The sequence below is a fragment of the Xanthomonas sp. genome, from assembly GCF_017163755.1.
Classification (GTDB): domain Bacteria; phylum Pseudomonadota; class Gammaproteobacteria; order Xanthomonadales; family Xanthomonadaceae; genus Xanthomonas_A.
Window position 1 is genome coordinate 1 of sequence record NZ_JAFIWC010000034.1, and the last position, 53,131, is coordinate 53,131.

Sequence of the window (53,131 nt, forward strand, 5' to 3'; positions counted from 1 at the left end):
CACCCATGCCGATGACTGTCCGCAGTTGCCTTCTCCCTGCGGGAGAAGGTGCCCCGAAGGGGCGGATGAGGGTACGGGCGAAGCCTCGGGTGGTCGGGTGCTGGCAGGCGATCCGTGCCGGCGTGCCCTCACCCCAACCCCTCTCCCGGAGGGAGAGGGGCTAGAGCGGGCTTAGCGGATCGGCGGGTTCGGCCGCTGCGTTTGGTGGTTGCTGCGCCCACCCATGCCGATGACTGTCCGCAGTTGCCTTCTCCCTGCGGGAGAAGGTGCCCCGAAGGGGCGGATGAGGGTACGGACGAAGCCTCGGGTGGTCGGGTGCTGGCAGGCGATCCGTGCCGGCGTACCCTCACCCCAACCCCTCTCCCGGCGGGAGAGGGGCTAGAGCGGGCTCGGCGAGTATGTGCCGCCGCTGTCCTCAGCGGTCGTCGCGCAGCGAGCCGCCGGGCAGGAACACCCAGGTGCGGGTCACCTGCAGGATGTCGACGTTGTCTTCGGTCCTGGGCAACGGCGGGAACGGTTGCGCCATCTGCACCACGCGCAGCGCGGCGGCATCGAGCAGCGGCACGCCGCTGGAGCGCAGGATGCGGCTGCTCTCGACGCTGCCGTCGCGGCGCACGCCGACGCTGATCACCACCTGGCCGCCCAGCCGCTGCCGGCGCGCCTCGTCGGGGTAGTTGAGGTTGCCGACGCGCTCGGCGCGGTCGACCCAGGCGCGCAGGTAGTTGGCGTAGGCGTATTCGCGGGTGCTGGCGGAGACGAACTTGCGGTTCGGGCGCTTGGCGTACTGCTCCGAGCGCAGGTGCACCTCGGCGGCCAGGCGCGCCATTTCCGCATCGCGCTGCTCGCGGCGCGCGTCCACCGGCTGCGGCGGCGGCTCGGTGCGCGGCTGGGTCTGCGGCGCCGGCAGCGGCTGCTCGCCGCGCGCGCTGCTCACCACCCGCGGGCTCGGTTCCGGCGCGGCGGCCGCGGCCTGCGCGCGCTGCGCCTGCGGCGCCAGGCCGTCGCGCTGCTGCGGCACCACGCCCGGCTGGCTGTCGCGCGGCCGCTGCGGGGTGTCGTGCTCGCCGCCGCCCTGCTGGTTGGCCTGGGCCAGGAAGTCGGCCTGCTTCGGGGTCAGCGGGGTGCTGGTCTGGCTGAAGATCACGTCCAGGGTCGGCACCAGCGGCGCGTCGTCGTCGACCGCGAAGCCCACGCCCAGGATCAGCAGCCCGTGCACGATCAGCGACAGCACCAGCGTGGCGCTGAGCCGTTCGCGCTCGCCGATGCGCGGCGCGGGCGTCGCGGCGGCCGCGCTCATCGCGGCAGGTCGGCCTCGATCGCGTCGAACAGCAGCCCGGCGATGTTCAGGCCGTACTGCGCGTCCAGTTCGCGCACGCAGGTGGGGCTGGTGACGTTGACCTCGGTCAGGTAGTCGCCGATCACGTCCAGGCCGACGAAGCGCATGCCGCGGCGCTTCATCTCCGGCCCGACCTGGGCGGCGATCCAGCGGTCGCGCTCGCTCAGCGGCCGGCCTTCGCCGCGGCCGCCGGCGGCCAGGTTGCCGCGGAACTCGTCGCCCTGCGGGATTCGCGCCAGGCAGTAGTCCACCGGCACGCCGTCCACCAACAGGATGCGCTTGTCGCCGGCGCTGATGTCGGGGATGAAGCGCTGCGCCAGGGCCAGCTTGCGCCCGCCGTCGGTCAGCGTCTCCAGGATCACGTTGAGATTGGGGTCGCCGTTGCCGCTGCGGAAGATCGAGCGCCCGCCCATGCCGTCCAGCGGCTTGAGCACCGCCTGGCCGTGCCCGAGCACGAACGCCTTCAGCGCCGCCGCGTCGCGGCTGACCAGGGTCGGCGGGCAGCATTGCGGGAACAGCAGCGCGGCCAGCTTCTCGTTGAAGTCGCGCAGGCCCTGCGGGTCGTTGACCACGCTGGCGCCGGCGCGCTGGGCCACGCTCAGCACGTGGGTGTCGTAGAGGAATTCCGGGTCGAACGGCGGGTCCTTGCGCATCAGCACCACCTGGCCCGGGCCGAACGCCAGTTCGGCGAAGGCGCCCAGCTCGAACCAGCCGGCGGTGTCGTCGCGCACGCTCAGCGGCGCGGCCTGGGCCAGCGCGCGGCCTTCGTGCAGCGACAGCCCGCCGGGGCGCACGTAGTGCAGCCGGTGCCCGCGCCGCTGCGCTTCCAGCAACATCGCGAAGGTAGTGTCTTTGGCAATCTTGATGCTGGCGATGGGATCCATCACCACGATGACATCGAACGGCATGGCGGCACCTGGGGGATTGAGCGCAAGATGGTAGCGGGTCGGCGGGAACGGCGCGCAGCCGGCCGCCGCCGCACCGCCCGCGTGCCCCGCGCGGCGGGTCAAACTGTGACATAGTTGGCGCTGGTAGGGGCTGTGCGGGGGCGCCCTCTCGGCGGCCTTGACAGTACGAGCGGGTATTGGGATATACATGTCGTTTCGCAGCGACGTCGGTCCGATGAAGCGTCGCGCGCCTGGGGGCAAGTGAATGAGTGAAAACACGACTGCGGGTGGGGAACTCGCAGGACTGAGGGTCATGGTGATCGATGACTCGAAGACGATCCGCCGTACCGCCGAAACGCTGTTGAAGCGCGAAGGCTGCGAGGTCGTCACGGCGACGGACGGTTTCGAGGCCTTGGCCAAGATCGCCGACCAGCAGCCGCAGATCATCTTCGTCGACATCATGATGCCGCGGCTGGACGGCTATCAGACCTGCGCGCTGATCAAGGGCAACCAGCTGTTCAAGGCGACGCCGGTGATCATGCTGTCGTCGAAGGACGGCCTGTTCGACAAGGCGCGCGGCCGCATCGTCGGCTCCGAGCAGTACCTCACCAAACCCTTCACACGCGAAGAACTGCTGGGCGCGATCCGTACATACGTCAACGCCTGACCAGGGGGAAAGGCAAATGGCTCGAATCTTGTTGATCGAGGACTCACCGACCGACCGGGCGGTGTTTACCCAATGGCTGGAAAAAGCCGGCCATGAAGTGGTCGCCACCGACAACGCCGAGGACGGGCTGAAGATCGCCCGTGAGCAGGCGCCCAGCCTGGTGCTGATGGACGTGGTGCTGCCGGGGATGAGCGGCTTCCAGGCCACCCGCGCGCTGACCCGCGACGAGACCACCCGGCACATCCCGATCCTGATCATCAGCACCAAGAGCATGGAAACCGACAAGGTCTGGGGCATGCGCCAGGGCGCGACCGACTACATCGTCAAGCCGCCGCGCGAGGACGAGCTGATCGCCCGCATCAACCAGCTGGTGGGCTGATGCGTTCGCCCTTCGACATTCTCGAGGCCTACGAGCGCCGCAGCCTGGCGCACGCGGTGCAGATGCCCGAGCGCGAGTTCAACGAGAACATCTGGCGCGGGGTCGGCTTCCGCGTCGGCCAGCGGCACCTGGTGTCGGATTTCCGCGAAGTGGTGGAGATCGTGCGCATGCCGCCGATCACCCCGGTGCCGGGCGCGCAGCCGTGGCTGCTGGGCGTGGGCAACCTGCGTGGCAACCTGTTCCCGGTGGTCGACCTGAAACAGTTCATGGAGGGCCAGCGCACCTCGCTGCTGGAAGGCCAGCGCGTGCTGATCATGCGCCAGAGCGGCGGCGACGTGGCGCTGACCATCGACGAGCTGTTCGGCCAGCGCAGTTTCGACGAAACCCAGGCGGTGGAGCCGGGCGAGCTGGCGCAGGGCCGCTACGCGCACTTCGTCGATCGCGCGTTCCGCGGCGATACCCACGACTGGGGCGTGTTCTCGCTGTCGCTGCTGTCGCGCACACCCGAATTCCGTCAAGCCGCCGCCTGAGCGCGCGGCCTGCCTTCGCATTGAAGATCGAGGTCGAATCATGAGTACTGCACCGGACGCCCCCAAGGCCAGCAAGCTCGGCAGCGTGGGGACGAGTTTCTGGCTGGGCCTGCTGGCGCTGTCGCTGGTCGTGTTCGGCGCCAATACCGGCGTGGCGACCTGGCAGGGCAGCCGCCTGGCCGGCGCCAGCACCGGCGCGGCCGACCTGCAGGTGCTGTCGCAGCAGCTGGCCAACCAGGGCCGCGATGCGGTGTCCGGCAACGCGGCCACGTTCAATCAGTTCAAGCAGACCAAGGCGCGGGTGGAGACCACCGTTGCCGACCTCAACAGCCGCTATGCCAACGAGACCGGCATCTCCGGCCCGCTGGCCGAGCTCAACCGCACCTGGGCGCCGCTGGGCAAGAACGCGCAGCAGGTGGTGGACAGCGAGCCGGCGGTGCTGGCCCTGGCCGGCAACGCCGAGCGCTTCGTCGGCAGCGTGCCGCAGCTGCAGGCGCAGTTGAACGAGGTGGTGCGCGCGATGACCGTCGGTGGCGCGCCCGCCGCGCAGATCTACAACACCCTGCAGCAGGTGGTGGTGGCCGGCACCATGGCCCGCCGCGTCACCGAGATGCGCGCCGGCGGCAGCGGCGCGGCCAGCGCCGGCGACGCGCTGGCGCGCGACTCGGTGGTGTTCGGGCAGATGCTCGAAGGCCTGCGCAACGGCAACGAGGAACTGGGCATCGCGCCGGTGCGCAACGCCGCCGCGCTGGCCGCGCTGGAGCAGTCGCAGGCGCAGTGGGCGGAGATGAAGAAGGACCTGGACGCGCTGCTGGCGACCTCGCGCAGCCTGTTCGCCGCGCAGTCCTCGGCCGCGGCGCTGACCGCCGGCTCGGACAAGATGCTCAACGACAGCAAGAAGCTGTTCGATGCGTTCTCCGCGTTCGGCTCGGCGCGCGACACCCGCCTGTTCCCGAACTTCTGGCTGGGCGTGGTGTCCGGCCTGCTGGCGCTGCTGTCGATCATCGGCTTCGTGTGGACCTCGGTGCGCAGCCGCACCCGCGAGCAGGAAATCCGCTACCAGACCCAGGTCGAGTACAACAGCCGCAACCAGCAGGCGATCATGCGGCTGCTGGACGAAATCAGCTCGCTCGGCGAAGGCGACCTGACCGTGAAGGCCTCGGTGACCGAGGACATGACCGGCGCGATCGCCGACGCGATCAACTACGCCGTCGACGAGCTGCGCCACCTGGTGACCACGATCAACGACACCTCGGCCAAGGTCGCCATGTCCACCGAGGAGACCCAGGCCACCGCGCTGCAGCTGGCCGAGGCCGCCGGCCACCAGGCCGAGCAGATCGGCAGCGCGTCCGAGCGCATCAACGAGATCGCCTCGAGCATCGAGCAGGTGTCGCGCAACTCCAGCGAATCGGCCGAGGTGGCGCAGCGCTCGGTGGTGATCGCCGCCGAGGGCGCCGGCGTGGTCCGCGAGACCATCCAGGGCATGGACCAGATCCGCGACCAGATCCAGGAAACCTCCAAGCGCATCAAGCGCCTGGGCGAATCGACCCAGGAGATCGGCTCGATCGTCGAACTGATCAACGACATTTCCGAGCAGACCAACATCCTGGCGTTGAACGCCGCGGTGCAGGCCGCCTCGGCGGGCGAGGCCGGCCGCGGCTTCGCGCTGGTCGCCGACGAAGTGCAGCGCCTGGCCGAACGCACCTCCGGCGCCACGCGCCGCATCGAAGGCCTGGTGCAGACCATTCAGGCCGACACCAACGAAGCGGTCAGCTCGATGGAGCAGACCACCTCCGAAGTGGTGTCCGGCGCGCGCCTGGCCGAGGACGCCGGCACCGCGCTGACCGAGATCGAGCGCGTGTCCAACGCCTTGAACAACCTCATCAAGAACATCTCCATCGCCGCGCATCAGCAGTCGGCCGCGGCGACCGACATCACCCAGACGATGGACGTGATCCGCCGCATCACCGGGCAGACCTCGCAGGGCGCCGAGCAGACCGCCGAATCGATCGGCCGCCTGGCGCAGCTGGCGGCGGACCTGCGGCGCTCGGTCGCCGACTTCAAGCTGCCGGCGTGAGTGGATCGGAACAGGGTGGAAGGACGCACACATGAAGCATCGTGAGAAATTTCCGCACACCGCCGCCGCGTTCGCGCAGGCCGGCGCGTGGCCGTCCGCGGAGGCGCCGCGATGAGTGCGCTGCGCGATGCGATGAGCCATGCCGCGCTGGGCTGGGTCAAGCCGGAACTGGATGAAACCCTGCGCCAGGTGCGCAACGAGATCGAGTACTTCGTCGAGGAACCGACCGACACCGGCCGCATGCGCTTCTGCGCCGGCTACCTGCACCAGGTGCAGGGCACCTTGCGCATGGTCGAGCTGTACGCCCCGGCGATGGTCGCCGAGGAACTGGAACTGCTGGCCATCGCGGTGCAGAACGGGCAGGTCCCCGACCGCGACGAAGCCTGCGCCACGCTGATGCGCGGCGCGGTGCTGCTGCCCGACTACCTGGAGCGCCTGCAGGACGGCCATCGCGACATCCCGATCGTGCTGCTGCCGCTGCTCAACGAGATCCGCGCCGCGCGCGGCGAGTCCGGCCTGAACGAGAACGCGCTGTTCGCGCTGTCGCCGGATGCGGCCAGCGCCACCGAGGCCGAGCTCGATCATGCGCGCGGCAGCCTCAGCGGGCGCAACCGCGAACTGCTCGACACCGTCGGCACCGCGATCAAGGAAGAACTGCTGCGGGTCAAGGACGCGCTGGACCTGCACCTGCGCACCGGCGGCGACGTCGCCGCGCTGCAGGCCCAGGTCGACGAACTGGGCAGCGTCGCCGACACCCTCGGGGTGATGGGGTTGGGCGTGGCCCGCGGCGTGGTGGTGCAGCAGCGCGATTCGCTGCGCAGCATCGTCAGCGGCGAGCGCGAGGCCGACGAAGGCCTGCTGCTGGATATCGCCGGCGCGCTGCTGTACGTGGACGCCTCGCTCGACGACCAGGTCGCCTACCTCGGCGCCAGCGCCGGGGTGCAGGACGATGCCAGCGCCGCCGAGGCGCGGCGCACGGTCGAGGTGCTGGCGCAGGAAGCCATCGCCAACTTCGCCGCCGCGCGCGAGCATTTCGTCGCCTTCATCGAGACCAACTGGGACCACGACCGGCTGGCCGACGTGCCGCGCCTGCTCGGCGAAGTCGCCGGCGCGCTGCGCATGCTGGAACTGCCGCAGCCGGCCGACTACCTGGAAGGCGTGCGCCGCTACGTCGCCACCGAACTGATCGGCAAGCGCCGCGTGCCCAGCGGGCGCCAGCTCGATACGCTGGCCGACGCGATGGCGAGCCTGGAGTACTACCTGGAGGCGCTGCGCGAGCGGCGCCCGGGACGCGACGAGATCCTCGACATCACCCGCACCAGCCTGGAAACGCTGCGCTACTGGCCGCTGCCCAGCGAAGCGCCGGCGCCGCAGGGCGTGGTGCCGAACGCAGCCGATGCGCCGCCGTCGGCGGCCGCGCCGGAACCGGCCGACGTGTCCGGCGACGATGCCGCCCAGGCGCCCAGCGCTGCGGTCGCGCCGCCGCCGGCGCCGTCCTGGGACCTGGCGCCGGTCGCGGAGGCGCCGGTTCCGGCCAGCGTGCCGCCGCCGCTGCCGGGCGAGGCGCCGCAGGCGCCGCAATGGACGCTGGACGAGGGCACCGTGCCGGCCGCCGAGGGCGAGTCGTCCGACGCGGACGCCGCGCCCGGCGGCGACGCATCCAACGGCGTGGCGCCGCTCAGCTTCGATCCGGTCGCCGCCGAGCAGGACGAATGGTCGGCCGATGCCGAGCCGCTGCACATCAGCGTCGAGGCACTGGCGCTGGAAGGCGACGCGCTGCGCGCCGCGCCGGCCGACGCCGCGGCGGAGCACGCTCTGCCGCAGGCCGATGCCGATGACGGGCACGCGGCCGACGTCGCCGCGCCGGCCGGCTACGGCTTCGACCCGGTCGCCGCCGAATACGCCGAAACCGGATCGGACGCCGGGTTGCCGGCGGACGAACACGGCGATCCGAGCCTGGTCATCGTCGACGCGCCGGACATCTCCGCCGCGCCGGGCGACGGCGACGCGCTGGTGATCGAGCTCGAGGACGCGCCCGCGTTCGCCGACATCGGCATCGCCGGCGACGCCGACGACAGCCATGCCATCGCCTGGTCGGACACGCCGCTGTCGCTGCACGACGACGCCGAGGACGGCAGCGCACAGGCGAACGAACGCGCGGAGACGGACGATGCCGCGCCCGCCGACGTCGCCGCGCCGCGCGCCGACGCATCGGCCGACGCCGATCCGGACCCGTTCGTCGACCTGTCCTGGCCCGATGCCGCGCCGCCGCCGGAAACCCCGGTCCCGGGCGTGCACGAGGCCAGGATCAATCCGATCGAACTCGACGACGCGTCCAGCGCGTTCCTGGCGGAACTGGACGCGGCCGCAGCGCAGTTCGACGTCGCCGCGCCGCCGCAGGGCGAGGCCGTATCCGCGCAGGACGCGGCTGCCGCCGTCGCCGCGCAGGCCGAGCCGGCGCCGCCGCTGTCCGGCGGCTTCGAGGACGACAGCGGCGAGATCGACGACGACATCCGCGAGGTGTTCCTCGAGGAGTTCGACGAAGAGCTGGTCAACCTGGGCAACCTGCTGCCGGCCTGGCGCGCCTCGCCCGGGCACATGGAAAGCCTGCGCCCGATCCGCCGCGTGTTCCACACGCTCAAGGGCAGCGGCCGCCTGGTCGGCGCGCGCGTGCTCGGCGAGTTCAGCTGGAAGATCGAGGGCATGCTCAACCGCGTGCTCGACGGCAGCCGCCCGGCCAGCCCGGCCGTGGTGACGATGGTCGAACTGGCCTATGGCGTGCTGCCGCAGCTCAACGCGGCGTTGCGCGGGCATGGCGGCATCCGTGCCGACCTGGACGCGATGCAGGCCGTCGCCGACCGCATCGCGGCCGGCGAGGAGGCGTACTACTTCGCCACCGACACGCAGGCGGACGCGGCGCCGCGTGCCGGCACCCCGGCGTCGGTGGACAGCGTGCTGCGCGAGATCCTCGAAGCCGAGGTCGCCACGCACCTGGAAACCGTGCGCGAGTGGCTGGATCGCGCCCAGGTCGAGCCGCAGGTGGCCACCGAGGCGCTGCTGCGCGCGGTGCACACCATGAGCGGCGCGTTCGCGATGACCGACGTGCCGGAAATCACCGAGGTCACCGGGCCGGCCGAGAGCTACGTCAAGCGCGCGCTGGCCGCGGGCGTGGCGCCGGACGCCGATGGCGTGCGCGCGTTGGCCGACGCCGCCGATGCGATCGCCGGTACCATCACCGAACTGCAGGCGCCGTCGCCGGTGATCCCGCCGTTCACCGAACTGGCGCAGCGGCTGCGCACGCTGGCGGCGACGCTGCCCGAAGCGAAGTGGCAGCCGCCCGCACACGACGAAGACGACGAGGCGATGTCCGACGACGAGGCGCTGGATTCGCAGCGCCTGCAGGCCGCCGAACTCACCGCCGCCGACGACCTGTCGGCGTACCTGGGCGACGGCATCGCCTCCGCCACCACCGATGGCGAACGGGTCCAGGCGTGGACGCAGGCGTCGCCGGACGCGCACGCCGCGGCGTCGGATGCCGATGCCGATGCCGATACGAGCGTGGACGCGGTGGCGCACCGCGACGAAGCGCGGGTGGACGAGTCCACCGCCAGCTACGACGACGCCGTCGTCGATGCCACCCATGAGGTGCCGGAAGATCGCGCACTGCCGGCCGTGCCTGGCGATGCCGAGGCCGGCCATGAGGCGGCGCCGATTGCCGGCGATGTGGTCGATGCCGCTGATGGCGAGCGCGTGGACGCTGCCGATGCCATACAGGATGCCGAAGAAGCCGGCACACAGGATGCCGCTGCCGAAGACGCGCATGCGCCCAGCGGCGACGCCGGCTACGACGAGCAGGCGCCGGTGCTGGAGCGCGCCGAGGATCAGGCGTCGCTGGCCCAGGACGGCGAACTCGAGGAACTGACCGTCGCCGCGCCGTTGGCCGAAGACACGGTGCCGCCGGTGGAGAACGAATTGCCGCCGCCGGTGGAAGACGCCGGCGAAGCGCAGGCGCAGGACGCCTCTGCTGACGTGAAAGCGGAAGGTGAAGTCGAAGTCGGCGCAGAATCCGGCACCGATGCGGAATTCGGAGCCGACGCAAAAGCGGGTACCGATGCAGAGGCCGACATCGAGGCAGAAGCGGAAGCCGCCGGTGCCGACGCCGACGCAGGGCACGATCACGACCAGGAACGGCACGACGGGCACGGCTATGCGTTCAACGCCGAGCCCGGGCGGCCGGCGCACTGGCATGGCAACGAGCCGGAGTCGGCCAACGACGACGGCACGCCGGAGAGCGTGCAGGCCGCGTCGCCCGACGAGCCGTTCGCCGCTGCCGATGCGCTCGTCGATGCGGCGCCGCACGACGAAGACGCGGCACCCGACGAGGACCGCGCCGCGGAACCCGCGGCGCCGACGCACCTGACCGACGATGCGGGCGCGGTCGACGCGGCGCAGGCGGACGACGCGTCGCAGGCAGCGGCGTACGACGCCGAGGCCGGCCTTGGCGCCCCCTCCGCAGCGCACGCCGACCATGACGCCGACGCCGGCGCCGACCAGGACGCGCCTCTCGCAGCGACCACCGCTAGCGACGCCGAGACCGCCGATGGCAAAGCCGATGCCGATGCCGATGCCGATGCCGAGGCGCTCGCCGCCGACGCCGACGCCGACGCCGACGTCCAGTCCGGGCCCGAATCCCCGGCGCACGCCGACGCGGACGAGGCCGCACGCGCCGCCGCGCAGACAAGCGCGGACGTCGCCGCCGACCAGTCCGATGCCGACAATGCCTACGGCGATGCGGCCGAACCGGTGGCCGACGCCGCGCAGGCCGATCTGGCCGCGATCGACATGGGGCCGCTGGACTTCGGCGACCTGGATCGCGAGCTGATCGACATCTTCGTCGAGGAGGGCAAGGACCTGCTCGACCATTGCGACCGCCTGATCGCCGAACTGCGCGCCGCGCCGCAGGACCGCGACGTGCTGGGCGGCCTGCAGCGCGACCTGCACACGCTCAAGGGCGGCGCGCGCATGGCTGGGGTCAACGCCATCGGCGATCTCGGCCACGGCATCGAATCGCTGCTGGAGGCGGTCGCCGCCAACCGCACCGAGCTCGACCGCGGCGACGTGCAATTGCTCGAGCGCGCCTTCGACCGCCTGCACCAGCTGCTGACGCTGACCGGCAACCACCGCGCCGTGGCGATGCCGGTGGAGCTGATCGGCCGCATCGATGCGCGCACGCATGGCCGCAGCCCGGCGCCGGAGCTCGACGCCGAGGTCGCGGCGATGATCCACGACGCGGTCGATCCGGGCGCGGCGCCCGCGCCCGAGCCGGCGCCGCTGTCGGCCCCGGTGCCGGTGGAAGGCAGCGTCGACGAGGAGTCGACGATCGCGCGGCCGATGCAGGAACAGGTGCGCGTGCGCGCCGACCTGCTCGACCGCCTGGTCAACCACGCCGGCGAAGTGGCGATCTACCGTTCGCGCCTGGAGCAGCAGTTGGGCGCGTTCCGCGGCGCGATGGGCGAGCTGGACCGCACCAACGCGCGTCTGCGCGACCAGCTGCGCCGCCTGGACCTGGAGACCGAGGCGCAGATCGTCGCCCGCTACCAGCGCGAACAGGACCCGACCGAGCAGAGCTTCGATCCGCTGGAACTGGACCGTTTCTCCACGCTGCAGCAGCTCAGCCGCGCGCTGAACGAATCGGCGGCCGACCTGGGCGGCCTGCAGACCGTGCTCGACGACCTGGCGCGCCAGTACGACGGCCTGCTGCAACAGCAGTCGCGGGTCAGCTCGGAACTGCAGGACGGCCTGATGCGCGCGCGCATGGTGCCGTTCGACGGGCTGGTGCCGCGCCTGCGCCGCGTGGTGCGGCAGGCGGCCAGCGAGACCGGCAAGCAGGTGCACCTGACCCTGGACGGCACCCACGGCGAACTGGACCGCAACGTGCTCGACCGCATGGTCGCGCCGCTGGAGCACATGCTGCGCAACTCGGTCGCGCACGGGCTGGAAACGCCGGACCAGCGCCGCGCCGCGGGCAAGCCGGAGGAAGGCCACATCGCCATCCGCCTGCTGCGCGAAGGCTCGGAAATCGTGCTGGAAGTGGCCGACGACGGCGCCGGCCTGAACCGCGAGGCGATCCGCCACCGCGCCGAGCAGCGCGGGCTGATCGCCATCGGCGCCGAGCTGTCGGACACCGAGCTGGACTCGCTGATCTTCGCCTCCGGCTTCAGCACCTACGACCAGGTCAGCCAGCTGGCCGGCCGCGGCGTGGGCATGGACGTGGTGCGCAACGAAGTGCGTCAGCTCGGCGGCTCGGTGGACATCCACTCGGTCCGCGGCCAGGGCGTCACCTTCACCCTGCGCCTGCCGCAGACCCTGGCGGTGACCCAGGCGGTGTTCGTGCAGATCGGCGAGACTACCTTCGCCGTGCCGGTGGCCTCGGTCAGCGGCATCGGCCGCATCAGCCGCGAGCGCTTCGAGGCGGCCGACGGCGGCTACCACTACAGCGGCGAGGAGTTCGCGCTGCACGACCTCGGCTCGCTGGTCGGCCAGGCCCCGGCGCGCGCCGAAGGCCAGGCGCAGGTGCCGCTGCTGCTGGTGCGCGCCGGCGACCTGCGCGCCGCGGTGGCGATCGACCAGGTGCTCGGCAACCGCGAAATCGTGGTCAAGCCGGTGGGCCTGCAGATCGCCTCGGTGCCGGGCATCTACGGCGCCACCATCACCGGCGATGGCCGCGTGGTGGTGATCCTGGACGTGGCGCCGCTGGTGCGCCGCTACCTGGCGCAGCCGGCGCGCACGGTCATCGAGGCCGCGCCCACCGAACAGCGGCGCGTGCCGCTGGTGATGGTGGTCGACGACTCGCTGACCATGCGCAAGGTCACCGGGCGCGTGCTGGAGCGGCACAACTTCGACGTGATCGCCGCGCGCGACGGCGTCGAGGCGCTGGAGCGGCTGGAAGAGCGCGTGCCCGACCTGATGCTGCTGGACATCGAGATGCCGCGCATGGACGGCTACGAGCTGGCCACCGCGATGCGGGCCGACCCGCGCTTCAAGGACGTGCCGATCGTGATGATCACCTCGCGCAGCGGCGAAAAGCACCGCCAGCGCGCTTTCGAAATCGGCGTGCAGCGTTACCTGGGCAAGCCCTACCAAGAGTTGGACCTGATGCGCAACGTGTACGACCTGCTGGGAATCGCCCGTGTTCGCGAGTGACGGCGAAGGTCCCGGCAAGCCGGTGGCACTGCTGGCGCGTCCCGGGCAGGCGCGCGAGCGGCTGCGCGAGGCGCTGCACCAGGTTGGCGCCACCATCGTGCTGGAAGACGATCCGGGCGCCATCGACGCGCAGACCCTGGCCGACGCCGCGCCCGGCGCGGTGCTGATCGCGCTGGAGCCGGCGATCGAGGACGCGCTGGAACGGCTGGATTCGGTGCTGGACCTGCCCGGCGTGGTGGTGATCTTCGAAGAGGCCGAACTGGCCGCGCGCCGCGAGGGCTGGGAAGCGCAGCGCTGGGCGCGGCATCTGGCCGCCAAGCTGCAGGGCCACCAGGACGTGCTGCCGCCGGGGCGCGAGACCGAAGTGTCGCTGCAGCCGGAACCCGGCCTGCCGGAGACGCCGGCGCAGCTGCACGCCGATGCGCCGATCGACTTCCACCTGCAGGAAGCGGCCAGCCATGCCGCCACCGTGCCGGGCGACAGCTTCTACAGCTGGCAGCCGCCGGCCGCGGCGATCCCCGGCTTCGACGAACTGCAGTTCCAGCGCCAGCAGGCCGAGGCCGAGGCGATCGCCGCGCCATCGCGCGCGCCGGCCGGCGCGGGCGCCGCGAGCGCGCCGCCGCCGTTGCCGCCCCCGCCGCCGAGCGCGTGGTCGCTGGTCGACGACGACGCGGCGCTGATCGTGACGCCGCGCGCGCCGTTGGCGCAGGCGGAGATCTCCACCGGCGGCCTGTCGCTGGTCGCGCTGGACACCGACACGCCGGCCGCGTCCGCCGGCGCCGCGGCCGTGGCGGCCAAGGGCGCGGTGCTGGTGATGGCCGGCATCGGCGGACCCGATGCGATCCGGCGCCTGCTGGCCGCGTTGCCGGTCGGCTTCCCGCAGCCGCTGCTGGTGCAGTTGCGCCTGGATGGCGGCCGCTACGGCAACCTGGTCAAGCAGATCGCGCGCGTGTCGGCGCTGCCGGTGCTGCTGGCCGAGGCCGGCCAGCCGGTCAACGCCGGCAATGTCTACATCCTGTCCGACGACGTCGGCGTGGGCGGCGGCGACGCCGGCCTGCGCTTCGTCACCCAGGACGCCGGCGTGCCGGTGGTCAATGGGCTGCCGGCCGCGCACAGCGCGGTGCTGCTGCTCAGCGGCAGCGACCCGGCGCAGGTCGAGGCGGTACTGGCGCTCGCCGCGCAGGGCGCGTGGGTGGCCGGCCAGTCCGGCGAAGGCTGCTACGACCCGGCCGCCGGCGCGCAGCTGATCGGCCACGGCCATCCCGGCGGCGACCCGGTGCAACTGGCGCAGGCCTTGTCCGAGCGCTGGAGCGGCTGAGCCGCCGCGCGCGCATTCCCAGGTATCAGGACGTTATCCAATGAGCAGCTACGCCAGCAACGACGAAATCCGCGGTGTCCTGATCCAGGCCGGCAGCGAGCGCGTGCTGCTGCCCAACGCCACCGTGGCCGAGGTGATGTCGCGCGTGCCGGTCGAGCCGATCGGCGACGCCCCGCACTGGATGCTCGGGCAGATCGCCTGGTACGGCTGGAAGGTGCCGCTGCTGTCGTTCGCGCGGCTGACCGGCCTGGGCAGCGAGACCGTGGCCTCCAACAACAAGATCGTGGTGCTCAAGGCGCTGGGCGGCAACGCCGAACTGCCGTACTTCGCGCTGCTGACCCAGTCCTTCCCGCAACTGATCTCCGTCCCGCGCGACGGCCTGCTGGCCGACGCCTCCGAGGAAACCCTGCCCGCCGGCGTGCACATGCGCGTGCTGCTGGGCGAACAGAGCGCGCTGCTGCCGGACATGGAAGCGATCGAAGGGATGATCGTGGAGCGGTTTTCGGCTGTGGCTTGAGCGGCTCACTGGGCCGGTACCGGTAGTGAGTGTTTGGCCAATTGAATTGATCTGGTTTGCCTAATTGGATAGGCACGACTGAAGTGCCGAAAAGGAATTGATATGCGAAATGGACTTCTTTTGATTTTTTCGGTATCGATGTCTGTGTCGCAGACATTGTTGGGAAAAAATATCGGCCACGCGCTATTTAAGTTTTTATTTGCTATAGCGTCATTTGGCTTATTCGGCGGCATCGCGCATGCTCAAGATTATCCTACGCAGGCAGCTGCATATGCAGCATGCCTCGATAATGCAAAGCTAAACTATGACGCAAGAGTAGTGCCTTTTCAGGCGACGGACTATCGTTGCGAGCGGATCGCTCCACATGCAAATGGCTATACAGGCGCCATATTCCTTAAGAGTTGCGACACCTGCCCTTATCGCTGGAGTGTGGGCTATGGCGGATTTGAGTGGCCGGCTTCTTCGTTCAAGCCAGAGCTGAACGTTGGTCCTGTTCAATGCCAAGCTAAAGGAACGCACGTAGGCAATCCGATCAATGTAGCGACCGGCAACAAGTTTCAACAGGTCGTAGATATTGATGATCACTCTGGACTTGGTTTCGTCCGATATTATAACAGTTCCAAAGCTGGCGCGGAGGCTGCGCTTGGAGCTGGATGGACACACAGCTATTCCTCCAGAATCGTTTTTCCAGCCGACAGTTCTAGTGGCAAAATTGCGTATGCAAAGCGCCCCAACGGAAGGACGGTCACGTTCTTTTGGCAGCCGAGCGGAAAGTGGTTACCTGACGTCGGACAGACGGCTTCTCTGGTCGAAGGCCGTAATGCTAGCGGCGCCATCATCGAATGGCGGTTCAAAGAAAATAAGGGCGGCACAACCGAGGCGTACGACCTAACTGGCCGCCTTTTACGTATCGAGCCACTCAATGGTCTTACGACCCGTTTGACGTATGCAGACGTCTCCACTCAGTTTCCTAGCCATATTTCCTCCTGGCAAGGGCGCTCAATCCAATTGCACTACGATACGCTTGGTAGGCTGTCCGAATTGGTCGACCCCGATGGGGGAATATATACATATGCATACGATTCGACGGATCACCTGACGTCGGTTTCGACTCCTGACGGCTATACAGTCACCTACCTCTACGGCGAATTGCCGCAAACCTCTGGAGCGTCTCTGCCTAACGCGCTCACCGGTGTCGTCGATGAGTCCGCCAAGCGTTATGCAACGTATCGCTATGACACCGATGGCCGAGCAATAAGTTCAATGCATGGTGACAATAGCGATCGTTACGATGTTGGCTATATGAACGGCGGATACGTAAAAGTGACTGAGCCCTCAGGAGCATTGAACTATCGCTCTTTCACAACCCGCAACGACATCAGAACGGCGACAAACAGCTCCAGATCCTGCCCAGGCTGTGTCTCGTCCAGTGAAACGTGGAGCTATGACGAAAACGGACATTTGGATGAACATCAGGACGGCGCGGGGACCATCACCGATCACGATCAAGACGAGTGTGGCAGGGACCTCGTACTGACCGTAGCCAAGGGTAGCCAAGGACAGCGCACGACAACATATGTCAGAGATCCGTCATCCGGGCGTGTCCTTGAAAGCACAACGCGCGATCTTTCCGGAGAAATCGTCAGACAGACTGCATTGACGTACAACTCAAGAGGCCAACCTACTGCTTCACGCAATACCGATTCCAATGATGGTGCAGAGCGATTGTTCGTGTCCTCCTACTGCGAGCAGGAAGACTTGGACGCAGGGCGTTGCCCCCAGGTGGGTCTATTGCTCTCTACCGTTACTGGCATATCCGATGCACCGCGCAGAGTCGACTATACGTATTATGCAAACGATGAGTCATATTGTGCTTCGTCGTCCGCAACATGCTCCTATCGCAAAGGCGACCTTTGGAAAGTCACCAACGCCCTAGGCCAGGTGACCGAATACCTTTCCTACGACGGCGCCGGCCGCGTGCTGTCGGTGAAGGGCGCCAACGGCACCATCACCGACTACACCTACTACCCGCGCGGCTGGCTCACCGCCAGCAAGGTGCGCGGTGCCGACGACAGTACCGAGAGCGACGATCGCATCACCGCCATCGACTATTGGCCCACCGGCTTGGTCAAACGGGTGACGCAGCCCGATGGTGCGTTCATGTCATTCACCTACGATGCCGCGCACCGCTTGACCGATATCGCCGATGGCGCCGGCAACACGCTGCACTACACGCTGGACAACGCCGGCAACCGGGTCAAGGAAGACACCAAGGATGCATCCGGCGCGCTCAAGCGCACGCTGTCGCGGGTCTACAACCAGCTCGGCCAGCTGGCCACGCAGGCCACCGCCAGCGGCGATCCGACCGACTTCGGCTACGACGCCAACGGCAACACCAAGACGGTGACCGACGCGCTAGGCCACGTCACCCAGAACGACTACGACCCGCTCAACCGCCTGGCGCGCACGCTGCAGGACGTGGGCGGCATCAATGCCGAGACCAAGTTCGCCTACGACGCGCTCGACAACCTGACCAAGGTCACCGACCCCAAGGGCCTGGACACCACCTATACCTACAACGGCCTGGGCGACCTGACCCAGCTGACCAGCCCGGACACCGGCACCACCACCTACACCTACGACAGCGCCGGCAACCGCGCCACGCAGCTCGATGCGCGCAACATCAAGACCACCTACAGCTACGACGCGCTGAACCGGCTGACCAAGGTCGCGTATCCGACCAGTGCGCTCAACGTCACCTACACCTACGACGTGAGCCAGGCCGTGTGCGCCAGCGGCGAGACCTACGCCGTGGGCCGCCTGGCACGCATGCAGGACACCACCGGTAGCACCGACTACTGCTACGACCGCTTCGGCGATCTGGTGCGCAAGGTGCAGACCACCAACGGCAAGGTGTTCGTGCTTCGCTACGCCTACACCAAGGCCGGCCAGCTGAGCCGGCTGACGTATCCCGATGGCGCGGTGGTGGACTACGTGCGCAACGCGCAAGGCCAGGCCACCGAAGTCGGGGTGACCCCGGCCGGCGGCACCCGCCAGGTGCTGCTGGGCACTGCGACCTACTACCCGTTCGGGCCGGTGGCCGGTTGGTCCTACGGCAACGGCCGTCCGATGCAGCGCGTGCTGGACCAGGACTACCGCCCGCTGGCGGTCAACGACACCCGCAGCGACGGCCTGGGCGTAGGCTTTGCCTTCGATCCGGTCGGCAATCTCAGCGCCTTGACCGCCCCCGGCAACACCGCACCGGTCGTCGACCTGGACTACGACGCCTTGGGCCGACTGACCGCGTTCAAGGACGGCCCGACCGGCACGGTGATCGACGGCTACAGCTACGACGCCACCGGCAACCGCCTCAGCGCCAAGGTCAATACCACGACGCAGAGTTACGCCTACCCGGCTACCAGCCACCATCTGAGCTCGGTAGCCGGCACGCCGCGCACCTACGACGCGGTCGGCAACACCCTCTCGATCGGCGGCACCGCGCAGGAGTTCGTCTACGACGCCAACGGCCGCATGGGCCAGGCCAAGCGCGCCGGCGCGGTGGTGATGAAATACAGCTACAACGGCCGCGGCGAACAGGTGCGGCGGGTCGGCGAAACCAACACCTACACGCTGTACGACGAGAGCGGCCACTGGCTGGGCGATTACGACGTCAACGGCGTTCCGTTGCAGCAGGCGATCTGGCTGGACGACCTGCCGGTCGGCGTGCTGGCCGGAGGCAATCAGCTGCGCTACGTGCAGCCGGACCACCTGGGCACCCCGCGCGCGGTGATCGACCCGGTCCGCGACGTAGCAATCTGGAAGTGGGATCTGAAGGGTGAAGCCTTCGGCAACACGCCGCCGGACCAGGATCCGGACAAGGACGGCACGGCGTTCGTGTTCGATATGCGGTTCCCAGGCCAACGGTACGATGCCGCCACAGGGATGAACTACAACTACTTCAGGGATTACGACGCAGGCAGTGGTCGCTATGTTCAGAGCGATCCCATTGGTCTTAATGGAGGCATCAGCACCTACAGCTATGTGGGTAGCCGACCGTTCAATGCCATCGATCCTTTGGGTCTTAGTTCTCTTACGGCTTGCGCGAACCCTGCTAACGCTGCTGCCTGTGCAGCAGCAGGTGTAGGGACAGAAGCTGGGACCTCGGCTAGCGCTGGCGCAGCTGGCGCTACGGCTGCGGCTATCATTGGCGCAACAAGCGCGGATAGCACAAAAAGGCAATGCGAAGAAGAATGTGAGCCGCTATACAAAGTTGTTCGATTCTGGTTGCAAGACGTTAAGGATCGTTTCTGGGCGATGCGAGTGGACAAGCTCGATCTCTTTAGAACTAGGCCTACGGGCACCATGTCATGGGACGGGCACCAGCAGCAATTCAAACAATCGCAGGGAAATCTTCGCGCGGCACTACGGAGTGCAGAATCAAAGGGATGCTTAGCGTATCCTCTTGGTTCTTGGACTTGGGCAACGATGCCTCCTCCTGACAAGCCGTTTCCCAGGCCATGACTATGAAAACGAACCTTAATGACCTCGCCTGTTCGTGGGCAAAGATACAATCCATCGCCGAAGATACCAACGAATATGCCGAGCATGAGTGGGCGCTGCGCGAACTGGGGAATCTTATCGCGCTAGAACCGATTCAGGCTTGGCACGTAGTCGAATCAATCTACGAAGCTAACAAAGCTGATTCATGGGTTATAGAGAACCTCGGCGCTGGCCCTGTGGAAACTATGTTGCGAATGCATGGGTCGGCTGTATTGCCTCTTCTCTCCCTGTATTTTTCCGCAAATGAAGAATTTAAGGACGTTCTTAAGCATGTGTGGATCCACTCTTTACCGCCAGAAATCAGCAACCAACTGAGTAAGATTGTTAAATAAGCTCAACATCCGCGCTGTTTCTATGATGCTTGGAAAACGGGTTCCTAGCATGGTCGCTGAATTGATTAAGATGCCAGAGCCTCTAGCATTGGGCATACAAGGTGGCGCCGGCTAAGGGACGACTTTATGGAGCGAGCCGGTGGTCAACCTGAACGGCGCGATGCCTTGTCTATTGCTGCGTTCAGAGATGGCGGTGGCCTTATGAAAATTTTATATGTTGGCTTGATGGTCGCGCTTGTGGGTACTTTGGCGACTGGTGGGCTTATGAGATGGTTTGCCTTTATGAACAACCCGAAGCTCAAGCCATTTCGTTCTGTAGGAGATAAATGGGGGTTCTGGCTTTCAGTGGGTGCGGCAGTTGGTATGGTTGCTCTTACTGTGCTTTATGAGAACCTATCTCCCTAGCCGCCATTGTTCCCCAGGATCCTGTTCGCCACTTCCAGGTCGAACTGTTTGTTTCCAAAGATGGCCTTGGTGCCGAGCACCTTCTTGAACGGCGCCGAGTCCATGCCAAGGTTGTTCTTGCGCGCGACGAACAGCGCGGTCAGGAAGGGATATGCATAGTTGTCCGGCTCGGCGATGACGTCGTCGATCAGCGAAGGCGTGCCGAGGAGACCGTTTTCCGCCGCCGGCAGGTAGAACTCCAGTAGCCGCGCATATATTTTCGTTGCCGTCGCGTCTATCGCCTCGGGCGCAGGGGTCCGGATGATGCCGCTGGAGTCGTCGCCGAACTGCTTTGTCGCCTCCGACAACGAGCTCTTCGACAGGAACGACGCATTCAGCAGCCGGCTCGGGTAGGGCGGCGATTGGCCGATGCAGAAGTCCATCGCGTCGCACGCGTAGATCTCCAGGCCCGCGTAGTAGCCGTCGGCGTTGCGCAGGTGCTGGACGTATATCTCGCCGCGCTTTTGCTTCGAAACGAACAGGCCGAGCTTGTTCTTGCTTGCCTTCACGGTCGCGTGGGGCGATGCGGCCTGCTTGAGCTTCTCCAGCAGTTCCTTCTCCAGCGCTGTGCGGACTTCTACGCTCGTCATCTCTTCCTGCAGGTGGATTTGAAGGCCGCATTATGCCGCGCCAGCGATGGCCACGCTTCGATGTCGCGCGCGCGTCTGCCGACATGGCGAGGGGGCTGCATGCGATCGGTCGTGGGACGCGCAGCCCGCCCTTCGCGTCGCCAGCGTCTGCTCCATCGCCTGATGGTTCGCGGCGGCAGTTGTGGCGAAGCGCGCCAGACGGCCGCGATGCGTGGTGCGGCGTGTCGCGCGGCACCACGCATCGCGCCGGGCACGCGTCCACCGCCTCGTTCCTCGCTGCCGATACGTCGCACGGCGGCGCCGCCTGTCGTGGTCACGATGCCGGCGGCCACCGGGCTGTCGTCGCCGCCGCGCCGCCGCCATAAGCGCGCTTCCGTTCAGTGGCTGTCGGTGTCCGGTGGTCGCGGGCGACCATGACGCAACGGGGGGCGCCCGATGTCCCATTCCGCTCCGCTGGCGATTCAATCCGGCGCCGCTCTGTCGCATGATGCAAGGCTCGCCGCATGCGCTCTTCGCGCGCGGCGGCCTCCCTTCCCGCGCTGGAGCCCCCCAATGCACGAACGCCGCCATTTCCTCAAGACCGCCGCCTTCGGCGCCATCGCCACCGGCCTGGCGGCCGCGTGGCCGCGTGCGCGCGCCAGCGGCGCCGGCACGGTCGCGGCGCTGCCGCGTGGCGCCGCGCGGGTGATCTCGACGTGGGATTTCGGTGTGCCGGCGAATCTGGCCGCGTGGCAGGTGCTGTCGCAAGGCGGCGCGGCGCTGGATGCGGTGGAGGCCGGGGTGCGCGTGCCGGAGGCCGATCCGGACAATCCCACCGTCGGGCTGGGCGGCTATCCGGACCGCGATGGCCGGGTCACGCTGGACGCCTGCATCATGGACCACACCGGCAGCTGCGGCGCGGTGGCGTCGCTGGAACACGTGGTGCACGCCATCTCGGTGGCGCGGCGGGTGATGGAGAAGACGCCGCACGTGATGCTGGTGGGCGACGGCGCGCTGCAGTTCGCGCTGGCGCAAGGCTTCGAGCGCACCAACCTGCTCACGCCGGCCGCCGAAAAGGCATGGAAGGAATGGCTGAAGACGTCCAGGTACGCGCCGGAAGCGAACATCGAGAACCGCGCTTACCAGAAGGGCACGCTGCCCGGCGGCAAGGACAACCACGACACCATCGGCATGCTCGCGCTGGACACGCACGGCAACCTGTCCGGCGCCTGCACCACCAGTGGCATGGCGTGGAAGATGCACGGCCGGGTCGGCGACAGCCCGATCATCGGCGCGGGCCTGTACGTGGACAACGAGGTGGGCGGCGCCACCTCCACCGGCGTGGGCGAGGAAGTGATCCGCAACGTCGGCAGCTTCGCGGTGGTGGAGATGATGCGCCAGGGCCGCAGCCCGGCCGATGCCTGCCGCGAGGTGGTGATGCGCATCGTGCGGCGCAAGCCGCAGGCGACGCGCGACCTGCAGGTCGGCTTCCTGGCGATGAACAAGCGCGGCGAGGTCGGCGCGTTCGCGATCCAGCCCGGTTTCAGCTACGCGGTCTGCGATGCGCAGCGGCAGGATCTGCTGTTGCCCGGGCAGAGCCATTTCGCGAAGCCGGCGGCATGAGCGCGGTGGCGAAGGCGGGGCTGGAGGTGGCCGCCGATTCGGTGGGATCGGCGCTGGCGGCGCAGGCCGGCGGCGCGATGCGGGTGGAACTGTGTGGCGGCCTGGACGGCGGTGGGTTGACCCCGTCGTACGGCACCGTCGCGGTGCTGCGCGAGCGGCTGACGATTCCGCTGTACGTGCTGATCCGCCCGCGCGTGGGCGATTTCGTGTTCGACGAAGCGGAAGTGGAGGCGATGCGCCGCGACGTGGAGCAATGCGCGCGGCTGGGCTGCGATGGCGTGGTGCTGGGTGCGCTGGACCCGGCCGGCGAAGTCGACGTCGCCACGATGCGGGTGCTGATCGATGCGGCCGGGCCGCTCGGCGTCACCTTCCATCGTGCGTTCGACGTCAGCGCCGATCCGCTGCGCGCGCTGGAGGACGTGATCGCGCTGGGTTGCGAGCGGCTGTTGACGTCCGGCGCGCGCGAGACCGCCGAGGAGGGCGCCGAGCTGATCGCGGCGCTGGTGCGGCAGGCGGGCATGCGGCTGAGCGTGATGCCCGGCTCCGGCGTGTCCGAGACCAATTTGGCACGGTTGCGCGCGGTCACCGGCGCGCACGAATTCCACGGCTCGGCGCGCGGCCCGGTGGCCTCGCGCGCCTTGGCGCCGCATCCGCATGTCCGCAGCCTGGGCGGCGATCGGATGCAGACCGACGTGGAGCGGGTGCGGCGGATGGTGGCGGTGCTGGCTGGGGCGTAGCGTAGACAACCGCCGTGCGGTCCGTTAGTACCGCTATCGGGCAGTACACTGGGCCTGCCACCGGGTAGGGGCACATTGGCTAGCTGGATGCTCAAAGGAATGCGCCGCTATGAATGGATCAGTTATCAAATGGTTGAAAATACTGTCGATATCCCTGTTGTTCTCCGGCACCGTCGCAGCGCAGAGCACTCTGCAAAGCACGCTGGTCTCGGAGGCTAGCTATAAATCGGGATCCGTAGAGGCGCAGCAGGTACGGCAGTGGCTAGAGCTCAACGCGCCATTTCGGACCTCTTCCGAGATAGGCAACCCCGCGTATCTGGGTGACGTAACCGTGGTGGCGACGCGGACGGTGCCAGGCATGATGCAGCCCAGTGCGCCCGGCGACGGTCCGCCGTTGCCTCTGCCCGTCAATGGCGCCGAAGGCGACACTATCGAGATCACGTCCAGCAGCAGGGGATGGACCCAGACCTGGTCGTATGTCTGGAGAAGCGGTGGTTGGCGTCTCACCGCATACCGTTATTTCCAGACGGTGCCCCGCTGACGCATGGGCTGCAAGCCGAACGGCCTTGAGGCTTCTCGCCCCACAAAAAAACCAGCCTGATCGGCTGGTTTTTTTGTGGGGGAGCGGCATCGCCTTCTCCTGCTATTCCTCGGCGAGGTTGGAAAGCCGCTTCGGGTCCAGCACCACGTGCTTGATGCGCGTGCGTTTCCAGGTGTAGCTGATGTGCACCTTGCCGTCGCGGGTCTGGATCACCGCCGGATAGGAGAACTCGTCCTTCGGGCTGTCTTCCAGGGTCAGCACCCGCGTCCAGCGGGTGCCGTCGTCCGACAGCGCCACCGCCAGCACGCCGCGGCCTTCCCACCAGTCCTTGCCGGCCTGGGTGGGGTTGTAGACCAGCAGCGCGCGGCCGTCGGCCAGCACCACCGCGTCGGTACCGGAGTTGGGATTGGCCACGTCGAGCAGGGTCATCGGCTCCCAGCTACGGCCCTGGTCGCGCGACCAGGCGCTGAACACGTGGTTCTGCTGGCTGCGGCCGATGGCCTGCAGGTCGCCGTTGCGATGCACCAGCACGCTGGGCTGGATCGCGCCGATGCGCGTGGGGCCGTTGAGCGCCGGGCCGCGGGTCCAGTGCGCGCCGTCGTCGTCCGACCACTCCATGTGCGCGACCCAGCCGCCGTCCTCGCTGCTGCTGGGGCTGAGGATGCGCCCCGTCGCCAACTGCACCGGCTTGTTCTTGATCGGGCCGAGGATGCCGTCCGGCAGCCGGGTGGGAGCAGACCAATGTGCGCCGTTGTCGTGGGAGGTGGTCTGCATGCCCCACCAGCGCTTCGGGTCCGGGCCGACCTTGTAGAACAGGCGCAGCGGCCCGTGCGCCGGCTGGAATAGCACCGGGTTCCAAGTAGGCAGCGGTTTGCCTTCCGGCTGCGCGCCGTCGGCCACGCGCTGCGCCTTGTGCCAGCCGTGCGCATCGCGCCGCGCCACCCAGATGGCCACGTCGTCCGCACCTTCGTGGCGACCGCCGAACCACGCCGCCAGCAGGCCATCGCGGGTTTCCACCAGCGTCGAAGCGTGACATTGCGCGGTCGGCGGCTCGGCGTTGACGAACTCGCTGGAGATCACCGGCGACGGCGCCGCGATCGCGCGCACGGCGAACAGCGACAGCAGCGGAATCAGGGAAGGGCACCTCATCGTGGTGCGGTCCTGCACAGGTATGGGGGATACCTATTTATCATCAATTAAATACCATATGCTGACTCGCCGGCGGTGCCGGCCGCCCCTGACGCTGCAGGAAATCGTGATGCGCCTGCTCTCTCCGAGCCATTGGATCGCCGCCTTGGCCTGACTGCGCTGCCGCGCACACTGGGTCCGGACTTTTCCGACGTAAAGCCTTAGTGCAACGGGTCGCCTGGCGGCACCTGGAGTTCGGCGGGATCGCGCACTTCGGCGCCAATACCTGTCTGGACCGCGAGTGGGGCGGCGGCACCGCCAGCCCAAGGCGTTCAATCCCGACCAGGTCGATCATCCGGGCCAATGGGCGTGCGTCCGAGACCGCCGGCGCCAGGTATGTGGTCCCGCTCGCCAGCGCCACGACAGGTTCTCGCTGTGGCCCACCAGCGAGAGCGAGTACTCGGTGAAGAACAGCCCGTAGTTGCGGGCAAGGGCGACCTAGTGAAGATGGCCAACGAGGCGCGATGAGCGCGGAGTTGGCCGATCGCTATCAAATAAATCGGGAAGCACCGGCTTGTGAGTTAATCATTTGCCTGCATGATTGGGCGCTTAAGGCAGTGCTACGGCTTGGAGTGCTCGCCTTTAGGTACCTGCCACGCAATATCTGCCGGGCAATCGGTCAAACAGATTTCCTCTTGCACGAAGTCCGACTTCTTGGGCAACTTGCCTTTGGCGACGGTCTTCTCGTCGCGCAACAACAGGCCAGGCGCGAAGTAGACCGGCCGGATGGGGTCGTCGAAATTCGCATAGAAAAACAAGCTGTCTTCCACCGCCCACTCGTCAGCACCGTATCGGAATGGCTCTCCCGGACTGACCCGTTTGAGGATGGTGATGCGCTCCGGCTCTATCCGCACCGGGGTGAACGTTGGTTTGATCTGGGTGATGCGGCCCGAGTAGGGCGATCGTTCTAAGTGCTCGCGCTCCGACGGCTTTGGACTGTAGCCGCAGGCGTAACCTCCATCTTCCTCGCGCATGCAGCTATAGCGATAAGCGTAACCGGCAGGGGTTCCCGGAAGGCCCCGTGGCAAGTATCGGCCGGACTCGTCGATGGCAGTGAGGCGCGGCTCCAGTGGGTCGTCCGGCGGCCTATAGGGGTGCATCATGATCCGCCACCGCAAGCCGGTTTCCTTGTCGAAAAAGTATCCGTCCTCGCTGAACTGTAACAGTCGATCCTTGTATGTCTGCAGCGAGTAGGCGGCGTAGCTTCCGAGCAGATCCTGCCGATGCTCCTCCTTGCGCTGCATCAGTTCCGAGCCGACATAGCTCAGGTAGGTGTTGTAGTAGATGTAGCGCGTGGTCCAGCGCTTGATCGGTATCAGTTCGGACTCGTGGATAAATTCCGAACGCTCGTACCATCTGTAGCCATTGGAGGTATCTGAGAAAAGCTGCTCGCCTTCGCGCTTGGCCAGAAAGCGGTCGCACTGCGCCTTGTTCAACCTCAGCCCAAAGGGCCTTTCAATCAGGCGCGGCGGGGGAAGAGCTTCGATGGTCGGATTCAACTCGCGGCCCGGATTCGTATACTCATGGTGGGAGCTTCCACGCGTGGTGACTACGCAGTTTAGTGCGATTGCATTGGGAGCCTCGTCCATGAGGCGGAGTACGGCGTTGCTGGCGGCCGCTGCATGCATCTGTGTGAAAATCGCTACTCCGACCAGATAGTAGCCGAAGGATATTTTCATGATCATGTCCTATGCATCATCGCGCTTGATTCCGACGTTGTAGTTCTTCGGCAACTTCGGGAAGAGGCCTGCCCGGTTGGCCCAGCGTATCGGCCGTTCCTCGATAGCCGGCAAGATCGCGCGGCTGCAAGGCTGCGCGCACCCTCAAGGATGCTGCGACTTGCGCTCCGCGCCAGGTACCTGCCAAGCGATGTCCGCAGGGCAATCGGTCAAGCAGATTTCCTCCTGCACGAAGTCCGATTTCTTTGGAAGCTTGCCTTTGGCAACGATCTTCTCGTCGCGCAACAACAGGCCAGGGGCGAAGTAGACGGGTCGGATGGGGTCGTCGAAATTCGCATAGAAGAATAGCGTGGTTGTCCAAGCGCCCTCCTCCTTGCCATACTTGAATGGCTCTCCGGGGCTGACCCGTTTGAGGATGGTGATGCGCTCCGGCTCTATCCGTATCGGGGTGAATGTGGGCTTGATCTGGGTGATGCGACCGTAGTAGGGCGATCGTTCCATGCGCTCACGCTCGGAAGGTCTGGGGCTGTAGCCGCAGGCGTAGCCCCCATCTTCCTCGCGCGAGCAGCTATAGCGATAAGCATAGCCGGCTGGTGCGGAAGGAACGCCGCGCGGCAGGTACTGTCCGGATTCGTCGATGGCAGTGAGTTCCGGCTCTAATGGGTCATCAGGCGGGGCATACGGATGCATCATGATCCGCCATCTCAAGCCGGTTTCCCTGTCGAAAAAGTATCCGTCTTGGCTGAACTGCAACAGGCGTTCCTTGTACGTTTGCAGCGAGTAGGCGGCGTAGCTTCCGAGCAGATCCTGCCGATGTTCTTCCTTGCGCTGCATCAATTCCGAGCCGACATGGCTCAGGTAGGTGTTGTAGTAGATGTAGCGCGTGGTCCAGCGCTTGATCGGTATCAGTTCGGACTCATGGATGAATTCCGAACGTTCGTACCATGTATCGCTGGTGGAGATATCCGAGAAAAGCTGCTCGCCTTCGCGTTTGGCCAGAAAGCGGTCGCACTGCGCCTTGTTCAATAGAAGTCCAAAAGGCCTTTCAATCAGACGCGGCGGAGAAAGGTCTTCGATGGTCGGATTCAACTTGCGGCCCGGATTCGTATACTCATGATGGGAGTTTTCGCGCGTGGTTACTAAGCAGCTTAGTGCGATTGCGTCGGGCGCCCCATCCTGGAGACGGGGTACGGCGTTGCCGGCGGATGCAGCATGCATCTGCGTGAAAATCGCTACTCCGACCAGATAGTGGGCGAAGGAGATTAATCTTTTTGTATATATCTTCATGATCATTCCCTATGCATCATCGCACTTGATTCCGGCGTTGTAGTTCTTCGGGAACTGCGGGAAGAGGCCTGCCAGGTTGAGCCGGCGGGTCGGCCGCTCCTCGATAGCCGGCAAGGTCGCGCGGCTGCAAGGCTACGCGGCTGTTGCAGCGCGCAGATGGTTGTTGCGTGAGCCGTCCAATGTTTGGCGTTAGTAGTCGCTGAAATAGAGGTGTCGGCGCGGCCTCGCGTAGCTGCGATAGTGAAGCAACCACTGGCCCGATCTTCGAGCGCTGTCGCATCCGCTCATGCATGTTCCTCTGCCGAGCGGCGCTGAGCGTTCAATCGTGGAACACTGGCCTGCAGGCTCATCATTTGCTTCCAGGGATCGTATCCCTCAAGGACGCTGCGGCTTCGGCTCCGCGCCGGGCACCTGCCAAGCGATGTCTTCCGGGCAATCGGTCAGGCAGATTTCTTCCTGCACGAAGTCCGATTTCTTTGGAAGCTTGCCTTTGGCAACGATCTTCTCGTCGCGCAACAACAGGCCAGGGGCGAAGTAGACGGGCCGGATGGGGTCGTCAAAATTCGCATAGAAAAACAAGCTGTCTTCCACGTCCCACTCGTCAGCGCCGTATCTGAATGGCTCTCCCGGACTGACCCGCTTGAGGATGGTGATGCGCTCCGGCTCTATCCGCATCGGGATGAACGCGGGTTTGATCTGGGTGATGCGTCCGTAATAGGGGGATTGCTCGACGCGCTCGCGCTCGGAGGGTTTGGGGCTGTAACCGCAGGCGTAGCCCCCATCGTCCTCGCGCGTGCAGCTATAGCGATAGGCATATCCGGCGGGAGTTCCGGGAAGGCCCCTCGGCAAGTACCGACCGGACTCATCAATGGCAGTGAGACGCGGCTCCAATGGGTCGTCCGGCGGCCTATAGGGATGCATCATGATCCGCCAGCGCAAGCCGGTTTCCTTGTCGAAAAAGTACCCGTCCTGGCTGAATTGTAACAGTCGATCCTTGTATGTCTGCAGCGAGTAGGCGGCGTAGCTTCCGAGCAGATCCTGCCGATGTTCTTCCTTGCGCTGCATCAATTCCGAGCCGACATAGCTCAGGTAGGTGTTGTAGTAGATGTAGCGCGTGGTCCAGCGCTTGATCGGTATCAGTTCGGACTCATGGATGAATTCCGAACGTTCGTACCATGTATCGCTGGTGGAGATATCCGAGAAAAGCTGCTCGCCTTCGCGTTTGGCCAGAAAGCGGTCGCACTGCGCCTTGTTCAATAGAAGTCCAAAAGGCCTTTCAATCAGACGCGGCGGAGAAAGGTCTTCGATGGTCGGATTCAACTTGCGGCCCGGATTCGTATACTCATGATGGGAGTTTCCGCGCGTGGTGACTAAGCAGCTTAGTGCGATTGCGTCGGGAGCTCCATCCTGGAGGCGGGGTATAGCGTCGCTGGCGGCGGCCGTATGCATCTGTGTGAAAATCGCTACTCCGACCAAATAATAGACAGAGAAAATTAATCTTCTTGTATATATCTTCATGATCATGTCCTATGCATCATCGCACTTGATTCCGGCGTTGTAGTTCTTCGGGAACTGCGGGAAGAGGCCTGCCAGGTTGAGCCGGCGGATCGGCTGCTCCTCGATAGCCGGCAAGGTCGCGCGGCTGCAAGGCTACGCGGCTGTTGCACGTGATGTGCAGATGGTTGTTGTGTGAGGCATCCGAGGTGTGAGGATAGTCGTCGCCGACGTAGATGTGCTGGTCCGGCCGCGCATAACGGTGATCATGAAGCAGCGAGCCGAACCTGTCGGCGAGCGCGTTGTTGCGGACATGGGATCCGTTGAACGTGAACGCCGGCAGTCGATCAGGACGGCTGTCGACCTCGGTGATGTCCAGCGCGTCTCCCAGCTTGTGAAGAATCGAGCCCAGCATGGGGCGCCAGCTGCCTACGATCTTGACATGAGTGACGCCAGCCTGGGCGCAGGCCGACAGCAACATCATGTACACGAATGGGTGGTTGTGGGTGAGCACCTGTGCCTGGTTCAAACCCGTGATTTCCTCTGCATTGTCGCTGAAGCCAGGCGCCAGGCGAATGGTCAGATCCAATGGAGGTATGATGATGTCGCCGCCTTGGGAGCGTCTGCGGTTCGGCTGAGGAATGTTCTCGATCTGGCCGCTGTAGATGGGGTCTAGCAAGTCTGCCCATTCCAACTGCATGCGCAGCGCAGGTGGTGGGGGGGCACCCTGATCGCGCCCCGGGTTCCGAGGTTGAGGCGGCGCGTTGCGGTACTGCGCCGCTTGCTCCGGGCTGATCTGCCCATGCTGCTCGGCCCAGGCGATCTGACGTTCGCTGGGTTGCGCGATCTCGTACCAGGTGGTAATTCCGCCCTGAACATCCAGCGTCAATTGGCCCGTGATCCACCGCCGAATGTCAGCCATACCGTAGCTGCGAGTGAAGGTTCTCCAGACTCGACCATTCAAATCCCCAGTGTGAACGCTTGGAGATTGCGCAGCTAAGGCGGTCAGAACCTGATTTTCTTGCGGCTCCGGTCCCTCCGCAGCGCGCTCCGTGATAGTCACCGTCGTCAGGCCCTCCGCGGCGGGCACCACCCGATACATCACCAGATTCGCGGCATCATCGCGCCAGCGCTGCTCGTCGCCATTGGCGGCCGCCCCCAATACGATGCCCACTCGCGCAACCCCATCCACCGCCACCTCGGCGGTCTGAACCTGGCTCCTGTTTCCGGTGAACCGGGCCGGCTCGGTGCGCGTTGTGCCGGCATGGAGCACTTCCAGCGTAGCGGCGTCCACGATCAGGTACGGGAAATTGGTCAGGTAGGTCGCGTAGTCCCGCCCGTTGTTGCGGATGGTGTCGACGTTGTCGATGACGTACTTCACCCGTTGCTGGCCGGCGCGCAGGGTCAGCGTCTCGCAGTGATCCTGCGATTGCGGCATCGTCGCGGTGGTCGCGTTGAATGCCAGGCGCACGGTGACCACCGGATACCGGCCCTCCGGCTTGCTGCTGACGGCCTGGTTCACCGGCCGGCATTCGCCACCGGCCGGAGGCGCGATGGCCAGGGTGACGAGGACCGGGCCCCGGGTCTGGATCTGCTCGGTCCGCCCTTGGTCGTTGGTAGTGCCTTCGCGCGTGGTGGCGGTGGTGGCGCCCTGGTCGGTCCAGGTCAAGGTGTAGCGTCGCGCGTCGCGGATCGGCGTGCTCTGCTGATCCACCAGACGGAAACACAGGTGATGCGGCGCGGGTTGCGGGGTCTGGGTCATGTCGTGCTTCCTTGCGCATCGAGCGGCTGGGGCATGCAGCAGTTGGCGAGGTTTTCCTGCATGTCCTTGTCCAGGACTTCCCATTCCTCGTTGTCGGCCAGCTGTATCTTGAGTTGCTCCGAACGGTCGCCGCTCACGACCACGCGGCTGGTGCCGTCCTGATCGGTCCTGACGTCCTCGTATGTCCCGTCTTCGTGCCAGATGCGCAACACCTGGTCGCGGATCGCTTGGCCGGTGTGGTCCAGCAGCTTGACGCGCGCGGTGTACGGCTCGCGTCCCAGCAAATGGAACGGCAATGCCGCCAGGGACAAGGACCCACTCTCCCCACCCAAGAACGGATGCTGGCTGGCCTTGACCGTGAACTCGCCCGGGCAGGCGAAGGTGATGTCGCCGCCTTCCAGGGTGATGCTCGTCTGTCCGGCCTGCAGCACGATCTTCTGCTGCGCCAGCACGTCGATGCGGGTGTCGGTGGCGGTGACCGTCACTGCCTGGTCGGCCAGCAGTTCCAGGGTGCCGGTGTGCGCCTGCAGGCTCACCGGGCCAGCCGCGGCGATCAGCTTGATCGGTCCGCTCTGCGCGAACAGCGCGGCGTGCTGCCCGGACACCGCCGACAGCGTCTGCCCGGCGCTCAGGTGCGCATCGTCCTGCACGGTCAGCTGCAGGTTCTGCCCGGCATAGGCCACGCCGCTGGCCGGGGTGGTCCAGGCGACGTGGTCCGGCGATTCGCCGAGCAGGCGCGCCTCGGCGAAGCGTTCCACCGGGTCCTGGCCCTCGCGGCTGCCGTCGGCCGGCTTGGTCGCCGGCTGGCCGCCGACCGCGCCGGCGTACTTGCCCTGCGCCTGCGGGTCGATCGCCTCGCGCAGTTGGGTCACGCTGGAGTGGGCGTCCAGCCCCGGCACCTGCTGTTGGGTCAGGGTGTCGTGCAGCGCCTGCGCGGTGCGCTCGGCGCCTTGCAGCTGGGCCACCGCCTCGGCCACGTCCAGCGCGGTCGAGGCGCCCTGGGGGCGGGCGCTGCTGGACAGCAGCAGGCCTTGCGCGGCATGCACGTTGCCCCAGCCCTGCGAGGCCAGTTCGAAGCCCTGGCCGCGCAGCGCGCCACGCGCGGTGTCGCTGTGCTGGATCAGGTAGCCCAGCTCCAGCCGGGTGTCGGCCAGCGAGGTGTGCAGGCGCGTGCGCAGCTGGCCGGGGGTGTCGTCCAGCAGCCATTGCTGGGTGCCGCTGCCGTCGTGCGACTGGGTGTGCAGGCCGCTGAGCGTGCCGGGGTGGCTGGCGCTCTCGTCCAGGCCGCCGCCGAACGGCGGGGCGACCTCGCCGTTGTACAGCTGGCCGGTGATGCGCGGCTGGTCCAGGTCCCCGTGCAGGAACTCCACCAGCACCTCGCTGCCGATGCGCGGCAGGAAATGGCTGCCCCAGTTGGGGCCGGCCACCCACTCGGCCACCGGCACCCAGGTGCCGGCGCTCTGGTCGCCTGGCGCATGGCCGGGCTCGGCGCTGGCGCTGTCGCTCAGGCCGCCCGGGGTGGGCTGCGCGCCGCGCTGCCACGGGAACTGGATCCGCACCTGGTGGTCGCGGCTCGGGCTCACCGCCGCATCGGCCACGCCGACCACCCGGGCGCTCTGCGGCCCGTGCATGCGCGGGCGGTCCTGCGGCAGCGCGCGCAGCGGCGTGGCCGCCGGCACCGCCAGGAAGCGGTTGCGGTAGCTGCCGTGCTCCAGCTCCGGCGCATCCAGCAGCGCGACGATGCCCTGGCCCAGGTTGTTCACCGCCACGTGCTCGATCGACACCGGGACGAAGCGCTGGCCTTCGTGCTGCGCGTGCTGGCTCAAGGTGAACACCGCCCCGGCCGACAGCACGCGGGCGCTGCCGGCGCCGGCGTGCAGCGTGTGCGGCACGCGCAGCGCGTCCAGCCGCGCCTGCGCCTGGGCCTGCGCGGCCGCGTCCTGGGCGAAGCGCCCGGCGCGCGGCTGCACGTAGACCTCCAGCGGCGGCAGCCCGCCGGCCTCGGCCTGCGCCTGCGCGTTGACCGCGCGCAACTGCTCGCTGTGCCAGCTGGCCACGGTGCTGGCGGTGGGCACCACGCCGCGGCGCTCGCCGAAGGCGCTGATCGCATCGTCGGCCTCGGCCATGTCGCTGCGGTGGAAGCGGATCGTGCCGCTGTCCGGCGCCTGCGCCTGCGGGTCGAAGACCACCAGCGTGGCCGCGGCGGCCTCGCTGTCCTCGCCCTGCGCGTGCTCGTAGCGCCACGCCAGGCCGGCCTCGGCCAGCAGGCGGGTGACGAAGGCCCAGTCGGTCTCGCGGTACTGGGTGGTGATCGGGTGCGTGGGCAGCGCGGCCTGCAGCTCGAAGCGGAACGCGGCCTGCGGGTAGTCGGCGAAGATCCGCTCGCAGATCGCGCGCGCGTCCAGGTCCTGGAACACCAGCGCATTGCGCCGCAGTTCCAGCAGCGCCGTCCACGGCTCCAGGGTCAGCCGGTAGCGGGCCAGGCCGCCATCGCCGCCCAGCTGCGCCACCGCCGTGCACAGGCCCTGCCAATGGCGCGGGGTGCCGTCGGCCTGGCGCAGTTGCAGGTCCAGCGGCTGCTCCAGCAGCGCATCGGCCTCGAGGAACGCCGAGGTGGCCAGGCACTCGATCTGCAGCCGCGTGGCCCCGCAGACCGATTCCTGCCCATGGAAGCGCTCCACCACCAGCCCCTCCAGCGGGGCGCACAGTTGGATCAGGCGGGCGTGTTGGGACGGCTGCGCGAGCGACGCAAGCGCGCCCGCAAACGGAATCGAGATATCCATATCTTCGTACTCATAATTGTTTTATGAGGCCACGGCGCGTGGGCGTATGCACCACGCAAACCGATCCAGGCCAGCGACCATAGTGCCGGAATCGGTGCCGGTGGCAATGTCACTGCGTAGACAACGTTAGTCTTGTATTTCCGAACTTGTCAAGTTTTTCATTTCCGCCTATGCGCTGCTTCTTTCAAAGGCCATACCCCGGTGGCGAAGTGAGCACGGAACGAGGCGGCAGTAGTGAATGTTCGCTTAGGTGTTGCTCGAGCCCTTACCGTTGGGCGGACGACGCTTCAGTCCGCCGCCAACGCGCCGTTATCCAGGATATGCCGGGCGCCGCAAGCGCCGGGCAAAACGCGGCGCAAGCGTGCGGCATGGCCATTGGCCGTGCCGCGACAGGCGTTGCGTCCGCTGTCGATTTCCCGGGAACGCGCCATGTCCGCACCAACCAGCAACCCTCCCTCCACGGCGGCAGCGCCGAACGACCCGCTGCGCGCGTTCGCTGATGGCGTGCGCGGCCGCTCCATGGCCACCGAGGAAGCCGTGCAGCTGATGGCGTTCGTGAGCCGTACGCAGTCCGCGCGGCAGGCGTGCCCGCTGCTGGCGCCATCGCCCGCATCGCTGCGCATGCGCGATACGGTGCCGGTCGAATAGCCGGTTCTGCCGTCGCGACTTCTGCGTGCGGCGTGCGGGCGTAATGGCTAAAAAACCCCGGGCCACTGGTTCGCCTTACGCAACTGGCGTGACCTCGACGGTGCCCTAGTGGAAGGCGGGGTCTTCGACCTTGGCGATGGTCCAGTCCTGGAGCTTGCTCGCATCGTCCATCTGCAGCGGGAAGGTCTGCCAGCCGGTCAGCGGCTTGCCGTCGAGCAGCAACGACAACGGGGCAGGAGGAAATAGGCGCTTGAACCAGATATTTCCTCTGGCCTCGTTGTTGTCGGGGGTAACTAAGGGGCCAGCACCTATGGGCTGCTGCGGCAATGTTCTTCGCTGCGTTGTTCTTCTGATTGCGGGCTATCATTGCGGTTGATGGCCGACCTCACCACGACGCTTCGAGAACGCCTGGGGCTCGCGGACCCTGTTCCGGTAGGGTTCCAACGAGGCCGTGTCGAGAAGGCCGACGGGTTCGACCGGGAACGGATCGAGTACCGGGGACTCGAAGGCGACCTCATTCCGGCTTTCCTGTTCACGCCGAACGGGCGCGATACGCTTGGCGGCGTGGTTGTCTTTCACCAGCACAATGGGGAGTTTCACTTCGGCAAGAGCGAGGTGGCCGGCGAGGTGGGCGACGCGTTTCAAGCCTTCGGGCCGGCGCTCGCGCGTAGGGGCCTCGCCGTCTTGGCCCCGGACTCCATTACGTTCGAGGATCGACGAGGGGCGGTGCAGGGAGTGGAGCCGGATTACTACGATTGGCTTCAGCACTACAACGCCATGAGCTACCGGTTGCTGGAGGGCGACCTGCTGATGAGGAAGTGCCTGGATGACGCCCAACGGGCCCTGAGCGTTCTGCTCCAAGCCACTGGAATAGACGAGCGGCGCGTGGGGGTTGCAGGACACTCGTACGGTGGCTACACGGCGCTCTACCACGCGGCAGTTGACGCACGATGCAGGTTCGCATGCGTCAGCGGCGCTGTGTGCAGCTTCGACACGCGCCGCCGGGAAAATACCGGGATCACCCTTTTCGAGGCCGTGCCCGGACTCGCTCGTGAGATCGACACGAACGATGTTCTTTCAGCCATCGGACCTCGGCCGACAATGGTTGTGTCGGGTACCCAGGACAAGTATTCACGGGATGCAGACCAGGTCGTGGCCAAGGTCGCCGGCGACTTCATCACCGAGCTCCGTGTCGATCGCGGACACGCGCTCGATCAAGAGCGGTTCGATGCGATCGTCGAGTGGATCGTCGACCGCGTATCCAATCGGTGAGAACGGACGTCTAACGCCTCGATCGGGCTACTGTTGGACCCAAGGCGCGTGCATTGCGCTTGGTCGCTTCGTCCATCGGAACGGGAGGGTCTGCCAGCCCGTCAGGATTGCTGGTCAACTGCATGAAGTCCAGCATGGCGCTTAGTCGGCCACAAGCGCAGTTGAGTACACTTCAAGCCAGACGCGCCAATGGATCCGAAGCACTCGCGATGCGCACCACGACCTACAAGTACCCCCAAAGACCGGAATTTCTTCAGGACTGCTTCTATTGGAAAGGGCGCGGGTACCACTATTCCAGCGCCGCGCCTGAAGGAATACTTTCGCCTGATGGATGCTTGAATGACGATCCCTGGATCGCGCTTGCTTCGATCCTCGAATGGGCGAAGCAGGGGGATTACCGAAGACGCGCATGTCCAAGTGGTGGAGGATCATGCACCTTTCCAGCGGCCTTGCTAACTCCCCACGTTGATCCGCATCGCGGGGCGGCGGTTGTCAGACTATCGTGATTATGGGTTTGCGATCACTCACGTTGTGGCCTGTGGCCTGCCGCGTTTGCTGGTCGAACGTGATCGTTCCGCCACAGCCCAGTATCACGGCCACCTCGGCGGGATTCGCGGCCGCGTTCGTCTTGTAGAAAATTTCCAGCCCATGGCTGGCGGCGTAGTCGATGGTGTAGCGGTGGTTCCCGCCAAGCCCCAGCAGCCTCAGTTGCTGGGGGCGGACGTTCGGCGCGTTTCCTTGGTAGAGATAGAACGACGCGCCGACTCGGAGTTTGTGGCCGGGTTGCTGGAAGTTGTGAATTTCCGTCGAACACATGGTTGCGAAATCTGCAGCGCTCCAATGCGCGAGCGTCCATCCTTGCTGCATGGCGACCTGCGCGCCCTGAATCGATTCCATTTGGCCTTGCGCACGCTCCGCTGGCTGGGCCGCTGAGCCGGTGCAGGTGGCGCAGATACAGTACTGGGTCATGGAATATCCTTCGCGTGGAAAATTGAGAGGCGGCTGCCGGCGTGACGCTGCGTATGCTGCGCTGGAACGGACCCCCGCGCCACAAGGGGCCGTTCCGTTGGCCGCGTCGTTCACCGCCTACCGGGCGGTCTGTCCTTGAGCGCTTGCGTGCCCACCTGGTCCAGGATGCCGCGCGCCGCGCGGCCGGCGGTGTAGATGGCCTCTCCCAGCGCGGGCAGCGTGCGTGGATCCAGATAGGGCGCCGTGCCGGCGGCGAGGATGTCGCCATGCGCGGTGATGGTGCGGATCAGGCGGTCGAGCGCATCGGCCTGGTCGAGCGTGATGCCGAAGACAAAGCGGTTGGACGCCATCTCAGCGATCCTCCGGTGCGTGGTGGGCGATGGCCGCGTCAGTCCTTGCTGGCTACGCTCACCACCAGTTCGCCGTCGCGCACCTGCACGCGCAGCGTGCTGCCGATGGTAAAGCCCAGTTCCTCCATCCAGCGGCCGCCCAGGCGCAGCGCGGGCGTGGGCTTGCCGTTGGCGGCGTGGCCGTAGCCCACGGTGCACTGCTGCGGCGGGCGTGGGCGGCGGGGCGCGCGCGATGCGCGGGCACGATCGGCGGCATCGGCGGCGGCGACCTGTTCGGGCGTCAGCATGGGGATGAGCGTCGATTCGGCGATCGTCCACTGCGGGCAGTGGCGATGCTTGTGCGACTTGCGCTTGCGGGGAGTAGTGGGGCGGGGTGACGGTTGACGCATGGCACAGCCTCCTTGGCAGACAGAAACCCGCGCCGAAGGGCGACGGGATGTCGGGAGGTTAGAAACCGCACACAGCCGGCGGGCTTATTTCCCCGAAGGGTGTTGTATTCGCCGCCCTCCCGACGCAGACAGCGCGTCGGAGTGTGCCTGCGAACAGGCACAAAAAACCCACCGGTTTGACGGAGGTGGGTGCCGCTGTGTGAGGAGTTTCTACGCTCCTTGGGGGTAATGGTGCTACTGGTTTTTGGGGATGTCAACTGCTTTTGACCGTAAAACCAAGATGGGCTTTTAAGTGAGCCTGACCTGTTGTCCCCTATTACTCAAGAAACAGTGACCAGAAATCAATGTGCCTTGGCGCCCCATGCAGTTCATACCCATTCCGGCCGAAGTAGCGGCTGTACTCGTTTTTGAAATAGTCCTCGAGATTGAGCCCGTAGCAGATGATGTCTGATTGATACACCGACAGCACGGGGTTCCCTTCTTCCAAAGGCGAAGAGGGCATGTATCTATGGCCTCGGATTGGAATCAATGTTGGTGCTGCTTGAACTAGCTGTCTAAGTTGTTCGAAGGCGGCCTCATCATTGTCAGGACGTGGCCCCCATGACGGTAGCCACATCGAGTTCTGCTTTACATCAAACCACAGCCCATCCAGCGGCCAGTTAAATGCGCTGGCCAGGTAGGGGCTGTCCAGCTCTCGCCAGTTGGGAAATCTTTGCCCAACGGGCAAGGCAAATGACAAGAACCTTTTCAGGTCTGGCGGGAAATGGAAACCAAAGCGCGTTTCAGCCGCCATCAACTCCCGGGTCGTGAGCGCTGGAGCGAACACTACTCCAGCTTCCTCTAGAGCGGCCTTGATCTGTTTTAGCTGCATGAGGTTGGTCTGATTGGTGTGTTCCAACTATTTAGTTAAGTCACGCTGCGAGGCGTCGGCCTGAATTGTTATCGCCCATCGCAGGCGACCTGCTGGCTCTTCGCTGCTTTATCGCGCAGAGTCCAGCGACTGACAGGAGCGGGGTAAGGGTCGAGTTAGGCTTGGGCTCATTGCGGCAATTAAGTGCGATTCGGCCAAATTGGTTCTCTGGAAATGCCGTCGGGTACGAACCCAATTCCGCAGCTTTTACAGTAGTAGCCATTGACGAATTGCTCCAGTGGTGGTGCTTGCAGCTCTTCCCTCTTGCATTCATCAACAGCAAGTTGATCTTTGCGCTGGTACCCCGCTCGCTCTTCACCGTCCCCAAAGAGTTTTCTCGGACTTGCGGATCCAATGAGAAGTGTTTTCTCGCTGACGTGAGAACTACTCAAGCATTTAGGGCATGCGGTCGGAGTTTTAGGATGGCCCATATTCGCGCCTAACATAGAGAAAACTGGGGTCAGGAAAACTGGGGTCAAAACTGGGGTCAGAGTGCACTTCCCCTACACAGGCTCTCGATGTTACCCGATGGGGCGGCTCGTTTGGATGCGCGAGGCTGATCCCGCCTCAGAGCGGATCGCACATGCCACGCCGTCCCCGACTGGATCTACCCGGTGTCGCTCAGCATGTCGTGCAGCGGGGCAATGACCGGCAGCCATGCTTCTTTACCGACAACGACCGGATACGCTACCTGCAAGATCTGCATGAGCTTTCGCTCAAGTTTTGGATCGCCGTACATGCTATGTATTGATGACCAACCATGTGCACTTGCTGTTCACCAGCCAGCAGACCGGTGCGGCGTCAACGCTGATGCAGTCGCTTGGTCGCCGCTATGATGCGCTACATCAACACTCTATACCGTCGCACCGGCACCTGTGGGAAGGCCGCTACAAATCGTGCCCGGTACAGGATGAATTGTTAGTTTATTAGTCATTACCTACAAGTGCTCTTAAGTCGTCCTCTAACGCGCCGCGTACCTCCGGAACCTGATCTTTGAAATAGGTCCACGCTTTGCCCCACTGATCGAGCATGTTGTGATAACCACTTGTATCTGACTTGTCCTCCGCTCGGAGAAAACCAATATTGAGTCGAACTGCATGCGAGCGGATGTCATCTATGAGGGAGTCAACTTTGCTGCACGTGTCCTTTGGTAAGTAAATCTTGTTCTTGTCAAAGTACTCGAGTAGCGCGTTGAATGCGTCTGCGAACTGAGCGTATTTTTCCTGTTTTGTTGGTTCGCCAGCCATCTCAATTGGGGATGTGAAACTACCCCCGCGCCGCACAACGTCAGAAATAAGAGCATATATCTGCGCAATGACTTCTGCGCGCCGCTCATGAAGCTTGGAGAACACAACGCTTCGCTCTTGAGCAACGATAGCTAGATCATGGCGCAGCTTCTCGCTGGCGATCTGGTTCTCAGACTCAAGCGCGGCTCGATGGCTCTGCAGATTGCGCTGCAACGAGTTGTCGACAAACTTCTTGGCCAGCCACGCAATCGCGGCAACCGCGAGAGTGTTGCCAGTAATTGCGAGTAGGATGGTCTGCCAAGCTTCCATAGCGAGCTAGTCCCTGAATTAGGCCGACTTGCGAAGCCAGCTCGGTTTGAATTAATGTTAGATCGTATCGCTTGATTGCTGACGCTCAAGATGCTCTTTGACGACCATGTAAAGTCTCTGGATCGAGCGAGTTACAACCCGCTGGGTAGCTTCTTTGTCAATAAACTGGACTTCTCCAGGGTAAATTCCATTGTCAACTAGCGTCTTGAATATCCCGTCCCGTTGATCATCTTTAATTCCAATCCTGTCGCATATATCATCAAATGGACTAGAGGCGCCTGTCAGTGCAATCATCTCGGTACCGCGTAAGGGCGCTCTAAGCACGACCTCTTGTTGGGTGTCCTTAAAGTTCAGTAGTGCGGAAGCGTGGTGTCCATTTCGCGATGCATATGCTGTTACAGCGTGTTGAAAATGCTGTGAAGCCCATAACGCCGGAAAGCTAACAATGACTTCAGACTCGCTAGGGGTGTGCTTAAAAATTGCGGCTGATACTGCTCCATCTCTTGTGAGCCCTTTCAGCCTTTCGGCAAGTCTCAGATCTAGAGTCCAGCTGGCGACGCCCTCGTCCCGAGAGTCGCTAAGAAATAAATCAACCATCTCACCCTTGTGAATAAAGCGCTTCCTATAACAAGGGGCGGATACAGTTCTGAACTCACTGGGAAGACTTTCAACATGCTCGCAAAGGGCGCTAGCTAGGCTTTCTCTGCGCGATTGCATCTCGCGCCAGCCGTTCTGCCATGCGCCAAGCGCTCCAAGAAGTTGATCTGAGAAAATAATCATGAATGATTGTGATCGAACGCCCTAATTAAGCCGACCCGCGAAGCGGGTTCGGCTTGAGTGAGTTTTTAGGCTTCACTGCAACCACCTAGACAAGAATCCGTCTTTTAGACGTAGGTCGATCTTTGAACACGCCACAAGCTCTTCTAGGCATTTCTTGGACTTGGCTAAGTTATTGTCAAGATGCTCAATGTAAGACTCCTCGTCATCGTCTCGCATGAATTCTTTCAATGCCGCATTGGCACGATCTGAGAATAGAAATGCGCCGCTATCCGCAAGCCTTCTAACCTTGGGGTATGACGCGTCCCAAAAGTCGCTGATCTTTTTTTTAAACTCCTCGGAAAGCTCGCGATACTCAAGCTCTGCGTTATAGTGCTTGTCGAAGTAATAGACGATGTCAGAAAGCGCCTCAATTGCGCCTTGATATGCACTTACCCGCAGTTCCCACCACTTTCGATAGCGGTGATCTCTATTGGCCAAAAGTGATGAAAATAGGCCTGCAATGAGACCTACAGCACCTAGCTTGATCAGTTCGCCTGCAATGTCCATGAGTGAGGCCTAACTACTATTCGCCAGCAAGATGGTATTTAAAACAGGTGTGTAACGCACCTATGTTGCTATCTTTCGGAGCTGTATGCATTCCATCTCCGATCTTTCGTGAGTATCTCGGTTACATCATCCTTGCGTCTAATACCACGGCCATCCCCGAGTGCATCCCACACCGACCGACGCTACCACTTGTTGACAGCCGTCACAAGTTAAAGGCCGCTCGGCGCAACCGCCGGCGGCCCTGATTTTGTAGACAAGTTGTTTGATGCCGCGCCATCCAGATTTACCGGACGGCGCATTCTCCGGATAACTCAATTACCCGGCGTACTCCAAACCTGCGCCCTAACCCCACGCACGCTCGCCTCCGCCACACTATCCAAATCGAACACGATCACGCTGTTCTCGCCTTTACGCTGCATCGGCGCCGGGAAATACAACGCCCGCTGCGGCCCGATCTTCCAATGCCGCCCCAGGTTGTGGCCGTTGGCCCAGGCGAAACCTTTGCCGAAGGCCTGCATGTCCAGGAAGGTGTCGGTGGGCGTGCCGATCTTGACGGTGCCGCGGTGGAAGGCGGGGCCTTCGACCTTGGCGGTGGTCCAGCCGGTGAGCTTGTTCGCATCGTCCATCGGCAGCGGGAAGGTCTGCCAGCCGTTCAGCGGCTTGCCGTCGAGCAGCACCGGGTCGATCAGCCCGGCGCGGCCGTCGGCCATGCGTGCGCCGTAGTTGATGCGGCCGCTGTTCTCCACCAGCACGTCCAGGGTGTGGGTGCCGGCGGGGATGTCCACGTCCACGGCCACCTGCTGCAGGCGGCGCTCGGCGCTGCCGGCGAGGGTGCGGTCGATGTAGACGCGGGCGTAGTCGCGCACCTCGCCCAGGTACAGGCTGCCCTTGCGCGGGCCGGTGACGGTGGTGCGGTAGAGGATGTAGCCGTAGGCCTGGCCGAAGCGCTCCATCGGTTGCGGGCTTTCGGTGGTGGCGGCCGGGGCGGGCAGGTTGTCCCACAGCGAGGCCGATTCGCGCAGCGGCGTGGCCGGCAGGTCGGCGAAGCGGATGGGCGCCGGCAGCGCGGGCGGCTGCACGCCGGTGACGCGGGCGATGGCGTCGCGGAACAGCGCGAACTTGGGGGTGGGGCGGCCGGCTTCGTCCAGCACGGCGTCGTAGTCGTAGCTGGTGGTCTGCGGGGCGTAGTGGTCGCTGGGGTTCTTCTGGAAGTTGGCGCCGTTCATGAAGCCGAAGCTGGTGCCGCCGACGAACATGTAGAGGTTGGCCGAATGGCCCTGGCGCAGGATCCATTCGAATTCGCTGGCCTGTTTGGCGCCATCGGTGGCGGCGTGCCTGGCGCCCCATTGGTCGAACCAGCCGGCCCAGTATTCGCCCACCATCTGCGGCTGGCCGGGGCGGAACTTGGCCAGGGCCTGGAAGGCGGTCTGCGCCTCGCCCGGGGCGAAGTTCACCACCGCCAGGGTGTCGGGCAGGGTGCCGTTGGCGAGCATGTCGGCGCCGTCGGAGGTGAACAGCAGCGCCTGGTCGAAGCCGGCCTTGACGAACATGGCGCGGTTGGCCTGCATGTAGGCGTGGTCGTCGCCGTAGGAGCCGTATTCGTTCTCCACCTGCACGGCGATGATGGGGCCGCCGTTGCGGTTGAGCTGGGGCTTGACCTGCGCGGCGACGGCGTCGAGGTAGGCCTGGCTGGCGGAAAGGAAGCGCGGGTCCTGGCTGCGCACGCGCATGCCCGGTTCGGCGAACAGCCAGGCGGGGTAGCCGCCGGCTTCCCATTCGGCGCACACGTAGGGGCCGGGGCGCAGGATCACGTTGAGGCCTTGTGCGGCGGCTTCGTCGATGAAGGCGGCCACGTCGTTGTTGCCGCTGAAGTCGAACTGGCCCGGGCGCGGTTCGACCAGGTTCCAGAACACGTAGGTCTCCACGGTGTTCAGGCCCAGGGCGCGCGCCTTGTGCAGGCGGTCCTTCCAGTAGGCGCGCGGGATGCGCTGGAAGTGGATGGCGCCGGAGATGATCTGGTAGGGCTTGCCGTCGCGGGTGAAGTGTTCGCCCTGGGTGGCGAACGCGGGCCAGGGCGTGGCTGCGTGCGTCGGCTGTGCGGATGCCGGTAGGGACAGCAGGAGCGACAGGGCGAGGGCGGACAGGGAGCGACGCAGCATGGGGGGGTCTCTGGGGGAGTTTAAGTCGGGCTTTTTTGTAGGAGCGGCTTCAGCCGCGACCGGGACTTGCCGGTAACGCCCGGTCGCGGCTGAAGCCGCTCCTACAGGGGGGAGGGGCGGATCAAACGAACGACGGCGGCACGTCCTTCTTGGATGCGCCGTAGCGCTTGTTCGGTTCCGGGCCCATCTCGAAGCTCAGGGTGCCGCCGGCGGCCAGGTCGGCGTGGCGCAGCCAGGTGCGCGTGTGCGGCTTGCCGTTCCAGCGCACCGCCTGCACGTACACGTTGCTGGCGCTGTTGTTGTGCGCCTCGATCACCAGGGTCTTGCCGTTGCCCACCTGCAGCTCGGCGCGGTCGAACAGCGGGCTGCCGATCACGTAGTTGGCGCTGACCGGGTCCACCGCGTAGAAGCCCAGCGCGCTGAGCACGTACCACGCGCTCATCTGCCCGCAGTCCTCGTTGCCGGACAGGCCGTTGCGCGCGTCGTGGTACATCGTGTCCAGCAGCTGGCGCACGCGTTGCTGGGTCTTGTAGTGCTGGCCGGCGTAGGCGTACAGGTAGGCGACGTGGTGGCTGGGCTCGTTGCCGTGCGCGTACTGGCCGACCAGGCCGTCGATGTCCGGCGGCGCGTCGGCCGGCAGTTCGGAGCTGGTGGTGAACAGTTCGTCGAGCTTGCGCGCGAAGCCGTCGCGGCCGCCGAACAGGTCCATGTACTGGTGCACGTCGTGCTGGTTGAGGAAGGTGGCCTGCCAGGCGTTGCACTCGGTGAAGTCGCGCCACTGCTTCGTGTGGCCCATCGCGCGCGGATCGAACGGCGCCGCCCACTGGCCGTCCGCCAGTTTCGGCTGCACGAAGCCGCTGTCGCGGTTGAACAGCTGGCGGTAGTTGCGCGAGCGCTGCAGCAGCGCCTCGTACTCGGCCTGCGCGCCGGCGCCGCGCGCCAGGTGCGCCACCGCCCAGTCGTCGTAGGCGTATTCCAGGGTGCGGCTGACCGCTTCGTCGACCTTGTCGCTGGGGATGTAGCCGAGCTGGCGATAATGGTCCAGCCCGTGCGTGGTGTCGTGCATCGCGCGCTTGCGGTAGGCCGGCCACGCGGCGGCGTAGTCCACGCCGGCGAAGCCCTTGGCCTGCGCCTCGGCCAGCGCCACCGCGGAGTGGTAGCCGATCATGCAGCCGGTCTCCACCCCCTGCAGCGGCCAGATGCCCACGCCGTCCGGGCATTCGTTGGCGCCGCGCACCAGGCACTGCATCAGGTCGGGCACGCGCTCGGGCTGCACCAGGGTCAGCAACGGGTGCAGTGCGCGGTAGGTGTCCCACAGCGAGTAGGTGCTGTAGTTGTGGTAGCCCGGCGGCGCGGTGTGGATGGCCAGGTCCATGCCACGGTAGCGGCCATCGACGTCGCTGAACAAGGTGGGCGCGAGCAGGCTGTGGTACAGGCCGGTGTAGAAGATGCGCTTGTGCGTGTCCGATGCGGTCTGCACGCGCACGCGGCCCAGTTCCTTCTCCCACGCGGCGACCGCGTCGCGGTGCACGCGGGCGAAGTCGAAGTCGGGCAGTTCGGCGTCCAGGTTGGCCAGCGCGTTCTCGGCGCTGACCGCGGAAATGCCGACCTTGACCAGCAACGGCGCGGCGGCGGCGTCCGGGTAGTGCAGCGCGACCTTGAGCTGGGTGCCGTCGGCCTGGCGTGCATCGGCGGCCAGTGGCTGGTCCTGCGCGTAGATCTGCGCGCTGGCGAACGGCCGCGACAGGCGCATGGCGAAGAAGATGTAGCGGCCCTTGGCCCATTGGTACACGCGGCGGCCGCCGAGCAGGGTGCGCTCGTCGACGATGCGCAGCTGCACGTCGCTGAGCCGGGTGGCGATGTCCGGCTTGTCCTGCATGCCGTGGCACAGGTCCAGCAGCAGGTGCCCGGGCTTGCCGGCGGGGAAGTGGTAGCGGTGCAGGCCGGCGCGCGCGGTGGCGGTCAGTTCGGCGTGCACGCCGCTGTCCTTCAGGCGCACGCGGTAGTAGCCGGGCGAGGCGGCTTCGTCGGCGTGGTCGTAGCGCGAGCGGTAGCCCGCGTCCGGGTCGTCCAGCGCGCCGGGCACCAGCTTCACCTCGCCGGTGGCCGGCACCACCAGGAAATCGAGCATGTCGCCGATGCCGGTGCCGGACAGGTGGGTGTGCGAGAAGCCCATGATCGAGCCGTCGGACTCGTGGTAGCCCGAGCACGCGTCCCATACCGCGTTGTAGGTGTCCGGGCTCAGCTGCACCATGCCGAACGGCAGCGTGGCGCCGGGGAAGGTGTGGCCGTGGCCGCCGGTGCCGATGAACACGTCGACGTGGCGGGTCAGCTCGGCCTTGGCGGCGTTGTCGGCCGGCAACGCGTAGGCGCCGGCGGCCGCGCGCGCGCGCGGCGCGCCGCCGAGGCCGAACAGGGCCAGGGCGATGGCGCCCTGCAGGAAACCGCGTCGTGTGGCCATGGTGCTGTCCTCGGTGTGTGCGCGGGGTGGGAGGTCTGGGAACTGCGGTAGGGCGGGCGGTTGTGGGAGGGACTTCAGTCCCGACGCTTTACCGGTAGTGCGCGTCGGGACTGAAGTCCCTCCCACAAGACGCCGCGAGCGGATCAGCTGCGCAGCAGGTGCGGCTTGCGTTGGTGCAGGTCGACGATCAGCTCGCCGAACAGGGTATTGGCCCAGGCGAACCAGTCGCGGGTGAACGTGCCCGGGTCGTCCTTGTCGAAGGCCTCGTGCATGAAGCCGGTGCCGGCGTCGGTGCTCTTGAGCCAGTGCAGGCACTGGCGGATCTGCGCGTCGTCGTCGCTGGCCAGCGCGTACTGCATGATCGCCATCGGCCAGATCGTGCCCATGCCGCTGTGCGGGCTACCGACGCCCTCGGCGGCGCGGCCGCGGTAGAAGTAGGGGTTGCGCTCGCTCCACGCCAGCTGGCGGGTGCGCAGGAACACCGGGTCGCGGCGGTCGCAGCAGCCCAGGTAGGCCAGGCTCAGCAGCCCCGGCGCGTTGGCGTCGTCGATGAACAGCTGGTTGCCGTAGCCGTCCACCTCGTAGGCCCAGAACGGCTGGCCGTCGGCATCGCGCATCTGCCCGTACTGGCGGGTGGCGGCCTCGACCTGGTCGGCGAGCGCGCGGCATTCGGCGGCGAAGGCGGCATCGTGGTGGATGGCCTGGCTCATCGTCGCCAGCTGGCGCAGCGACGCCACCGCGAACAGGTTGGCCGGCACGAACAGCGGGTACACGCAGGCGTCGTCGGAGGGGCGGAACATCGAGTGGATCATGCCGTTGGGCTTGGTCGGCTGGCCGTAGCCCTCCAGCACCAGGGTCTCGGTGGCCAGCGGCGAGGGCCGCTGGAACGTGTACGGGCCGCGGTCGTGCAGGCGCTGCTGTTCGCGGAAGGTGCGCAGCACCACGCGCATCGCCTCGCGCCAGTCGCCGTCGAACGGCGCGGCGTCGCCGCTGGCCTGCCAGTATTCGTGCGCCAGCCGGATCGGGTAGCACAGCGAATCCACTTCCCACTTGCGCTCGCCCACGCCCGGCTTCATCTCGGTGATGTCGGCCACCGACCACTTCAGGCGCGTGCTCTGCCCGTCGGGCAGGAACGCGTTGGCGTAGGGGTCCAGGCGGATGCAGTAGGCCTGGCGCTGGATCAGGCCATGGAACATGCGCCGCAGCGCCGGGTCCTGTTTCGCCAGCGGGATGTACGGATGCACCTGCGCCGACGAGTCGCGCAGCCACATCGCCTCGATGTCGCCGGTGATGACGAAGGTGTCCGGCTTGCCGTCGCGGGTGCCGGTGCGCACGGTGGTGTCGAGCGTGTTCGGGTAGCAGTTCTCGAACAGCCAGGCCAGGCGCGGATCGCCGATGCCGGCCTTGACCGTACGCAGGCGCTTTTCCACCGCGGCGCTGGCGAAGCTGCGCTTGGACGTCGGCGGGCGTTTGCTGAGCAGCGCGTCGGTCGCGGCCGATGCGCTGGATGCGAACGCGGGCAGCGCGGCGCCGAGCAGGCCGGCGCCGGCGGTGGTGCCGAGCAAGGTGAGGACATCGCGGCGAGAGATACCGGGACTTGGGACTTGGGACTCGGGACTCGCCGAGTCACCGCACGGGAGCATGGGCTTGAAATCTTGGGTCATGCGTGACGAACTCCTGCAATATGCGTTGCGATGTGCTGTGCTTTTCCGAGTCCCGAGTCCCGAGTCCCGAGTCCCGGCGTCACCGCGGCAAGGGCGCCGTGCCCTGGATCGAAAACGCGGCCTCGCCGCCGGGGGCGTCGGTGCCGGGCTGGCCGCCACCGACGTAGATGCGGTAGTCGCCCGGCTGCACCGCGCGCTGGCCGGCGCGGTCGACGTCGCTGAGCCGCCGCGCGTCGAGCGTGAACTGCAGTTCGCGCGATTCACCCGGCTGCAGCGTCACCCGCTGGAAGCCGACCAGCGCGCGCAGCGGCGACTGCGCGCGCGGCGGGTACTGCAGGTAGACCTGCACCACCTCGTCGCCGGCGCGGGTGTCGTCGTTGCGCACGGTGGCGGTCACCTGCAGCGGGCTGCCCGCCTGCAGCGTGGTGGCCGACAGCCGCGGCGCGGCATAGCCGAAGCGCGTGTAGCTCAGGCCGTAGCCGAACGGATACAGCGGCGTGCCCTTGAAGTAGCGGTAGGTGCGCCCCTTCATGTCGTAGCTGACGTACGGCGGCAGGTCCTTGGTGGAGCGGTAGAACGTCACCGGCAACCGCCCGCCCGGGTTGTAGTCGCCGGCCAGCACCTGCGCGATCGCCGCGCCGCCGGACTGGCCCGGGTACCACGCCGCGACGATGGCGTCGGCATGCTGCTGCGCCCAGTTCAGCGCCACCGCGCTGCCGCTCATCAGCACCACCACCAGCGGCTTGCCGGCGGCCTTGGCGCGTTCGAGCAGCGCCTGCTGCGCCGGCGGCAGCGCGATGTCGTTGCGGTCGCCGCCGTCGAAGCCCGGAACGTCGATCTTGAGTTCCTCGCCTTCCACGTCCGGCGACAGGCCGACGAAGGCCACCACCGCGTCGGCTTGCGCGAGCGCCTGCTCGGCTTCGGCCAGCTGCGCCGAGGCCGGCGGCAGCCATTCCAGGCGCAGGCCCTGGTCCTGGCCGCGGTGCTCGAGCTCCAGGCGGATGCGGCGCGGGCGGGTGTCGTCGAAATGCAGTGCGGCCTCGACGTTGCGGCCGTCGCTGTTGTGCACGCCGGACGGCACGTGCTTGTCCTCGGCGTTGCCGGCGATCACCCGTTCGTCGTCCACGTACAGCCGCACCGGGTCGTGGCCGGCGCAGTCGAAACAGCGCGCCACGCGCACCGCCAGCGTGTAGTCGCCGGGGCCGGGCGGCAGCAGCTCGCCGGTCCAGCGCACCGAGTAGCGGTCGCGGTCCACGCCCTTGGCCGGCGCCACGCGGTCCCAGTTGAAGCTGACCGTGCGGTCCTGGCGCACGTGGCGCGGCTTGCCCTGCAGGTCCAGGTTGTCGAAGTACTCGCCGGTCAGCCCGGGACGGCCGTTGCTGCGCAGCGCGGTCTCCGGAATCATCGCCGGCACGCCGCTGGCCAGCGGCGCGCCCTGCGCGTAGCGGATGCGCTCGGCGCCGAAGCGCTGGCGCAGCCCGAGCAGCGGCGTCACCGGCGCCGACGAGGTGCCCTGGTAGTTGGCTTCCAGCGCCTGCAGCGCGTCGGCGTTGGGGCCGAGCACGGCGAGCGTGAGGCCGGGCTTGAGCGGCAGCGTGCCGTTGGCGTTCTTCAGCAGCACCATCGACTGCAACGCCGCCTGCAGCGCCAGCGCCTGGTGCGCCGGCGAATCGATGTCGCGCGCGCCGAGCCTGGCGTAGGGATCGCGGCGCGGCTTCTCCAGCTCGCCGAGCCGGTAGCGCGCCGCGAACAGCCGCACCAGCGACTGGTCCAGCAGCGCCTCGTCGGCCTCGCCGCGGTCGAACGCGGTGCCGAGTTCGCGGTAGGCGCGGCCGCAGTTGAGGTCGTGGCCGGCCTTGAGCGCGGCAGCGGACGAGCCGGCGTTGTCGGGGCGGAAGTAGTGGAACTGGGTCATGTCGTCGACCGCGTCGCAGTCGGAGACGACGAAGCCGGTGAAGCCCCAGTCGCCGCGCAGGCGGCCGTTGAGCAGCCAGTCCGCCGCGCACGCCGGCGTGCCGTGCAGCGAGTTGTACGCGCACATCACCGAGCCGGCGCGGCCTTCGACGATCGCGGCGCGGAACGCGGGCAGGTAGGTGGCCTCGGTGTCGCGCGGCGACACGTCCACGTCGAAGCCGTGGCGGCCCGGTTCCGGGCCGCTGTGCACGGCGATGTGCTTGGGCGTGGCGATGGTGCGCGGATGGTCCGGGTTCTCGCCCTGCAGGCCGTGGATGAAGCCCACCGCCAGCTGCCCGGTGAGGTAGGGGTCCTCGCCGTAGGTCTCCATGCCGCGGCCCCAGCGCGGGTCGCGGAAGATGTTGATGTTCGGCGACCAGATGGTCAGGCCTTCGTAGCGCGTGTGGTCGCGCCCCGGGCCGCCGCCCAGGTTGAACTTGGCGCGCGCTTCGGTGGACACCACCGTGCCCACCTGCTGCATCAGCGCCGGATTCCAGCTGGCGGCCAGGCCGATCGCCTGCGGGAACACGGTGGCGTAGCCGTTGCGGGCGATGCCGTGCAGGCCCTCGCTCCACCACTCGTAGGCCGGCACGCGCAGGCGCGGAATCGCCGGCGCAGCGTTCATCGCCTGGGCGATCTTCTCCTCGCGGGTCATCTGCGCCACCAGCGCGGCGGCGCGCGCTTCCGGGCTGGGCGGCGCGTCGGCGGCGCCGGCGATCGGGGAGCAGAGCACTCCCAACAGGCATAGCGCCTGTGGGAGGGACTTCAGTCCCGACGCTTTGACGGTGCCGCCCTGTCGGGACTGAAGTCCCTCCCACAGTGGTGCAGGCTGTCTGGTCTTTCCGATCCGCATCACTTCGCCTCCGCCGGCTCGGGCGGTGCGCCGGCCAGCGTGCCGGCCAGCTCGCGCACCTGCAGCGCAGCGCGCAGCGCGTCCAGCGAGGCGGCGCTGCGCACGCGCACCGTCACCGGCTCGCCGGGCAGCACGTCCAGCGCGTTGTCCGACAGCTGCGCATCCAGATCGCCGAACGACAGCCACACCTCGCGCGCCAGCGTGTCGCTGGACAGGGTCAGCGCATAGCCGTCGCCGTCGGCGCGCCAGTCGCTGCGCACGTTGGCCGCCGGCAGCTGCAGCTCCTTGGCCGCGGCGAAGAACACCAGGTTGCGCGACAACACACGCTCGCCATCGAGCAGCTCGAACACCGCGAAGCTGCGCTTGGGGTCGGCGCGGCGCAGCAGCTGCGCATCGCTGAAGTTGCCCACGCGCACACTGCTCAGCGGCGCCAGCGTGGCCTTCTTCTCGCTCTTGCTCAGCACCTTGCCGGACATGTCCATCACCCGCGTGCGCCAGCGCACGGGCAGCGGCGTGGTGCGGTCGGAGACCAGCGACACCTGGGTCTGGCCCTTGTCGTTGCGCAGCGCGGCGATCAGCTCCGGCGCGTAGAAGCGGCGCGCGTGGTAGTGCAGCGCCTTCCAGCGGCCGAAGTAGTCCAGGCTGGACCACGAGGCGCCCGGCCACACGTCGTTGAGCTGCCAGTACAGCGAGCCCATCGACTGCGGCCGCGATGCGCGCAGGTGTTCGGCGGCCAGGGCGATGCCTTCGGCCTGCATCAGCTGGCTCAGGTAGACGAAGCTCTCGAAGTCCTTGGGCTCGCCGAACTGGCGGCGGATGTACAGCAGCAGGCGCTGGTTGCCGTTGCCCTTGTCGAACTTCTGGTGCGCGCGCATCACCGGCGATTCGGGCTGCAGGTCGCCGGCCTCGGCGAAGGCGCGGATGGTGCGCATCTCCGGGAACGACTGCAGGCCGTACTCGGACATGAAGCGCGTGTTGACGTTGAGGTACTCGGTGACCGGCAGCGCCGGCCCGCCCCATACCTTCCAGTAGTGCATGTCGCCGTCGTCGGGCTGGTCGGCGCCGCCGTCGAAGTCGGTGCCGGGCGAGGTGGCCCAGTACGGCACGTCGCCGTCGTACTTGCCCACCGCCTCGCGCAGCACGGTGCCGAACAGCGTGGTCATGCCGCGCTCGATGCGGGTGCGTTCCTCCGGGTCGATCGATTGCTTGAACTTGACCCGGTCGCCCCAGTTCTCCCAGCCGGTCTGCACTTCGTTGTTGCCGCACCAGATCACGATGCTGGGGTGGTCGCGCAGGCGCTTGACCTGTTCCTCGGCCTCGCGCCGGGTGTTCTCGCGGAACGCCACGTCGTAGGGCGGCACCGCGCCGCCGAACATGAAGTCCTGCCAGATCATGATGCCCAGGCGGTCGGCGTCCTCGTAGAAGCTGTCCGGCTGGTAGTGGCCGCCGCCCCACATGCGCAGCATGTTCATGTTGGCGTCGCGCGTGGACTGCAGGATGCCGCGCATGCGCGCGGCATCGACGCGGCTGGGGAAGCTGTCGAACGGGATCAGGTTGGCGCCCTTGGCGAACACCGGGATGCCGTTGACCACGATCGCGAAGCTCTTGCCCCAGTTGTCGGCCTCGCGGCGCAGTTCGACGCTGCGCAGGCCGGTGACGCGCTGGGTTTCGTAGGTGTCGCCGGCGGCGTCGCGGATGCGCGCCTTGAACGTGTACAGGTCCTGCGCGCCATAGCCGGCCGGGTACCAGCGCTTGGGGTTGGCGATGCGCAGCGGCACCACCACGGTGTTGCTGCCGGGGTCGACCGTCGCCTGCTCGCTCAGCTGCGCCACGCGCTGGCCGTCGGGGCCGAGCACGTCCAGGTCCACCTGCACGCTGCCGCGGCTGCCGGCCTGCACCTCCAGCTGCGCCAGCAGCTGCGCGGCGTCGGCGTCCACGCGCTGCTGGGCGATGTGCAGGCCGTCCACGCGCAGCGCGTCCCAGGCTTCCACCCGCACGTCCTGCCAGATGCCGGCGGTGACGATGCGCGGGCCCCAGTCCCAGCCGAAGGTGTACGGCGCCTTGCGCACGTAGGTGGAACTGTGCCGCGCCACCGGCTCGTCGCCGAACGCCGAGTCGTAGGCGCCGGGCAGCGCGTAGGGCTGCTTGGCCAGCCACGGCTGCAGCTTCTTGATCGGCGAGAACAGCCGCACCTCCAGCACGTTGTCGCCGCGCTTGAGCAGCGGCTTGGCGTCCACCCGCCACTGCCGGAACATGTTGTCGGCGCTGAGCAGCTTCTTGCCGTTGAGGTAGACCTCGGCGAAGGTGTCCAGCCCGTCGAACACCAGTTCGACATGGTCGCGCCGCAGCAGCGCCGCGTCGGCCTTGAAGCGGGTCTGGTACTGCCAGTCGGACAACCCCGCCCACTGGATCTTGGCCTCGTTGTCGCGATAGAACGGATCGGGCACCACGCCGGCGGCGATCAGGTCGGTCTGCACCGTGCCCGGCACCTGCGCCGGCAGCCACCTGGCCGCCTTGGGGAACTCCTTGGCGCGCGCCTCGCCCGGCGCCAGCCGCACCTGCCAGCCCTGTTGCAGCGACAGCGAGGCCGGCGGCGCGGCCAGGCCCGAGACCGGCAGCGCCAGCGCCGGCAGGCTCAGCGCCAGCAGCGCGAGCCGTGCGGACAGGCACGTGCGCGGTGGGGGAAGGGGGCGGCGGTGGGACAGGGT

General features: G+C 66.4%; 39 protein-coding genes. 16 read left to right on the forward strand and 23 right to left on the reverse strand.

The window, feature by feature from the left end; all coding sequences use genetic code 11:
- Positions 1–415 precede the first annotated feature (415 nt).
- Positions 416–1,297 carry an energy transducer TonB gene (locus tag JR065_RS18720; RefSeq protein WP_206235937.1) on the reverse strand — a complete coding sequence of 294 codons (882 nt, stop codon included), beginning with the start codon at positions 1,295–1,297 and terminating at the stop codon, positions 416–418.
- A complete protein-coding gene (gene gshB / locus JR065_RS18725; protein WP_206235938.1) occupies positions 1,294–2,244 on the reverse strand; it encodes a glutathione synthase in 951 nt (316 codons plus the stop codon). The genes JR065_RS18720 and gshB overlap by 4 nt, the downstream gene beginning before the upstream one ends.
- A gap of 244 nt (positions 2,245–2,488) precedes the next feature.
- On the opposite strand from gshB, the gene pilG reads away from it, so the two are divergent.
- The 10 genes from pilG to JR065_RS18775 all read left to right on the forward strand — a co-directional run bounded on the left by pilG (position 2,489) and on the right by JR065_RS18775 (position 20,211).
- Entirely contained in the window at positions 2,489–2,890 is a 402-nt protein-coding gene (gene pilG / locus JR065_RS18730) for a twitching motility response regulator PilG (RefSeq protein WP_003472648.1), read from the forward strand.
- A gap of 16 nt (positions 2,891–2,906) precedes the next feature.
- Positions 2,907–3,269 carry a response regulator gene (locus JR065_RS18735; protein ID WP_206235940.1) on the forward strand — a complete coding sequence of 121 codons (363 nt, stop codon included), beginning with the start codon at positions 2,907–2,909 and terminating at the stop codon, positions 3,267–3,269.
- The gene (locus JR065_RS18740) at positions 3,269–3,799 is read left to right on the forward strand and encodes a chemotaxis protein CheW (RefSeq protein WP_206235941.1); all 531 of its coding nucleotides are present in this window, start codon (positions 3,269–3,271) and stop codon (positions 3,797–3,799) included. Before JR065_RS18735 ends, JR065_RS18740 begins: the two co-directional genes overlap by 1 nt.
- 40 nt (positions 3,800–3,839) lie before the next feature.
- Positions 3,840–5,876, forward strand: coding sequence for a methyl-accepting chemotaxis protein (locus JR065_RS18745; RefSeq protein WP_206235943.1), 2,037 nt, complete (start codon positions 3,840–3,842; stop codon positions 5,874–5,876).
- A gap of 111 nt (positions 5,877–5,987) precedes the next feature.
- Positions 5,988–13,079: an Hpt domain-containing protein gene (locus JR065_RS18750; RefSeq protein WP_206235944.1), complete on the forward strand. Its 7,092-nt coding sequence runs from the start codon at positions 5,988–5,990 to the stop codon at positions 13,077–13,079.
- Positions 13,066–14,397, forward strand: a complete 1,332-nt coding sequence (locus tag JR065_RS18755) for a chemotaxis protein CheB (protein ID WP_206235946.1) — start codon at positions 13,066–13,068, stop codon at positions 14,395–14,397. The genes JR065_RS18750 and JR065_RS18755 overlap by 14 nt, the downstream gene beginning before the upstream one ends.
- A 40-nt stretch (positions 14,398–14,437) precedes the next feature.
- Positions 14,438–14,914 (forward strand): chemotaxis protein CheW, encoded by a 477-nt coding sequence (locus JR065_RS18760; RefSeq protein ID WP_206235947.1) that lies wholly within the window; start codon positions 14,438–14,440, stop codon positions 14,912–14,914.
- 102 nt (positions 14,915–15,016) lie between these two features.
- Positions 15,017–19,435 (forward strand): RHS repeat-associated core domain-containing protein, encoded by a 4,419-nt coding sequence (locus JR065_RS18765; protein WP_241093756.1) that lies wholly within the window; start codon positions 15,017–15,019, stop codon positions 19,433–19,435.
- A gap of 2 nt (positions 19,436–19,437) precedes the next feature.
- Complete coding sequence (locus tag JR065_RS18770) at positions 19,438–19,806, forward strand: DUF6869 domain-containing protein (protein ID WP_206235949.1); 369 nt, start codon at positions 19,438–19,440, stop codon at positions 19,804–19,806.
- 126 nt (positions 19,807–19,932) lie between these two features.
- Positions 19,933–20,211, forward strand: a complete 279-nt coding sequence (locus JR065_RS18775; RefSeq protein WP_206235950.1) for a hypothetical protein — start codon at positions 19,933–19,935, stop codon at positions 20,209–20,211.
- Here the strand turns inward: JR065_RS18775 and JR065_RS18780 are convergent.
- The gene (locus JR065_RS18780) at positions 20,208–20,840 is read right to left on the reverse strand and encodes a hypothetical protein (RefSeq protein ID WP_206235951.1); all 633 of its coding nucleotides are present in this window, start codon (positions 20,838–20,840) and stop codon (positions 20,208–20,210) included. The two genes, JR065_RS18775 and JR065_RS18780, sit on opposite strands and share 4 nt — an antisense overlap.
- 552 nt (positions 20,841–21,392) lie before the next feature.
- Here JR065_RS18780 and JR065_RS18785 point away from each other — a divergent pair.
- The 3 genes from JR065_RS18785 to JR065_RS18795 all read left to right on the forward strand — a co-directional run bounded on the left by JR065_RS18785 (position 21,393) and on the right by JR065_RS18795 (position 23,720).
- Positions 21,393–22,442 (forward strand): N(4)-(beta-N-acetylglucosaminyl)-L-asparaginase, encoded by a 1,050-nt coding sequence (locus tag JR065_RS18785; RefSeq protein ID WP_206235952.1) that lies wholly within the window; start codon positions 21,393–21,395, stop codon positions 22,440–22,442.
- Positions 22,439–23,179 carry a copper homeostasis protein CutC gene (locus JR065_RS18790; RefSeq protein ID WP_206235953.1) on the forward strand — a complete coding sequence of 247 codons (741 nt, stop codon included), beginning with the start codon at positions 22,439–22,441 and terminating at the stop codon, positions 23,177–23,179. Before JR065_RS18785 ends, JR065_RS18790 begins: the two co-directional genes overlap by 4 nt.
- A 109-nt stretch (positions 23,180–23,288) precedes the next feature.
- Positions 23,289–23,720: a hypothetical protein gene (locus JR065_RS18795; protein ID WP_206235954.1), complete on the forward strand. Its 432-nt coding sequence runs from the start codon at positions 23,289–23,291 to the stop codon at positions 23,718–23,720.
- Between the two features lie 102 nt (positions 23,721–23,822).
- Here JR065_RS18795 and JR065_RS18800 read toward each other — a convergent pair whose 3' ends face one another.
- The 6 genes from JR065_RS18800 to JR065_RS18825 all read right to left on the reverse strand — a co-directional run bounded on the left by JR065_RS18800 (position 23,823) and on the right by JR065_RS18825 (position 33,907).
- A complete protein-coding gene (locus JR065_RS18800) occupies positions 23,823–24,869 on the reverse strand; it encodes a sialidase family protein (RefSeq protein WP_206235955.1) in 1,047 nt (348 codons plus the stop codon).
- 599 nt (positions 24,870–25,468) lie between these two features.
- Positions 25,469–26,587 (reverse strand): hypothetical protein, encoded by a 1,119-nt coding sequence (locus JR065_RS18805; protein WP_206235956.1) that lies wholly within the window; start codon positions 26,585–26,587, stop codon positions 25,469–25,471.
- A 144-nt stretch (positions 26,588–26,731) separates the two neighbouring features.
- Positions 26,732–27,874, reverse strand: a complete 1,143-nt coding sequence (locus JR065_RS18810) for a hypothetical protein (protein ID WP_206235957.1) — start codon at positions 27,872–27,874, stop codon at positions 26,732–26,734.
- 375 nt (positions 27,875–28,249) lie between these two features.
- Positions 28,250–29,392, reverse strand: coding sequence for a hypothetical protein (locus JR065_RS18815; RefSeq protein WP_206235958.1), 1,143 nt, complete (start codon positions 29,390–29,392; stop codon positions 28,250–28,252).
- Positions 29,393–29,408: 16 nt separating this feature from the next.
- A complete protein-coding gene (locus JR065_RS18820; RefSeq protein WP_206235960.1) occupies positions 29,409–31,130 on the reverse strand; it encodes a hypothetical protein in 1,722 nt (573 codons plus the stop codon).
- Positions 31,127–33,907 (reverse strand): type VI secretion system Vgr family protein, encoded by a 2,781-nt coding sequence (locus JR065_RS18825; RefSeq protein WP_429001894.1) that lies wholly within the window; start codon positions 33,905–33,907, stop codon positions 31,127–31,129. The genes JR065_RS18820 and JR065_RS18825 overlap by 4 nt, the downstream gene beginning before the upstream one ends.
- Positions 33,908–34,342: 435 nt before the next feature.
- On the opposite strand from JR065_RS18825, the gene JR065_RS18830 reads away from it, so the two are divergent.
- A complete protein-coding gene (locus tag JR065_RS18830; protein ID WP_206235961.1) occupies positions 34,343–34,561 on the forward strand; it encodes a hypothetical protein in 219 nt (72 codons plus the stop codon).
- A 105-nt stretch (positions 34,562–34,666) separates the two neighbouring features.
- Here the strand turns inward: JR065_RS18830 and JR065_RS21765 are convergent, their stop codons facing one another.
- Positions 34,667–34,789: a hypothetical protein gene (locus JR065_RS21765; protein WP_277420169.1), complete on the reverse strand. Its 123-nt coding sequence runs from the start codon at positions 34,787–34,789 to the stop codon at positions 34,667–34,669.
- Positions 34,790–34,936: 147 nt separating this feature from the next.
- On the opposite strand from JR065_RS21765, the gene JR065_RS18835 reads away from it, so the two are divergent.
- Positions 34,937–35,833, forward strand: coding sequence for a prolyl oligopeptidase family serine peptidase (locus JR065_RS18835; protein WP_206235962.1), 897 nt, complete (start codon positions 34,937–34,939; stop codon positions 35,831–35,833).
- A 492-nt stretch (positions 35,834–36,325) separates the two neighbouring features.
- On the opposite strand, the gene JR065_RS18840 is transcribed toward JR065_RS18835, so the two are convergent.
- From JR065_RS18840 to JR065_RS21770, 5 genes are all read right to left on the reverse strand, one after another.
- Positions 36,326–36,802, reverse strand: coding sequence for a hypothetical protein (locus tag JR065_RS18840; protein WP_206235964.1), 477 nt, complete (start codon positions 36,800–36,802; stop codon positions 36,326–36,328).
- A 110-nt stretch (positions 36,803–36,912) separates the two neighbouring features.
- Positions 36,913–37,152, reverse strand: a complete 240-nt coding sequence (locus JR065_RS18845; RefSeq protein ID WP_206235965.1) for a hypothetical protein — start codon at positions 37,150–37,152, stop codon at positions 36,913–36,915.
- A gap of 38 nt (positions 37,153–37,190) precedes the next feature.
- Positions 37,191–37,541, reverse strand: a complete 351-nt coding sequence (locus JR065_RS18850; RefSeq protein ID WP_206235967.1) for a SymE family type I addiction module toxin — start codon at positions 37,539–37,541, stop codon at positions 37,191–37,193.
- 316 nt (positions 37,542–37,857) lie between these two features.
- Complete coding sequence (locus JR065_RS18855) at positions 37,858–38,439, reverse strand: hypothetical protein (RefSeq protein ID WP_206235968.1); 582 nt, start codon at positions 38,437–38,439, stop codon at positions 37,858–37,860.
- Positions 38,440–39,058: 619 nt separating this feature from the next.
- Entirely contained in the window at positions 39,059–39,190 is a 132-nt protein-coding gene (locus JR065_RS21770; RefSeq protein WP_277420170.1) for a hypothetical protein, read from the reverse strand.
- 11 nt (positions 39,191–39,201) lie between these two features.
- On the opposite strand from JR065_RS21770, the gene JR065_RS21610 reads away from it, so the two are divergent.
- Positions 39,202–39,381 (forward strand): transposase, encoded by a 180-nt coding sequence (locus JR065_RS21610; RefSeq protein ID WP_241093758.1) that lies wholly within the window; start codon positions 39,202–39,204, stop codon positions 39,379–39,381.
- On the opposite strand, the gene JR065_RS18865 is transcribed toward JR065_RS21610, so the two are convergent.
- The 8 genes from JR065_RS18865 to JR065_RS18900 form a co-directional block, all read right to left on the reverse strand.
- A complete protein-coding gene (locus JR065_RS18865; RefSeq protein ID WP_206235969.1) occupies positions 39,378–40,007 on the reverse strand; it encodes a hypothetical protein in 630 nt (209 codons plus the stop codon). The genes JR065_RS21610 and JR065_RS18865 overlap by 4 nt on opposite strands.
- A 57-nt stretch (positions 40,008–40,064) precedes the next feature.
- Positions 40,065–40,787, reverse strand: coding sequence for a hypothetical protein (locus JR065_RS18870; RefSeq protein ID WP_206235970.1), 723 nt, complete (start codon positions 40,785–40,787; stop codon positions 40,065–40,067).
- Positions 40,788–40,859: 72 nt separating this feature from the next.
- Entirely contained in the window at positions 40,860–41,333 is a 474-nt protein-coding gene (locus tag JR065_RS18875; RefSeq protein ID WP_206235972.1) for a hypothetical protein, read from the reverse strand.
- A 311-nt stretch (positions 41,334–41,644) separates the two neighbouring features.
- Positions 41,645–43,492: a glycoside hydrolase family 35 protein gene (locus JR065_RS18880; RefSeq protein WP_206235973.1), complete on the reverse strand. Its 1,848-nt coding sequence runs from the start codon at positions 43,490–43,492 to the stop codon at positions 41,645–41,647.
- Positions 43,493–43,613: 121 nt separating this feature from the next.
- Positions 43,614–45,953, reverse strand: a complete 2,340-nt coding sequence (locus JR065_RS18885) for a GH92 family glycosyl hydrolase (RefSeq protein WP_206235975.1) — start codon at positions 45,951–45,953, stop codon at positions 43,614–43,616.
- A 143-nt stretch (positions 45,954–46,096) separates the two neighbouring features.
- Positions 46,097–47,596, reverse strand: coding sequence for a glycoside hydrolase family 125 protein (locus JR065_RS18890; protein WP_206235979.1), 1,500 nt, complete (start codon positions 47,594–47,596; stop codon positions 46,097–46,099).
- Between the two features lie 100 nt (positions 47,597–47,696).
- The gene (locus tag JR065_RS18895) at positions 47,697–50,423 is read right to left on the reverse strand and encodes a glycoside hydrolase family 3 protein (RefSeq protein ID WP_206235976.1); all 2,727 of its coding nucleotides are present in this window, start codon (positions 50,421–50,423) and stop codon (positions 47,697–47,699) included.
- The gene (locus JR065_RS18900) at positions 50,423–53,128 is read right to left on the reverse strand and encodes a glycoside hydrolase family 2 protein (RefSeq protein WP_206235980.1); all 2,706 of its coding nucleotides are present in this window, start codon (positions 53,126–53,128) and stop codon (positions 50,423–50,425) included. Before JR065_RS18900 ends, JR065_RS18895 begins: the two co-directional genes overlap by 1 nt.
- Positions 53,129–53,131: the final 3 nt, after the last annotated feature.

Bases quoted from the DNA above. Each gene is read 5' to 3' on its own strand.
- JR065_RS18720 (WP_206235937.1), bottom strand. From the start codon at position 1,297: ATGAGCGCGGCCGCCGCGACGCCCGCGCCGCGCATCGGCGAGCGCGAA.
- gshB (WP_206235938.1), bottom strand. From the start codon at position 2,244: ATGCCGTTCGATGTCATCGTGGTGATGGATCCCATCGCCAGCATCAAG.
- pilG (WP_003472648.1), top strand. From the start codon at position 2,489: ATGAGTGAAAACACGACTGCGGGTGGGGAACTCGCAGGACTGAGGGTC.
- JR065_RS18735 (WP_206235940.1), top strand. From the start codon at position 2,907: ATGGCTCGAATCTTGTTGATCGAGGACTCACCGACCGACCGGGCGGTG.
- JR065_RS18740 (WP_206235941.1), top strand. From the start codon at position 3,269: ATGCGTTCGCCCTTCGACATTCTCGAGGCCTACGAGCGCCGCAGCCTG.
- JR065_RS18745 (WP_206235943.1), top strand. From the start codon at position 3,840: ATGAGTACTGCACCGGACGCCCCCAAGGCCAGCAAGCTCGGCAGCGTG.
- JR065_RS18750 (WP_206235944.1), top strand. From the start codon at position 5,988: ATGAGTGCGCTGCGCGATGCGATGAGCCATGCCGCGCTGGGCTGGGTC.
- JR065_RS18760 (WP_206235947.1), top strand. From the start codon at position 14,438: ATGAGCAGCTACGCCAGCAACGACGAAATCCGCGGTGTCCTGATCCAG.
- JR065_RS18765 (WP_241093756.1), top strand. From the start codon at position 15,017: ATGCGAAATGGACTTCTTTTGATTTTTTCGGTATCGATGTCTGTGTCG.
- JR065_RS18770 (WP_206235949.1), top strand. From the start codon at position 19,438: ATGAAAACGAACCTTAATGACCTCGCCTGTTCGTGGGCAAAGATACAA.
- JR065_RS18775 (WP_206235950.1), top strand. From the start codon at position 19,933: ATGGAGCGAGCCGGTGGTCAACCTGAACGGCGCGATGCCTTGTCTATT.
- JR065_RS18780 (WP_206235951.1), bottom strand. From the start codon at position 20,840: ATGACGAGCGTAGAAGTCCGCACAGCGCTGGAGAAGGAACTGCTGGAG.
- JR065_RS18785 (WP_206235952.1), top strand. From the start codon at position 21,393: ATGCACGAACGCCGCCATTTCCTCAAGACCGCCGCCTTCGGCGCCATC.
- JR065_RS18790 (WP_206235953.1), top strand. From the start codon at position 22,439: ATGAGCGCGGTGGCGAAGGCGGGGCTGGAGGTGGCCGCCGATTCGGTG.
- JR065_RS18795 (WP_206235954.1), top strand. From the start codon at position 23,289: ATGAATGGATCAGTTATCAAATGGTTGAAAATACTGTCGATATCCCTG.
- JR065_RS18800 (WP_206235955.1), bottom strand. From the start codon at position 24,869: ATGAGGTGCCCTTCCCTGATTCCGCTGCTGTCGCTGTTCGCCGTGCGC.
- JR065_RS18805 (WP_206235956.1), bottom strand. From the start codon at position 26,587: ATGAAAATATCCTTCGGCTACTATCTGGTCGGAGTAGCGATTTTCACA.
- JR065_RS18810 (WP_206235957.1), bottom strand. From the start codon at position 27,874: ATGAAGATATATACAAAAAGATTAATCTCCTTCGCCCACTATCTGGTC.
- JR065_RS18815 (WP_206235958.1), bottom strand. From the start codon at position 29,392: ATGAAGATATATACAAGAAGATTAATTTTCTCTGTCTATTATTTGGTC.
- JR065_RS18820 (WP_206235960.1), bottom strand. From the start codon at position 31,130: ATGACCCAGACCCCGCAACCCGCGCCGCATCACCTGTGTTTCCGTCTG.
- JR065_RS18830 (WP_206235961.1), top strand. From the start codon at position 34,343: ATGTCCGCACCAACCAGCAACCCTCCCTCCACGGCGGCAGCGCCGAAC.
- JR065_RS18835 (WP_206235962.1), top strand. From the start codon at position 34,937: ATGGCCGACCTCACCACGACGCTTCGAGAACGCCTGGGGCTCGCGGAC.
- JR065_RS18840 (WP_206235964.1), bottom strand. From the start codon at position 36,802: ATGACCCAGTACTGTATCTGCGCCACCTGCACCGGCTCAGCGGCCCAG.
- JR065_RS18845 (WP_206235965.1), bottom strand. From the start codon at position 37,152: ATGGCGTCCAACCGCTTTGTCTTCGGCATCACGCTCGACCAGGCCGAT.
- JR065_RS18850 (WP_206235967.1), bottom strand. From the start codon at position 37,541: ATGCGTCAACCGTCACCCCGCCCCACTACTCCCCGCAAGCGCAAGTCG.
- JR065_RS21770 (WP_277420170.1), bottom strand. From the start codon at position 39,190: ATGTACGGCGATCCAAAACTTGAGCGAAAGCTCATGCAGATCTTGCAG.
- JR065_RS21610 (WP_241093758.1), top strand. From the start codon at position 39,202: ATGACCAACCATGTGCACTTGCTGTTCACCAGCCAGCAGACCGGTGCG.
- JR065_RS18865 (WP_206235969.1), bottom strand. From the start codon at position 40,007: ATGGAAGCTTGGCAGACCATCCTACTCGCAATTACTGGCAACACTCTC.
- JR065_RS18870 (WP_206235970.1), bottom strand. From the start codon at position 40,787: ATGATTATTTTCTCAGATCAACTTCTTGGAGCGCTTGGCGCATGGCAG.
- JR065_RS18875 (WP_206235972.1), bottom strand. From the start codon at position 41,333: ATGGACATTGCAGGCGAACTGATCAAGCTAGGTGCTGTAGGTCTCATT.
- JR065_RS18880 (WP_206235973.1), bottom strand. From the start codon at position 43,492: ATGCTGCGTCGCTCCCTGTCCGCCCTCGCCCTGTCGCTCCTGCTGTCC.
- JR065_RS18885 (WP_206235975.1), bottom strand. From the start codon at position 45,953: ATGGCCACACGACGCGGTTTCCTGCAGGGCGCCATCGCCCTGGCCCTG.
- JR065_RS18890 (WP_206235979.1), bottom strand. From the start codon at position 47,596: ATGCTCCCGTGCGGTGACTCGGCGAGTCCCGAGTCCCAAGTCCCAAGT.
- JR065_RS18895 (WP_206235976.1), bottom strand. From the start codon at position 50,423: ATGCGGATCGGAAAGACCAGACAGCCTGCACCACTGTGGGAGGGACTT.